Consider the following 57671-nt stretch of genomic DNA (forward strand, 5'->3'; position numbering starts at 1 on the left):
TCTTCAAAGGCTACCGTCCACAGTTCTACTTCCGTACAACTGACGTGACCGGTACTATCGAACTGCCAGAAGGCGTTGAGATGGTAATGCCAGGTGACAACATCAAGATGGTTGTTACTTTGATCGCACCTATCGCAATGGACGAAGGTCTACGCTTCGCAATCCGTGAAGGTGGCCGTACCGTTGGTGCTGGTGTTGTTGCTAAGATCGTTGAATAATATTTGACGACAAGGCACGAAAAAGGGCATCATTTGATGCCCTTTTTCTACGCTCCGCCTCAGATTAGCGTATTTTTTGGTCAGTGTGCCGAGTAAAAAATGCGTTAAGGTGTACAGAGCGTTACGAAAGGGATTCACTTAATCCTTAGAAAGCCTCGCTACCTGCGAGGTTATTTTCGTCTATATTGAGACAAGTTACAGGTTGGTTGTATGAAAGCGAATGCCGAAAACCAAAGCAGCTCTAGTAGCATGGATAGCCTCAAATGGGTTGTTGTATTTGCCCTGCTGGCAGCCGCGGTGGTTGGTAATTACCTGTACAGTGATGTATCTGTAGTGTTGCGTGCTGCAGCTGTAGTGGTCCTGGTTGCCGCTGCAGGTGGTGTAGCAGCTCTTACAGCAAAAGGTAAAACAGCGATCACTTTTGCCCGTGAATCGCGCATGGAAGTCCGCAAGGTAGTGTGGCCAACTCGTCAGGAAGCTACGCAGACAACCTTTATCGTTTTAGCTGTCACTGTCATTATGGCGTTAGCCCTGTGGGGCATCGACGGCATTATGGTCCGTTTGGTCCGCCTGGTTACCGGTGTATAGAGGTAAGAGTTCATGAGCGAAGCTCCAAAAAAACGATGGTATGTTGTGCAGGCCTTCTCTGGTTTTGAAGGACGAGTTGCACAGTCACTACGTGAACATATCAAGATGCATGGCATGGAAGACTACTTCGACGAGGTCTTGGTACCGACAGAAGAAGTGGTGGAAATGCGTGCTGGCCAGCGCCGCAAAAGCGAGCGTAAGTTCTTCCCAGGGTACGTTCTCGTACAGATGGTGATGAATGATGAAACCTGGCATCTGGTACGTAGTATTCCTCGTGTGATGGGGTTCATTGGCGGAACATCTGACCGCCCGGCGCCAATTTCAGACAAAGAAGCTGCTGCAATTCTTAATCGTCTGCAGCAGGCGAGTGAATCGCCTGTTCACAAGACTGTGTTTGAGCCGGGTGAAGTGGTTCGTGTAACGGATGGTCCGTTTGCTGACTTCAACGGTGTGGTAGAAGAAGTCGATTACGACAAGAGCCGTGTGAAAGTTTCGGTTTCTATCTTCGGCCGTGCAACTCCGGTTGAACTGGAGTTTGGTCAGGTTGAGAAAAACTGATCAATAAGTAATCAAGTCATATTGTCAAGGGCGTGGAATTACACTATAATTTCGCGCCCTTTCGTTAGACGGGGAGTCTGTTTGCTAAAAGCAGACGTTTGAACCCAAATTAAGGTAATTAAGCAATGGCTAAAAAAGTAGAAGCTTACATCAAGCTGCAAGTTGCAGCTGGTATGGCAAACCCATCTCCACCAGTTGGTCCTGCTCTGGGTCAGCACGGTGTGAACATCATGGAATTCTGTAAAGCGTTTAACGCAAAAACAGATTCAATGGAGAAAGGTCTGCCAACTCCAGTGGTTATCACTGTTTATAGCGACCGTTCTTTCACTTTCGTTACTAAAACTCCACCTGCTGCAGTTCTGCTGAAGAAAGCGGCTGGTGTTAAGTCAGGCTCTGGCCGTCCTAACACTGAAAAAGTGGGTAAAGTGACTGAAGCTCAGATCCAAGAGATCGCAGAAACTAAAGCTGCAGACATGACTGGTGCTGACATCGAAGCGATGAAGCGCTCTATCGCGGGTACTGCCCGTTCAATGGGTCTGGTAGTTGAGGGTTAAGACAATGGCAAAACTAACTAAGCGTATGCGCGTAATCCGTGAGAAAGTTGACGCTACTCGCGAGTACGACATCAACGAAGCTGTTGCTCTGCTGAAAGAACTGGCTACTGCTAAATTCGTAGAAAGTGTTGACGTTTCAGTTAACCTGGGTATCGATGCGCGTAAATCTGATCAGAACGTTCGTGGTGCAACTGTACTGCCACACGGTACTGGCCGTGATGTTCGCGTAGCCGTTTTCACTCAAGGTGCTAACGCTGAAGCAGCAAAAGAAGCGGGTGCTGATCTGGTTGGTATGGAAGATCTGGCTGAGCTGGTTAAGAAAGGCGAAATGAACTTTGACGTTGTTATCGCTTCTCCAGACGCAATGCGCGTTGTTGGTCAGCTGGGTACTATCCTGGGTCCTCGTGGCCTGATGCCAAACCCGAAAGTGGGTACTGTAACCCCTAACGTTGCTGAAGCTGTGAAGAATGCTAAAGCGGGTCAGGTTCGTTACCGTAACGACAAGAACGGTATCATCCACACCACTATTGGTAAGGTTGATTTCGACGCTGACAAACTGAAAGCTAACCTGGAATCTCTGCTGGTTGCGCTGAAAAAAGCGAAACCTGCATCAGCTAAAGGTAGCTTCATCAAGAAAGTCAGCATCTCTACCACTATGGGTGCAGGTGTAGCGCTAGACCAGAACTCTCTGGACGCTAACGTTTAATATTTGCAGAATCGCTGGGATTATGTATAATCCTGCGTTTCGAATTAATGGCTAAGATCTGGGCAGTATTCTGCCGGGATCTTCGTCCTAGACCGTAGGTGTTCTCTGAACTTAATAATTCAGCCTACGTAGACGGTGCCAGGAACATGATTGATATACTGTCTTTCTTGGATCTGCGCCGTACAAACTCTCCTGCAATTTTGCAGTGAGTGGGTAAACACAATCCAGGAGCAAATCCAATGGCTTTAAACCTTCAAGACAAAAAGGCAATTGTTGCTGAAGTCAACGAAGCTGCCAGTGGTGCCCTGTCTGCAGTTGTTGCTGACTCTCGTGGCGTAGCCGTGGGTGCTATGACGACTCTGCGTAAACAAGCGCGTGAAGCGGGTGTTTACGTACGTGTTGTTCGTAATACTCTGGCTCGTCGTGCAGTAGTAGGTACTAACTACGAGTGTCTTGCTGACACTTTCGTAGGTCCTACTCTGCTGGCTTTCTCTACTGAGCACCCAGGTGCCGCAGCACGTCTTTTCAAAGACTTTGCTAAAGAGAACAAAAATTTCGAGATCAAAGCTGCTGCATTCGAAGGCGTACTGACTGATGCAGATGTTCTGGCGAAACTGCCAACTTACGACGAAGCTATCGCACGTCTGATGATGTGTATGAAAGAAGCTTCTGCTGGCAAGCTGGTTCGTACTATTGCAGCTATTCGCGATCAGAAAGAAGCCGCTTAATAAGTTTGGCTTTTTATTGGTTGCTATTTAAACTAATTGTTGACTTTAAAAGAGAATTGTTATGTCTATCACTAACGAGCAAATCCTAGACGCAGTTGCAGAAATGTCTGTAATGCAAGTTGTTGAACTGATCGAAGCAATGGAAGAGAAGTTCGGTGTTACTGCTGCTGCAGCAGTAGTTGCTGGCGGTGCTGCTGAAGGCGCAGCTGCTGAAGAGCAAACTGAATTCGACGTAATCCTGACTGCTGCTGGCGGTAACAAAGTTGCTGTAATCAAAGCAGTACGTGGCGCAACTGGTCTGGGCCTGAAAGAAGCTAAAGCTCTGGTTGACGGCGCTCCAGCACCTCTGAAAGAAGGTGTTGAGAAAGCTGAAGCTGAAGCTCTGAAAGCTCAGCTGGAAGAAGCTGGTGCATCTGTTGAAATCAAGTAATTATTACTTAATTTCTTAGCCTTTATGGCTATGGGCTGGTGGCTAAAAAGCCACCGGCCCTTTTGCGCTGTAGGGTAGTGGTGTTTTTCACATTGTTTTGCAACCGCTTCCCGTGCAAATCACAGCCTGTACTCCAGTGCTGTTCCTGCTACAAACAATGTTATTAGTCACTGCCTCTTACTAGAGGTAGTTTGGATCACTTATCAGCGATCTGAGGAACCTATGGTTTACTCTTATACCGAGAAAAAGCGTATCCGTAAGGATTTTGGTAAGCGTCCTCAAGTATTGGATGTACCTTACTTGCTGTCGATCCAGCTTGAGTCTTTTGATAAGTTCATCGAGCAGGATCCGGAAGGGCATTACGGTCTAGAAGCTGCCTTTCGTTCTGTATTCCCAATTCAGAGCTATAACGGCAATTCCGAGCTGCAATACGTTAGCTATCGTCTCGGTGAGCCGGTGTTCGATGTCAAAGAATGTCAGATTCGTGGTGTAACATATTCCGCGCCGTTACGCGTGAAATTACGTCTTGTTATGTATGACAAGGACGCACCAGCTGGCACAGTAAAAGACATTAAAGAACAAGAAGTTTACATGGGCGAAATTCCGCTCATGACAGATAACGGTACATTCGTTATTAACGGTACCGAGAGGGTTATCGTATCCCAGCTGCACCGTAGCCCGGGCGTCTTTTTCGACAGCGATAAGGGTAAAACCCACTCCTCAGGTAAAGTGCTTTATAACGCACGCATCATTCCTTACCGTGGTTCATGGTTGGATTTCGAATTTGATCCAAAGGATAACGTCTACGTTCGAATCGACCGTCGTCGTAAGTTGCCTGCGTCTATCATTTTGCGTGCACTGAACTATACTACTGAACAAATTCTTGACCTGTTCTTTGAAAAAATCAATTTCGAAGTGCAAGGCAAGTCTTTGGTCATGGAGCTGGTGCCAGACCGTCTGCGCGGTGAAACTGCGAGCTTCGATATTGAAGCGAACGGGACTGTGTACGTTGAGAAAGGCCGCCGTATTACTGCGCGCCATATCCGTCAGCTGCAGAAAGATAACATTGACCACATTGAAGTACCGGTTGAGTACATCGTGGGTAAAGTGTCAGCACGTGACTACGTGAATGAAGACACAGGTGAGCTGATTGTTGAAGCTAACCAAGAGCTGAGTCTGGAAATTCTGGCGAAGCTGTCTCAGGCTGGCCACAAAGCTATCGAAGTGCTGTTTACCAACGACCTGGATTACGGTCCGTACATGTCTGATACCCTGCGTATTGACAGTACAACAGATCGTCTGAGCGCCCTGGTTGAAATCTACCGCATGATGCGCCCTGGTGAGCCACCAACGCGTGAAGCGGCTGAGCAGCTGTTTGAAAGCCTGTTCTTCTCCGAAGATCGCTATGACCTGTCTGCGGTTGGCCGCATGAAGTTCAACAGCTCTCTGGTACGTGAAGAAACAACAGGTTCTGGCACGCTGGATCACGACGATATTATCGACGTGATGCGTAAGCTGATCGACATTCGTAACGGTAAAGGTGAAGTTGATGATATCGACCACCTGGGTAACCGCCGTATCCGTAGTGTTGGCGAAATGGCTGAAAACCAGTTCCGTGTCGGTCTGGTACGTGTTGAGCGTGCAGTGAAAGAACGCCTGAGTCTGGGTGATCTGGATGCTGTGATGCCACAGGATCTGATCAACGCCAAACCTATCTCTGCGGCAGTGAAAGAGTTCTTCGGTTCCTCTCAGCTGTCTCAGTTTATGGATCAGAACAACCCGTTGTCAGAAGTGACGCACAAACGTCGTATTTCTGCCCTGGGTCCAGGTGGTCTGACACGTGAGCGTGCAGGCTTTGAGGTTCGAGATGTTCACGCTACGCACTACGGTCGTCTGTGTCCTATCGAGACCCCTGAAGGTCCAAACATCGGTCTGATCAACTCGCTGTCTGTATTTGCGCGTTGTAACCCGTACGGTTTCCTGGAAACACCATACCGCAAAGTGGTTGATGGTGTGGTCACCGATCAGATTGACTACCTGTCAGCGATTGAAGAAGGTCAGTTTGTTATCGCTCAGGCGAACGCCGCTCTTGAACAAGACGGCAGCTTCACCGATGAGCTGATCACTGCCCGTCACAAAGGTGAATCTGGTCTTCACCCACGTGACCACGTTCAGTACATGGACGTGGCAACCAACCAGGTGGTATCTGTGGCTGCGTCCCTGATCCCGTTCCTGGAGCACGATGATGCTAACCGTGCCCTTATGGGTGCGAACATGCAACGTCAGGCGGTACCGACACTGCGTGCTGATAAGCCGCTGGTAGGTACAGGTATTGAGCGTGCGGTAGCGGTTGACTCCGGTGTAACATCGGTAGCTAAGCGTGGCGGTATGGTTCAGTCGGTTGATGCGTCTCGTATCGTGATCAAAGTGAACGAAGACGAGCTGGTACCTGGCGAAGCGGGTATCGACATCTACAACCTGACCAAGTACACCCGTTCTAACCAGAACACCTGTATCAACCAGCGTCCAACTGTGATGCCGGGTGAGCCTGTAGCACGTGGTGACGTGCTGGCTGATGGTCCGTCTACTGACCTGGGTGAGCTGGCTCTTGGCCAGAACATGCGTATCGCGTTCATGCCTTGGAACGGCTACAACTTCGAAGACTCCATCTTGGTCTCTGAGCGTGTGGTTCAGGAAGATCGCCTGACGACTATCCACATTCAGGAACTGTCCTGTGTGGCGCGTGATACTAAGCTGGGTGCGGAAGAAATCACAGCAGACATCCCGAACGTGGGTGAAGCGGCCCTGTCCAAGCTGGACGAGTCCGGCATCGTTTACATCGGTGCGGAAGTGAAGGGTGGCGACATTCTGGTTGGTAAAGTCACGCCTAAGGGTGAGACTCAGCTGACACCGGAAGAGAAACTGCTGCGTGCAATCTTCGGTGAAAAAGCGTCTGACGTGAAAGACTCGTCGCTGCGTGTACCTAACTCTGTGTCCGGTACCATCATCGACGTTCAGGTCTTCACGCGCGATGGCGTAGAGAAGGACAAGCGTGCACTCGAAATTGAAGAGATGCAGCTGAAAGAAGCGAAGAAAGACATCACCGAAGAATTCCAGATCCTGGAAGGTGGTTTGCTGGCTCGTGTCCGTACTCTGCTGCTGTCTGCCGGCTATGATGACGCGCGAGTGTCTTCAATGGACCGTGAGAAGCTGTTCTCTCAGACTCTGGATGACGAGTCACTGCAAAACCAGCTGGAGCAGTTGGCTGAGCAGTACGACGAGCTGAAATCTGAGTTCGATAAGAAGTTCGAAACCAAGCGTCGTAAGATCACCCAAGGTGATGACCTGGCCCCTGGCGTCCTGAAGATCGTTAAGGTTTATCTGGCCGTTAAACGCCGTATTCAGCCTGGTGATAAGATGGCCGGCCGTCACGGTAACAAGGGTGTTATCTCGAAGATTTGTCCGGTTGAAGACATGCCTTACGATGAGAAAGGCCAGACGGTCGACATCGTACTGAACCCGCTGGGTGTACCTTCGCGTATGAACATCGGTCAGATCCTGGAAACTCACATGGGTCTGGCGGCAAAAGGTATCGGTGACAAGATCAATCAGATGCTGAAAGAACAGCAGGAACTGCACAGGTTCCGCGAATTCCTTCAGAAGGTCTATGATCTGGGCGATACCCGTCAGAATGTTGATATTGCATCTATGTCTGATGATGAAGTTCGTACCCTGATTGAGAACCTGCGTGCAGGTCTGCCGATCGCGACACCTGTCTTTGACGGTGCGCCAGAGCCAGCAATCAAAGAGCTGTTGAAACTGGCAGACTTGCCGGAATCTGGTCAGCTGAATCTGTTTGATGGCCGTACCGGTGAGAAGTTTGAGCGTCCTGTAACTGTTGGTTACATGTACATGCTGAAACTGAACCACCTGGTCGACGATAAGATGCACGCCCGTTCTACTGGTTCGTACAGTCTGGTTACCCAGCAGCCACTGGGCGGTAAAGCTCAGTTTGGTGGTCAGCGCTTCGGTGAGATGGAAGTGTGGGCACTGGAAGCTTACGGTGCAGCTTATACGCTGCAGGAAATGCTGACAGTGAAATCGGATGACGTGAATGGCCGTACGAAGATGTATAAGAACATCGTCGATGGTGATCACCGTATGGAACCAGGTATGCCGGAATCCTTTAACGTATTGTTGAAAGAGATCCGCTCGTTGGGTATCAACATCGAGCTGGAAGACGAGTAATTCTGACGCTGTCAGTAATACTTGAATCCGGTATCAATATGAAGGCGCCGCCGCCACGGCGCCTTTATGGGTCAACTCCTCACAGGAGCCGAATGTGAAAGACTTACTTAAGTTTCTGAAAGCACAGCACAAGACCGAAGAATTTGACGCGATCAAAATCGGTCTTGCTTCACCTGACATGATTCGTTCATGGTCTTTCGGTGAAGTGAAAAAGCCAGAAACCATTAACTACCGTACCTTTAAGCCTGAGCGTGACGGTCTGTTCTGTGCACGTATCTTTGGCCCGGTCAAAGACTATGAATGTCTTTGTGGTAAATACAAACGCCTGAAGCACCGTGGCGTGATCTGTGAAAAATGTGGTGTAGAAGTTACTCAGACCAAAGTACGTCGTGAGCGTATGGGTCACATTGAGCTGGCTTCTCCTGTTGCCCACATCTGGTTCCTGAAATCACTGCCATCCCGTATCGGTCTGTTGATGGACATGCCGCTGCGTGATATCGAGCGTGTGCTTTATTTCGAATCTTATGTGGTTATCGAACCTGGCATGACCAATCTTGAGCGTAGTCAGCTGCTGTCTGAAGAACAGTATCTGGACGCGCTGGAAGAGTGGGGCGATGAGTTCGACGCGCGCATGGGCGCTGAAGCAGTGAAAGCACTGCTGGCCAACATGGATTTGAATGCTGAAATCGAGCTGATGCGTGAAGAGCTGGAAGAAACCAACTCTGAAACTAAGCGCAAGAAGCTGACCAAGCGTCTGAAACTGGTTGAAGCTTTTGTTCAGTCGGGCAATAACCCAGAGTGGATGATCCTGTCAGTACTGCCTGTACTGCCGCCTGATCTGCGTCCTCTGGTACCGCTGGATGGTGGTCGTTTTGCGACTTCTGATCTGAACGACCTATACCGTCGTGTGATCAACCGTAACAACCGTTTGAAGCGCCTGCTGGATCTGGCTGCACCAGACATTATCGTACGTAACGAAAAGCGTATGCTGCAAGAGTCTGTGGATGCACTGCTGGACAACGGTCGCCGTGGTCGTGCCATCACTGGTTCGAACAAGCGCCCGCTGAAATCTCTGGCTGACATGATCAAAGGTAAGCAGGGTCGTTTCCGTCAGAACCTGCTGGGTAAGCGTGTCGACTACTCAGGCCGTTCGGTAATCACCGTGGGTCCATACCTGCGTCTGCACCAGTGTGGTCTGCCGAAGAAAATGGCCCTGGAGCTGTTCAAGCCATTCATCTACGGCAAACTGGAAACCCGTGGTCTGGCGACGACGATCAAAGCTGCCAAGAAGATGGTTGAGCGCGAAGAAGCTGTCGTTTGGGATATCCTGGACGAAGTGATCCGCGAACACCCGGTGATGCTGAACCGTGCACCAACACTGCACCGTCTGGGTATCCAGGCGTTTGAACCTGTACTGATCGAAGGTAAAGCGATTCAGCTGCACCCGCTGGTCTGTGCGGCTTATAACGCCGACTTTGATGGTGACCAGATGGCGGTACACGTACCGCTGACGCTGGAAGCCCAGCTCGAAGCACGTGCGCTGATGATGTCAACCAACAACATCCTGTCTCCGGCGTCCGGTGATCCTATCATCGTACCGTCTCAGGACGTTGTACTGGGTCTGTACTACATGACCCGTGACAAGATCAACGCCAAAGGCGAAGGCATGTACCTGGCTGGCTCTGCTGAAGCAGAGAAAGCGTACCGCACCGGTAATGCTGAACTGCATGCCCGTGTGAAAGTGCGTATCACTGAGCACGTGAAAAACGAGCAAGGTGAGCTGGTGAAAAACACCCAGCTGGTGGACACCACTGTTGGCCGTGCCATGCTGTGGCAAATCGTGCCTAAAGGCCTGCCATACAGCCTGGTCAACACCGAAGCGCTCGGTAAGAAGCAGATCTCGAACCTGCTGAACACCTGTTACCGTGAACTGGGTATGAAGCAGACTGTTATCTTTGCTGACCAGATCATGTACACAGGTTTTGCTTACGCGGCCCTGTCTGGTGTGTCTGTTGGTATCGACGACATGGTGGTACCAGACGCTAAGTACACCAAGATCGCTGAAGCAGAAGCTGAAGTGGCAGAAATTCAGGATCAGTTCCAGTCTGGTCTGGTAACGGCTGGTGAGCGTTACAACAAAGTTATCGATATCTGGGCAACCGCGAATGAGCAGGTTGCTAAAGCGATGATGGATAACCTGTCTTTTGACACTGTTATCAACCGCGAAGGTAAAGAAGAACAGCAGAAATCGTTTAACAGCGTATACATGATGGCCGATTCCGGTGCTCGTGGTTCGGCTGCACAGATTCGTCAGTTGGCGGGTATGCGTGGTCTGATGGCGAAACCAGATGGCTCTATCATCGAAACGCCAATCACCGCGAACTTCCGTGAAGGTCTGAACGTACTCCAGTACTTCATCTCCACGCACGGTGCGCGTAAAGGTCTGGCGGATACGGCACTGAAAACAGCGAACTCAGGTTACCTGACTCGTCGTCTGGTAGACGTTGCCCAGGATGTTGTAATCACAGCGGATGACTGTGGTACGCACGCAGGTATCACTATGATGCCTCTGATCGAAGGTGGTGATGTTAAAGAACCACTGCGTGACCGCGTACTGGGTCGTGTCGTGGCGGATGATGTGCTGAAACCGGGTACGGAAGAAGTGCTGGTTCAACGCAACACTATGCTGGACGAGAAATGGTGTGACATTCTGGAAGACAACTCAGTTGACCAGATCAAAGTGCGTTCTGTTGTGACCTGTGAAAACGACTTCGGTTGTTGCCGTAACTGTTATGGTCGTGACCTGGCTCGTGGTCACCTGGTTAACCAGGGTGAAGCAGTCGGTGTTGTGGCGGCACAGTCTATCGGTGAACCAGGTACACAGCTGACGATGCGTACGTTCCACATCGGTGGTGCGGCATCTCGTGCGGCAGCAGAAAACAGCATTCAGGTGAAGAACAAAGGTTCTCTGAAGCTTCATAATGCCAAATTCGTAACCAACAACGACGGCAAGCTGGTGATCACTTCGCGTGCTGCTGAGCTGACCATTGTTGATGAGTTCGGTCGTACCAAGGAAAGCTACAAGCTGCCTTACGGTTCGATGCTGGGCAAAGGCGACAACGATCCAGTTGAAGCCGGTGAAGTGGTGGCGAACTGGGACCCGCACACAATGCCAATCATTACTGAAGTGGCAGGTCATATCCAGTTTGTGGATCTGATCGACGGTGTGACGGTTTCTCGCCAGACTGACGACCTGACGGGTCTGTCTTCTATCGTAATCCTGGACGGTTCAGAGCGTACCGGTGCAGGTAAAGATATGCGTCCAATGGTGAAACTGGTTGATGACAAAGGCAACGATGTCATGATTCCAGGTACTGATATGCCTGCGCAGTACTTCCTGCCGGGTAAAGCCATTGTTCAGCTGGAAGACGGTTCTGCCGTGGGTATCGGTGACACGCTGTCTCGTATTCCTCAGGAATCTGGCGGTACGAAAGATATCACCGGTGGTCTGCCACGCGTTGCGGATCTGTTCGAAGCGCGTAAACCGAAAGAGCCTGCTATCCTGGCTGAAATCACAGGTGCAGTGTCCTTCGGTAAAGAGACCAAAGGTAAGCGTCGTTTGATCATCACCCCAACTGATGGCCAGCCATATGAGGAAATGATTCCTAAGTGGCGTCAGCTGAACGTCTTTGAAGGCGAGAAAGTTGAAAAAGGTGATGTTATTGCTGATGGTCCGGAAGCGCCACACGATATCCTGCGTCTGCGTGGTGTTCACGCGGTAGCAGAATACATCGTGAACGAGGTTCAGGAAGTTTACCGTCTGCAAGGCGTTAAGATTAACGATAAGCACATCGAGACTATCATCCGTCAGATGCTGCGTAAGGTAACCATTACGGTTCCGGGTGACTCTGAGTTCCTGGAAGGCGAGCAGGTGGAATTCTCCCGCGTGAACATCGCCAACCGTCAGTTGATTGCTGAAGACAAGCAGCCTGCACTGTTTGAGCGTGATCTGCTGGGTATTACCAAAGCGTCTCTGGCTACTGAGTCCTTCATCTCTGCCGCGTCGTTCCAGGAAACGACCCGCGTACTGACTGAAGCCGCAGTTGCTGGTAAGCGTGATGAGCTGCGTGGTCTGAAAGAAAACGTCATCGTGGGTCGTTTGATCCCAGCGGGTACGGGTTTCTCTTATCACCAGCAACGTCAGCGTCGTCGTGATGCGGATCTGGCGCCGGTAGAGCCACAGGTTGATGCCGAGCAGGCGTCTCAAGACCTGGCGGCACTGCTTAATGCCGGTCTGAACGACGAAGATTAAGATCTGCTTGGTTCTTACGTAACCGAAAACTGAAAAAGGCACCCTCAGGGGTGCCTTTTGTTTTTATGATTAATCAGTCCGTGATGTGTTTTCAGCTGCTTGAATATTGCTGGGTCTTGGCCGATTTTATACAGACAAAGACTCATACAGTAATCAGAGATTCTGATTACCTGTTATTGCTAGCACAGCGTGTAACAGGCTGTGATTAAGCGCCGGGTGGAACGGCTAAACTCTCACTGATCAGTTCAATCAGATCGTCTTCCAGCTCGAACCTCAATTCGATTTGTTCACCCACCAGGGACAGTTCGTTATCAAAATTATCCCAATCATCACTGTCGTCTGTGATCTCACAATAGCGGTCGGCAAAATTCAGCAAGGGATCTGTGGTATCTGTAATTTTGTTGTAGAGCTGTGAGATTTCTGTGGTTGGGGAATATCCGGTCGCCTGCCACCTTGCCATCACCTTGTCGTAAATTTTAAAATGGCCTTCGGAGATGTAATCAACCAGTTGCTGGCTGAAGAGTTGGAGCTGCGATGACGTGGGAAGTTGCCGGGATTTATTTTCAAAGGGAGGTAAGCCTGCTAATTTGCAGTAATCTATCAGCAGCTGCTGCCTCGACATCAGCCAATGATCGATGACATCATTGTTGCCACCCCATTGTTTTTGCACTTGTTCGAATTTACTAAGCATGACCATGTCCTCATGATCGCCCCGCAAGACGCAGGAGCCGAAAACAATACCTGTCAAACTCTTAGTGACACTAAGAGTACCAATATGGCAAAGCCAAATTCCACTGTTAGGTTTAGATTGCCAGCAAAACTGATACCCTGCAAGGATGGAGGAGCAGCTAATGTCAAAAAAGCAAGAACACAGCTACTGGTGTGTTATTCGTGACCGCAGAATTTACTTAGAAGATGGTAAGTTACCACTTACACTAGAGGGCTTTACTGACAGGGATCTCACCGGATCCAAAGTGATCGGCTTTCATCAGGGATGTCCGGTGAGATGGCTGGAAGATCCTGATTTACTGGCCGACAAAAAATTTTATTCGCTCAGGGAATTACTTCACGAACATGTGGATCTGTTTGCGCTGGCCGGCAAAGCGATGCAGTTATCTTATATGCGCGAGACGCAGGCATTTTGTTCTCACTGCGGCGGGAAAACGATATTGGCAGATAATGCACACGCCATGCGATGCCAGGCCTGCAACAGCTACCATTATCCGCGTATTTCTCCCTGTATTATTGTCGCGGTTAAGAAAGACGACTGTATTTTGCTGGCACAGCATCCTCGCCACAAAAGTGGCATGTATACCGTTATTGCCGGCTTTGTCGAAGCCGGGGAAACCCTGGAGCAATGTGTGGCTCGTGAGGTCAAAGAAGAGACGGGTATTGAGGTGACCAATATCCGCTACTTTGACAGTCAGCCCTGGGCATTTCCGTCCAATATCATGATGGGATTTCTGGCTGAACACCAAAATGGTGTTATCCGTCCGGATTACGAAGAGCTGGTGGACGCCCGCTGGTTTAAACACGATCAGCTACCGCAGATCGCACCTCCGGGGACGATAGCGCATCGTCTTATTCAGGCTACTTGTGAGGCCATCAGGCAAGAAGCAGCAATCCGGAAGGACGTTGCTCAGTAAAATCTTAAGAACCAGTTACTGAAACAGAAAAGAGCCAGGGGTTAGCCGGAGTGGTTCTCTGGCAGCCCGCGGAAAATGGCTTTGGAATGCTTAATCAGATGCGCGGCATAATGCGGGGTGACTCGGTGCAGTTGCCCTTTCATGGCTTTGAAAGAGTTTTCCCAGCAGCGGTCTTTGTATACACCGGTTTCAGTAAATTCGATAACAACTTGCAGGTTCATAGATCCTCCAATTTTTTTAGCAGCCGATCTTGGCTGTAAATAACAGTATCAGAGAACGAATAAGGTATTGATTAAAATATCTGCAACATTAGATTGCCAAAAATGAAACAGCCAACGCTTAAACCGCGCCGTTGGCAAGCGATGTGCGCTAAGCGGCATTAATTGTCATTCAGGGCGAATGCATAGCTGCTGATGCCGGATCGGGGTGTTACAATGTACTCAATTATTTGCCAGGATGTTGACAATGACAGAATTGAAAAACGATCGCTATCTGCGTGCTTTACTCAAGCAGCCGGTTGACTGCACCCCTGTGTGGATGATGCGTCAGGCCGGCCGTTATCTACCAGAATACCGTGCGACCCGCGGTGTGGCGGGTGACTTTATGTCACTGTGCAAGAATGCTGAACTGGCCAGCGAAGTGACTTTGCAACCCTTGCGCCGTTTTCCGCTGGATGCCGCTATCCTGTTTTCTGACATCCTGACTATTCCGGATGCAATGGGTCTTGGGCTGTACTTTGAAACCGGCGAAGGGCCGAAATTTGAGCGCCCGATCAGCTGCAAAGCCGATGTCGATAAGATAGGTATTCCTGATCCGGAAGGTGAGCTGCAATATGTCATGAACGCCGTGCGTCAAATCCGAAAAGATCTCAACGGTGAAGTGCCGCTGATTGGTTTTTCCGGTAGCCCGTGGACGCTGGCTACTTACATGGTGGAAGGCGGCAGTACTAAGGCCTTTACCAAAATCAAGAAAATGATGTATGCCGAACCGGCGGTTCTGCATGCACTGCTGGATAAACTGGCTGACAGTGTGATTCAGTACCTGAATGCCCAAATCAAAGCCGGTGCCCAGTCAGTGATGGTGTTTGATACCTGGGGAGGCGTATTGACCCCGCGTGATTACCAGCTGTTCTCGCTGCAGTACATGCACAAGATTGTCGATGGTCTGATCCGTGAAAACGAAGGCCGTCGTGTACCTGTGACTCTGTTTACCAAAAACGGTGGTATGTGGCTGGAAGCGATTGCGGCAACCGGTTGTGATGCGGTGGGCCTGGACTGGACCATAGATATTGCAGAAGCCAAGCGCCGTGTGGGCGATAAAGTGGCCCTGCAAGGCAATATGGACCCGTCTATGCTGTACGCGTCGCCAGAGCGTATTCGTGAGGAAGTGGCCGGCATTCTGTCTGGTTTTGGGGAAGGCACGGGCCATGTCTTTAACCTGGGCCACGGTATCCATCTCGACGTACCGCCTGAAAATGCCGGCGTTTTTGTCGAAGCTGTCCATGAGCTGTCTGCGCCTTACCACAAGTAAGCAGCGGCAGATGTCACCAGAAAGCGAGCTGAAGGGCTCGCTTTTTGCGTTTTTAGAGGCCGCTTACAGCCCCAGGTGCTGGTGGACATAGTCGCGGATGTAGGGGACAACATCGGCTTCAAACCAGGGGTTTTTCTTCAGCCATAAGGTATTGCGCGGTGAGGGATGAGGCAGCGGCAGATAAGCCGGCGCCCATCGCCGCCAGGCTCTGACTGTCTCGGTCAGGGTTGTCGGTTTGTCCGGCAGATAATAAGTCTGTGCATACTGGCCGACCAGTAGCGTCATACCGATATTGGGCAGCAGCGGCCAGACCTGACCATGCCATTGTGGGGCACATTCGGGCCTTGGCGGTAAATCACCGCTCTTACCTTTACCCGGATAGCAAAACCCCATCGGCATAATAGCGATACGGCTGGGATCATAGAAAGTGTCGCGGTCGAGATCCAGCCAGCGACGCAGCCGATCACCGCTCGGATCGTTCCAGGGAATGCCGGTGTCATGGACCCGGGTACCCGGGGCCTGGCCGATTATCATCAAGCGTGCATCGCTGCTGGCCTGAACTACTGGCCGCGGACCGAGCGGCAGGTGCGCTTTACACAGTTCACATTGCCGGATCCGGTCCAGTAATGCCGGCAAGGTGTGCGCAGAGTTGAGCTTTGCCATAATCCGCCTTAATAGCCGAGTGCGAAATCAATCTGGTGTTGCAGCGGCTTACCTTCAACATAGCGCAGGTAGTTGGTTTTGAATATTTCCATCACCTGTTCCGGAAAGCTTTCGGCGGCAATGTGCGGCGTGACTGTAATCTGAGGATGGCACCAGAACGGGTGCTCTGCAGGCAGCGGTTCTTGTTTGAACACATCCAGAAAAGCATGGCTCAGCGCGCCACTGGCCAGCGCTTGGATCAGACCTGATTCACAAACCGCATTACCACGGCCGACATTAAAGAGTAAGGTGCCGCGGCAGTGACTCAGGCTGTCGGCATTGAGCAGATTATCTGTCATGGCTGTGGCAGGCAGTACAGACACCAGCACATCTGCCTGTTGCAGTGCCAGATTCAGATCGCTGATAGCCAGGATTTTATCGAAACCAGGCGCTGAACGTGCGCCGGAGCGATTCACCCCCAGTACCGTCATGCCTAACGCTTTGGCTACACCGGCCAGATGCTGTCCAATCGAGCCGGTGCCCAGAATCACCATGGTTTTTTCTGACAGAGCGCCGTAGCTATGCGGTTGCCACTGCGCCTGCTGTTGCTGAGCCTGATAACGGCCGAAATGGCGCTGGTGGCTGATCAGCAAACCCAGCACATATTCGCTGATCAGCTGACCGAAGATCCCCCGGACATTGGTCAGCGCATAATCTGTTCGCAGTCCGGGCTGGATCAGCGCGTCTATGCCGGCATAGGTTGATTGCAGCCAGCGCAGCTGCGGATAATACGCTAACTTGTTTTTGATTAGCGGCGGATCGGCCAGCACCAGGGTTGCATCGTTCGGATTGTCGGTCAGCGACAGCGCCGGTAAGTCTGCTTCTTCAATCAGTTGACGGTACAGGTCTGCCCGTCGGGAAACAATACAGAGTTGATGCATGGCTTTTTCCTTTTGCGCTGGCGGGTTATCAAGTAAAATTCAAGTTAACGTTTTCAGACAGATTATCCCATGCTTAAGAATCCAATTCAGCTTCGCCTAGAAAAATTTGAACCCTGGCAATACCTGACCTTTATGGCCTCACTTTGCGAGCGGATGTACCCTAATTACGCGTTCTTCTGCCGCGAGACTGAATTTGCGGATCCTCAGCCTTACCGTCTTATTCTCGACAGTGTCTGGGAAATCCTGACGGTGAAAAATGCCAAAATCAATTTTGAAAACCAGCTGGAGAAGCTGGAAGCTATGGTGCCCGCTGCCGACGATTATGATCTGTATGCGGTGAACCCGGCGATAGATGCCTGTGTCGGATTGGCTGATCTGCTGCATGCGCTGCTGGATCGTGACCTGATCCCTGAAACCGCACTGAGCATCAGTTCGTTGTCTGTTGAAACTGTAGCCAATCTGGAAGAAGCGCGCGAGGGTGAGGAAATCACCAATGACAACCAGAAGGAAAATCAGGCCGTGTGCGAAGAATGGGATGTTCAGTGGGCCATCTACCGGGCACTGAAAGAGACGGATGGCCGGGATATTGAGCTGATTAAAAGCCTGCGTCGCGAACTGCGTGACGACGGGGTAAGCAATATCGGGATTGCGCTCTGAGTCCGATTTATGTAGCAAGGCAGGATCGCTATCCTGCCTTGTTAGCCGTTGTTGGGGGTCAGTTGTTGTAGTCGTCTTCGTCTTCGTCGCGGTTTTCAATCACCCCGTGTTTTTTCTTCCAGCGTTCCCAGCGCTGAAACGCCAGTTGCTGCATGTCGGTGCTGGTATCAGCTTCATCGACAATTTCTTCGCCGACCAGGCTCTCGAAAATATCTTCCAGCGTAACCAGCCCCATCACAGTCCCGTATTCATCGACCACTAGGGCCAGCTGTACCCGTTCTTTCATCAGTTTTTCAAACGCCACCGGCACAGTATCCAGGTTCAACACAACAGGCAGCGGGCGCATCATATCGCTGAGCAACAGATTACCCTGTCCGCTCTGGCTGGCGGCAAACAGTTCCAGACGGTGAACAAAGCCGAGAATATTGTCTTTGCTGTCCTGATAGATTAACGGACGCGAGAAAGGACTGTCTTTGGCCTGGCTCAAAAACTCGTTGATAGACAAACTGCCTTCGACCCGGAACAGGACAGGGCGCGGTGTCATGATCTTGCTCACGCTGACATCGCAGAACTGCAGCAGGTTATGCATGATTTTGGACTCTCCTTCAGCCAGTTCACCGGACTCCTTGGCCAGCATGGCCATGGCTGAGAGTTCATCACGCAGTTTCGGCGGCTGGTGGCCCCGCGACAAACGCCGGGTGATTTGCTCCGAGACCCAGACGAAAGGACGCAGCAGCCAGATCATCCATGCCAGCACACGAGCTGTGAGCGGGGCGAGCTGACGCCAGTAGGTTGCCCCTATGGTTTTGGGGATGATTTCCGACAACAGCAGAATACCGACCGTGAGCGCTGCTGAGAATACCCCCAGCCACTGACTGCCGAACACCACAGCGGCCTGGGCACCGGCAGTGGCGGCCCCAATGGTGTGGGCTATGGTATTCAGGGTCAGAATTGACGCCAGTGGGCGGTCTATGTTGCCTTTCATCTCTGCCAGTTTGTCTGCCATGGGATGTTCCTGCTGACGCAGGGTACCTATGTAGCTGGGAGAAATACTGAGCAGTACCGCTTCCAGCACAGAGCAGATAAAAGAAATACCTATGGCGATTGAGATATAGATGATCAGAAGTAACATGCGTTGGGTGTGCTCTTAGTGGAATAACCATGACGATACTCAAGTGGCCTCAAATTGCCGAACTATACGGGCCGATACCGCGCTGGCATGAATGCATGCGCTGGACTCACGGAACCTAGCTTCTTGAGTTAGTTGAGTATTAATTGGTGCAATATGAAGCAAAAGCAACCAGCGTCTCCTTGAGGATAGTAACAATTTGTGAACTTGCGCTCAGTTTATGGTTAAAGACCCCGCAGCTAACCGCAGGAAGGCCGACAAACCTTTGCCACATGGGCTTCTTTTGAATTAGAGTGGATAAGTCTGAAGAAAAAACCTTAGAAGGGAAACCGAATGAACAAGACCCAACTGATTGACCTGATTGCTGAACAAGCGGACCTGACTAAAGCGCAAGCAAAAGACGCGCTGGAATCAACCCTGAGCGGCATCACCGAAGCATTGAAATCCGGTGACCAGGTTCAACTTATTGGCTTTGGCACATTTAAAGTAAACCACCGCGCAGCGCGTACAGGTCGTAACCCGCAGACTGGTAAAGAAATCCAGATCGCTGCAGCCAACGTACCTGCTTTCGTTGCAGGTAAAGCGCTGAAAGATTCTGTAAAATAATCTTAACTCCGTCGGGGATCACTTCGGCGGAGTTTTTTTATTTATGAAACGAACCTGCCTGATTGCAATAACTTTCCTGCTTTCTGCCTGTGGCAGCTCTGCTTTATCACAACACTCACTGTCTCCTTTGGAACGCCTCAGTGGCGGTCAGGTTGTCGGTGATGCGTCGTCACTGTACTGGGTCAACCAGCGTCAGTCGAAACCCGAGTCGTTGGCTGAAAGGGTCTGGATGGGCAATTACGGTGAGTATCAGACGGATTATCGCTGGCATGACGGGCAACTGCGTGAATTAAAGCGGGCCGGAACAGCGCTGAAAGACGATAAACGCCAGCCGTTTGAATTGCATGTGCGTTACGATCAGCACGGCGATGCTGTGTTCCAGCGCTATAAAGTCGGCGACACGGTTTTTCCTTTGTCTGATACCCAGCTGCATCAGCTCAGCCAGCAGGCCGACATGGCTGTGGCGCTGGTCCGAGAGCAGTCTCGAGAAGGATTCCAGCTGGTGCAGGGAATGTGGGACGGTCAGCGGTTTGTTCACTGTGATGATCAGGCTGAGATGGAGATCAACTGGCAGCAGATTAATGCCCAGCCAGGCTATATCGCGCTGGTCGGAAAATCTGACGGCCGGGGTAAGGTCACCGCGCAGCAACTCGTGCTGAATCGAACAACCGAGCAGCACTGCCTGACGCCGCCCAGATTACTGGACCAGTCCTGACGCAATGTGAATGAAAGATAAGCGGATAACAACCAATAAGGCGCCTTTCGGCGCCTTATTATTATGGGGTATTGGCTGCTGCCGGGTCAGCCCTGTTCACGGGCAATGGCGCGGTAGCCAATGTCATCGCGGAAGAAAACACCGTTCCAGCTGATTTGTTTTGCCAGCGCATAAGCCCGTTGCTGCGCATCAGACACTGTGTCGCCCATCGCAGTGGCACATAACACGCGGCCGCCATTGGTTACCACGGCTCCGTCTTTGCTGGCAGTACCGGCATGGAAGACCTTCTGCGCATCGCCGTCCTGCTGAGGCAGACCGGAAATCACATCCCCTTTGTTGTAGTCGCCCGGATAACCGCCGGCAGCCAGTACCACGCCAATCGCCGCACGCGGATCCCACTGAGAGTCCACAGTATCCAGTTTGCCATCAACAGCCGCCAGACACAGCTCAACCAGATCTGACTGCAGGCGCAGCATAATCGGCTGGGTTTCCGGGTCGCCGAAGCGGCAGTTATACTCAATCACTTTCGGCGTGCCGTCAGCCATGATCATCAGACCAGCATACAGAAAGCCTGTATAGGGATTGCCTTCGGCCGCCATGCCGCGCACGGTAGGAACAATTACTTCGTCCATCACGCGCTGGTGGATTTCCTGAGTTACCACAGGAGCCGGAGAGTAAGCGCCCATGCCGCCGGTATTGGGACCTGTGTCGCCGTTGCCAACGCGTTTGTGATCCTGACTGGTTGCCATCGGCAGTATATGCTCACCATCTACCATCACAATGAAGCTGGCTTCTTCGCCGTCGAGGAATTCTTCAATGACAACGCGGTGACCGGCTTCGCCAAAGGCATTACCTGCCAGCATGTCGCGCACAGCCGCTTCGGCTTCGTCCAATGTCATGGCTACGATCACGCCTTTACCGGCCGCCAGGCCATCGGCTTTGACTACAATCGGAGCGCCTTTTTCTTTCAGGTAAGCCAGTGCCGGCTCGATCTCAGTAAAGTTCTGGTATTCCGCGGTAGGGATCTGATGGCGGGCCAGGAAATCTTTGGTGAAGGCTTTGGAGCCTTCCAACTGGGCGGCGGCCTGAGTCGGACCAAAAATCGGCAGTCCGGCTGCACGGAATGCGTCAACCACGCCAATCACCAGGGGTGCTTCCGGGCCAACAATGGTCAGGCCGATCTGCTGCTCTTTGGCAAAAGCCACCAGTGCTGCGGTGTCTTCGACGCCAATCGCGACATTTTCCAGCTTAGGTTCCAGAGCAGTACCGGCATTGCCCGGTGCCACGAAGACTTTTTCTACCTGTGCAGACTGAGCCGCTTTCCAGCCCAGGGCGTGCTCGCGGCCGCCGTTACCAATGACAAGAACTTTCATGCTAAATCCTTTACCTCGTTAGATGGAGGAAAGCCCCTGATAAGATCAGGGGCTGATATACGCAGGAAGACGCCACACAGACGCCCTCCAAAATATTAGTGACGGAAGTGACGCATGCCCGTGAAGACCATGGCCATGCCGTGCTCATCGGCAGCGGCAATCACTTCTTCATCACGCATTGAACCGCCCGGCTGAATCACACAGGTGATCCCGGCTTCTGCAGCTGCATCAATACCATCGCGGAACGGGAAGAAGGCATCCGATGCCATCACACTGCCGGCGACTTCCAGATTTTCATCCGCCGCTTTGATGCCTGCAATTTTGGCAGAATAAACGCGGCTCATCTGACCGGCACCCACACCGATAGTCATGTTGCCTTTGGCATACACGATCGCATTGGATTTCACGTATTTTGCCACTTTCCAGCAGAACAGGGCATCACGCAGTTCTTCTTCGGTCGGCTGGCGCTGGGTAACCACTTTGAGGTCATCCAGGCCGACCATGCCTTGATCGCGATCCTGCACCAGCAGACCGCCGTTGACGCGTTTGACGTCGAAACCTGTGGTTTTGCTGTGCCATTGGCCACATTCGAGCAGACGGACGTTTTGCTTGGCAGACACCACTTCAGCCGCTTCGGCGCTGACGCTTGGTGCAATAATCACTTCGACGAACTGGCGCTCAACAATGGCTTTCGCGGTGTCGGCATCCAGCTCACCGTTGAAGGCAATGATACCGCCAAACGCTGATGTCGGGTCGGTTTTATAAGCGCGATCATACGCTTCCAGCAGGTTAGCACCCAGTGCCACACCACAAGGGTTGGCGTGCTTGACGATCACACAGGCTGGCTGGTCGAATTCTTTGACACACTCCAGCGCGGCATCGGTATCGGCGATATTGTTGTAAGACAGTGCTTTGCCCTGCAACTGACGTGCCGTGGCGACGGAAGCTTCTTCAGGCTGTGCTTCGACGTAGAAAGCGGCGTCCTGATGGCTGTTTTCGCCATAGCGCATGTCTTGTTTCTTGATGAACTGCTGGTTGAAGGTGCGCGGGAATTTGGACGTATCGTCGCCTTCTTTGTTGTCACCGTAAGACGGTACCATAGTACCGAAATAGTTGGCGATCATACCGTCGTAGGCGGCTGTGTGCTCGAAGGCGGCAATGGCCAGATCAAAACGGGTGGCGTGGGTCAGTGAGCCGTTGTTGTCCGCCATTTCGGCCAGCACGCGATCATAATCGTGCGCATTGACGACTATAGTGACGTCTTTGTGGTTTTTGGCAGCACTGCGTACCATAGTCGGGCCACCGATGTCGATGTTCTCAACGGCGTCTTCCAGCGTACATCCGGCTTTGGCGACTGTCGCCGCGAACGGATAGAGGTTAACCACTACCATATCGATAGGTGCAATGCCGTGCTCAGCCATGATCGCATCGTCCTGGCCACGTCGGCCCAGTACGCCGCCATGCACTTTCGGGTGCAGGGTTTTAACACGGCCATCCATCATTTCCGGAAAGCCCGTGTAGTCGGAGACTTCAGTCACCTGAATACCCTGATCAGCCAGCAGGCGGGCAGTACCACCGGTGGACAGGATATCGACGCCACGGTTGGCAAGAGCTTGTGCGAATTCAACAATTCCCGTTTTGTCTGATACGCTGATCAGAGCACGGCGAATAGGACGAGCGTTTTCCATTGCTACCATCTCTTTGATTGCGGTGAATTATTTGCCAAAAGCTGACCTGTTATACTGAGGTTGCCTTTGGCAAATAGCCTCATCCGTCAGGCGGGATGGGAATTGCGTAATGGCGCGTATTTTACATGATTCCCTGCATTGCGCAAACGTTTGCCTTGGGGTGAAAGTGACCAGCTGCGAGCCCTGTGCAGGGAGAGGTGATAAGGATCATGAGGTTATTATGGCTAGGTACTTGATAGGACAACTGGCAAAGCTCTGTGAGGTCAGCAGTGATACCTTGCGCTTTTACGAAAAGAATGGCCTGCTGATCCCCGGCGAGCGCAGCGAAAGCGGCTACCGGCTCTACAGCGACGACGATGTTTCTCGTATCCGGTTTATTCTGCGGGCCAAATCCATTGGTCTGAGTCTGGAGGAGATCCGGGAACTGCTGGCGATACGGGTTGAAGCCGACCTGCACAGTTGCGCGGAAGTGAAAGCCATCACTCAGGCCAAATTAGACGACATTGACAGCAAGCTGGCGGAATTACAGCGAATACGGCGGGCATTGAAGCGTTTGAATGATGCCTGCTGCGGCGAGGCCGATGACGATGCCAGCCACTGTTCAATCCTGGAAGCGCTGGCCGATGAACAGTCCTGACTGAGGCCTCAGCAAGCGCTGAGAAAGGTGTATGCGACCGTAATAATCTGTGATAGCGTGATGGGTTTCCAATGCCCGAAAATAAGAACAGGATAAGGATTATCATGCTGAATACTAACGAATATTTTGATGGAAATGTAAAGTCTATTGGTTTCGAAGCCGAAGGTGCGCGCAGCAGTGTCGGTGTAATGCTTCCGGGGTCTTATACTTTTTCAACGGCTGCGCCAGAGCGCATGACGGTTGTGAAAGGGGCGATTTCGGTCAAGTTGCCGGGCCATGTTGATTGGGAAACCTACAATGCCGGTGATGATTTTGAAGTCCCGGGTGATGCCTCATTTGATGTCAAGATTGCAGAAACAACTGCTTATCTTTGTGATTACCTGTAATTTACAATGATACCCGCCAGCTGGGCATACCAGCTGGTTTTCCTGCCCGATCTTTCCTTCCGTAGCACTTTTTATCTGCCACTTTTAATCAAATCCAGCACGCACTGCGCCTGAATGCGGGCGAGTGAGCTTATGGTGGGCTGCGACAGAGTCCGGAGCGGGCGACGAGTCGCTGTTGATGCTGTTTGCCATCAGGCAGGGCAGGGGCAACCGGACGGGATTTAAAACGGGCTGTCTTTGTTCAGGGAAGTGGCAATGCCGGAAATGGCCAGTGCCAGAGTGGATTTGACTACCTGCTCCTGACGAGCCGTCTGCATCTGATAGAAAGCAAGATCGATGTCTTCAGTGATCGGGGCCATGTCCAGCTGGGCTATCCCCATCACATTGGCCTGATGAAGCGCCTTAATTTCTTTGATAATTTTAGGATCGGTAAACTGGTATTCGGTCACATCACGGTTGAGCATATCTTTGATATGCAGGCAGCGTTCAATATCCTGATAGACAGGCTGGGCAATCACCCCCAAGCCGTACAGCAGCTTAAGGCGTACGCTGAGCTCCCCTAACGGGCCTGTGTCGTGCAGCAGCGGCTCCACCACAGATTTCACCGCAAAGTCGTCTTTGCGGAAAATTCGCTGGATGAGCGCATCGACGGCTTCTTCCAAGATATCCACAGAGGTAATAAAAAAGCCGCGTACTGTAGTGGCCTCGTTCAGGCGTTCAATTATGTCAGCTTCGTGTTCACTGGGTGCCATGGATTCGTCTTCTCTTTGTGCTGCAAAGGCGGGGAGCGAACTCCCCGCAAGGTGATCAGGTCAGCGTCTGATAGCAATGCTCTATGTCACGGGCTACCTCGCTGTCAGCGTCCAGACCCGTGTATTGGGCCAGAGTCCGGCGGACCCCTTTATCGTGTAAAGTCTGCTGCAGTTCCACTGCCTGCGGATCGGTATCATTCACATACGTCAACGCCGCCGCTATGCCTTTGATCAGCATACGATTGTCAGTACCGTACTCCAGGGTGCCCAGCAGGGGTTTGATCAATCTGTCGTTGCTGCCCAGCTTGCGCAGCGGCTGGCGGCCAACCCTGTCAATCTCATCGCGCAGGAAGGGATTGGCAAAACGGGTCAGGATTTTTTCGATGTAAGCATAATGCTGTTCACGATCAAAGCCATAACGACGAATAAGCACTTCACCGCTTTCCCGCATCGCGGTTCTGACCTGCCCGCGAATCTCCTCATCTTCTATCGCGTCGCGGATCGTCTGGTAACCTTTCAGTGCGCCCAGATAGGCGGTAATGATATGGCCTGTATTGAGGGTAAACAACTTCCGCTCGACAAATGCCATCAGGTTATCTGTGGTTTCCATCCCGGCAATGTGGGGAATCTCGCCTTTGAACTGTTGCTGGTCGACAATCCATTCACTGAAGCTTTCTACTGTGACTTCCAGGGGATCATCGTTGGCGGCTTCAGCGGGAGGCACAATGCGGTCCACGGCCGAATCGACAAAGCCGACATACTGATCCGCCAGCAAGCGGTGTGCAGGCGTCAGCTGCTTATAGACCTCTTCTTTCAGGTGCGTGGTGCCCCGTACCATGTTTTCACAGGCGATGATATTGAGCGGCTGGGTGTTACCCGCTTCAAACCGTTTGGCCAGCCCGCTCGCGATGGTACTGGCAATTTTATCCAGCACCGCAGGGCCAACGGCTGTGGTGATCAGATCGGTATGCACTATCTGATTGATCACGTCTTGCCCGGCGGCGTTCACTGCTGTGATATGGCTGACGGTATCCAGATGACAGTCGTTACCCACTACTTTGACATTGTAAGACTGCGCATGGCTGAGCTGATCGATCAACGGCTCGTTTACGTCGGCAAAAGTGACGTTAACCTCGGCATCTGCCAGTACTTTACCAATAAAACCCCGGCCGATATTGCCAGCGCCAAAATGAACTGCTTTCATGATGATGACTACCTTAAGTTTGTGAGAGGCCGCGCTGGGCGGCCCCGGTATCTGCACTGGCGGTTACGCCGCTTCTTCACTGGCCAGGATGCTGAGCACTTCCCGGACATCCTGAGTACGCTTGAGGCGCTCAATGGCCTCGTGGTCGTCCAGTGCGTTCGTGATGGTAGTAATCACCTGAATGTGTTCGTCATTTTTGGCGGCAATGCCGATCACCAGATGGGCAATGTCGTCTTCGTCATCGGTAAACGCCACCCCGGCCGGATACTGGCAAATGACGATACCTGTCTTGATCACCCTGTCTTTGGCTTCCACTGTTCCGTGCGGCACGGCGATAGATTCCCCGAGATAAGTCGGCACCAGTGCCTCGCGGGCAAACATGGCATCAATGTATTCAGGTTCGGCATAGCCCAGTTTGACCAACTGCTCACCGGCGAAGCGGATGGCCTCGTCCTTATTGTTGGCCTGGAGTCCGAGGTGGATATTAGCTGCCTGGATCTGGAAAACCGAGGGTTGCTGAGGCTCCAGGCTGTCGTCATTGGCAGCTACCGGCGTCAGTTTCACCAGAGTCGGGTCATTTGCCGCTTCCGGGCTGGACGCGGCCATGATACGGGTGAGCAAATCATTGTAGACCTGACCGTCAAGGAAGTTGGTCAGCGAAATATGCTGAGCCTGCGGGGCATGCTTGCGGGCACGCTCAGTGAGATCTTTGTGGGTGATCACAATATCGACATCATCGGGCAGGTTGTTGATGGCACTGTTAGTGACATCAATATTTAGCCTGGCCTCACTGACTTTCTTGCGCAGTAAACCGGCGCCCATGGCACTGGATCCCATACCGGCATCACAGGCCACGATGATTTTGCGGACCTGACTCAGTTCAAGCGAGGCTGGGTGGTTAGTGGCAGTGGTCGCCGCAGAGCCTGTGGCAGCAGCCCCTTCGGTGGCTTTGCCCGACTTCATGGCTTTCATTTTCTCGCTGGCATTTTTCAGCGCGCTGCCGTCGTCGTCTTCGGTCACTTTCTGGGTTTTCAGCAGCAGTGATGCCACCAGGAAAGACACAGTTGCGGCTGCCACGATAGAGCACAGCACGCCCACTATGGAGGCTTTCGGCGCCATCAGCATCACGGCAAAGATAGAGCCCGGTGATGCAGGCGAGACCAGACCGGCATTGAACAGGGTCAGGGTGAAAACACCAGTCATGCCACCGGCAATTGCCGCCAGGATCAGGCGCGGATTCATCAGAATATAGGGGAAATAAATCTCGTGGATCCCCCCGAAGAAGTGGATGATGGCAGCACCCCCGGCGGTCTGTTTGGCGGTACCGCGGCCAAAGACCATGTAAGCCAGCAAAATACCCAGCCCTGGACCCGGATTCGCTTCAATCAGGAAGAAAATAGACTGACCGACCTCATTGGCCTGCTGAATGCCCAGCGGCGAGAAGATACCGTGGTTGATGGCATTGTTGAGGAACAGAATTTTCGCCGGCTCAACGAAGATAGAGGTCAGCGGCAGCAAACCGGCATCGACCAGGAAATTGACCCCGGCAGCCAGACCGCCAGAGAGAATTTTCACGAAAGGACCGATCAGGAAAAAGGCAACGATGGCACACAGCATCCCGATGATGCCGGCCGAGAAGTTGTTGACCAGCATTTCGAAGCCGCTTTTGATTTTGCCTTCAACGGCCTTATCAAAGTGTTTAATTGCCCAGCCGCCCATAGGGCCGACAATCATGGCCCCCATGAACATCGGGATATCTGTCCCCACGATCACACCCATGGTGGTCACGGCGCCCACTACAGCACCACGTTCGCCACCCACCAGTTTACCGCCGGTATAACCGATCAGCAGTGGCAGCAGGTAAGTGATCATAGGGCCAACCAGTTTGGCTATTGTCTCGTTGGGCAGCCAGCCGGTCGGAATGAAGAGAGCGGTAATAAACCCCCAAGCGATGAATGCGCCAATATTGGGCATCACCATGTTGGAGAGGAAGCGGCCAAAATTCTGTATCTTGACCTTGGTGTCTGGTGATATCATAACGTTTCCCCGTTTGATGTTCAGCTTCAAGTTCTGTTGTGTCGATAACGGTTCGCCAAAACCGTCGATTGCTTCGTACCCAATCAATCTACCACAGATCCTGAAAACGGAACTGATAACGGGGTTCCCGTGATCCCCGCCTCCTTTTTTAGCTCTCCCCCACCAAGATACAGTGATACAGCTAACATTTATCCTGTGTAATAAAATTACATTTGCCGTGTTTTTTAATAGTCAATTCATTTTAGCTGTCTTATGTCACATTTATTAACTGGTCGCTTATTAATCTTATAGTGATTAAGGTCACGTATTTTACATTTCATTAAGCGGTCACCGTCAGTCTTGGTGATCCATGTCACGCTGCTTATTTTGTTCTAGCTGTGAAATAAAAATGCACAATTAGAGTGATATCAATTTGTCGCTAAGTTACAGCCTGTGGTTATGCATCTGCGAGCTTACTGGTGGTACTGTGGGGAAAGATCGAAGCGGGATTGAATGTGAAGGGCTGCCAGGGAAAGCGCAGTTAAAAAAAGGGTTATGCGCGAGCATAACCCTGTAAAATCAGCGTCATCTGAACTGATGATCAGTTCATGCCGTATTTTTTCAGTTTCTTACGCAGGGTACCGCGGTTGATGCCCATCATGGTTGCTGCGCGGGTCTGGTTGCCGCGTGTGTACTGCATGATGGTGTCCAGCAGGGGTTGCTCAACTTCAGCCAGTACAAGCTCGTACAGATCATCGACGTCCTGACCGTTCAGCTGGGCGAGATAGTTCTTAAGCGAGGCTTTGACAGAGTCACGCAGAGGCTTCTGAGTGATTTGGTCTTGAGAAGTGACAGTAGTCACTGTAAGTGCTTCGGAAGTCAGATTTTGTTCGAACATATTCTGTAAGCTCTTCTGGTATTTATGCAACGTTGTCGAAGTAGCCTTGCAGCGCATCGAGTTGCTCTTGAGCATCTTCGAGTGCGTTGAAGGTCCGGCGGAAATCACCTGCAGAAGCCTGCTCTTTGAGGTACCACGACACGTGTTTACGTGCGATGCGTAACCCCTGGTACTCCCCATAGAAAGCGTGGAGTGCCTGTACATGCTCCAGCAAGATACTGCTGACTTCTTCAAAAGAAGGAGCTGGCAGGTGTTCACCGGTTGTTAAATAATGCTGGATTTCCCGAAAAATCCACGGTCGACCCTGCGCTGGGCGACCAATCATCAAGGCATCGGCCCCGGTATAATCCAGGACGAAGCGGGCTTTTTCCGGTGAATCGATATCACCGTTCGCAATCACAGGAATCGACACCGCCTGTTTCACTGCCTTGATGTAATCGTATTCCGCTTCACCTTTGTACATACAGGCTTTAGTTCTGCCGTGCAGGGCCAGAGCCTGTATGCCACAGTGTTCAGCGAGCTGTGCGATCTCGACACAGTTTCGGTTCTCTGTATCCCAGCCGGTCCGTGTTTTCAGCGTCACAGGGACGTCCACGGCGCTTACCACGGCCTTGAGGATATCCTCGACAAGATCCGGGTATTGCAGCAGGGCAGAGCCTGCCAGGCGTTTGTTCACTTTCTTGGCCGGGCAACCCATGTTGATATCAATGATCTGGGCACCGTGCTCCACACTGAAGCGGGCGGCGTCGGCCATCTGCTGGGGATCTGCCCCGGCAATCTGTACCGAACGAAGTCCAGACTCACCTTCATGCACCATGCGGTTGAGCGACTTGGCCGTTTTCCAAACGTCTGGGTTGGCAGACATCATCTCGCTGACCGCCATACCTGCGCCGTGGCGCAGGCATAACTCGCGAAACGGACGATCGGTCACACCTGCCATTGGCGCGACAATTAACGGGTTGTCTAATTGATATGGGCCGATCTTCAATGTCTGTTCCTGACTATGCCAGTAAGGGCGCGCATTTTACGCATTTTTTGCTGTGCTGAAAAGGCCAATATTTGAGCATCCTGATTTTGGATTGCAAAAGGTCATGGAATTCAGTGGATTGCTCACAAAATGCGCAATGGACAAATTTGTCAGGATCAGGCTTTTTGGCCTGAAATCCGGCACCATTCTTCACGGGCGGCGATCGGATCCAGCGTCAGCTCGTCGCTGTAATGGCTGGCCACATCTTCCGCCTGAGACTCCAGTACCCCGGAGATCGCCAGCAGGCCTTTGTCCCTGACCAGGCTCTTGATAACCGGTGACAGCTCACGCAGCGGACCGGCCAGAATATTGGCAACCACCACATCGGCCTGCAGATTCTCCGGCTGATCGTTGGGCAGATACAGGTCCAGATTGTCAGACACGCCATTGCGTTCGGCATTGTCACGCGAGGCCAGAATCGCCTGCGGATCAATATCAATCCCGATCACTTTGGCAGCGCCCAGCTTGAGTGCGGCGATAGCCAGAATGCCGGAGCCGCAGCCGAAATCGATCACGGTTTTGCCATTCAGATCCTGGCCGTCCAGCCATTCCAGACACAGAGAGGTGGTCGGGTGCGTACCGGTACCAAACGCCAGGCCCGGATCGAGCAGCACGTTGACGGCACCCGGCTCAGGCGCTTCACGCCAGCTCGGGCAGATCCACAGGCGCTGACCAAATTTCATCGGGTGGAAGTTATCCATCCACTCGCGTTCCCAGTCTTTGTCTTCCAGCTGCTCTACCTTGTAGGCAAAGTCGTCGGCAAGCAACGGGCTGCTTTTCAGCAGGGAGAGCACCATATCCATGTCACTTTCCGCATCGTACAGGCCAATGACGTCGGTATCGCCCCACAGGCGGGTTTCGCCCGGCAGCGGTTCAAAAACCGGGGTGTCCTGTGCATCCAGGAAAGTGACCGACAAAGCGCCGGTGTTTTCCATCAGCATGTCACCAATAGCTTCAGCATTGGCGGCGGTGGCATTCAGTTTGAGTTGAATCCAAGGCATGGTTATGTCGCTCTTGTGGAAACAGAAGGGGCGAAGTTTATCACGAAATGTCAGAAGACGGCACAGCGAGTACGTTAGCCGCTGGTAAAACAAAGTCAGCAGCAGGCGACAGCTAATGGCAGATACAGTGAAACGTCATCAGAAGGGCGTACAGCGGCATTTCGGGGGGATGCAAGAGGATGGTGCAGAGATGTGACTGTGTATCAAACCGTGTTGGTGGGCAGAACCCAGCCCAGATAACAAAAAGGCTGCCCGGAGGCAGCCTTGGTTATCGCATACTGAGTGCTTATTGCAGGCCCAGTTTTTTCTCCAGATAGTGGATGTTAGCGCCACCGTGCTGGAAGTTCTCGTCTGCCATGATGTCTTTCTGCAGCGGAACGTTGGTCTTGATGCCGTCGATGATCATCTCGTTCAGGGCGTTACGCATCCGCGAAATCGCCACGTCACGGTTTTCACCGTAGGCAATCAGTTTGCCGATCATCGAATCGTAGTGCGGCGGAACCGTGTAGCCGCTGTAGATGTGGGACTCCCAACGGATACCCATACCACCTGGCGCATGGAAACGCTCGATCTTGCCCGGCGAAGGCAGGAAACGCACCGGATCTTCAGCATTGATACGGCACTCAATTGCGTGGCCACGCAGGTGAATGTCGCTCTGGCTGAATGACAGCGGCTGGCCGGCTGCAATGCGCAGCTGCTCTTTGATCAGATCAACGCCGGTGACCATTTCGGTGACAGGGTGTTCAACCTGGATACGGGTGTTCATTTCAATGAAATAGAACTCACCGTTTTCATACAGGAACTCAAAGGTACCTGCACCGCGGTAGTTGATTTCGATACACGCACGGGTACAGCGCTCACCGATGTACTTGCGCATCTCTTCGGTGATGCCCGGTGCCGGCGCTTCTTCAACCACTTTCTGGTGACGGCGCTGCATGGAACAGTCACGTTCACCCAGATGGATAGCACCGCCCTGGCCGTCAGCCAGCACCTGTACTTCGATGTGGCGCGGGTTTTCCAGGAATTTCTCCATGTACACCATGTCGTTGCTGAACGCCGCTTTGGCTTCTGCACGCGTCATGGCGATCGACTGGATCAGATCCGCTTCTTTGCGTACCACGCGCATACCACGACCACCACCGCCGCCAGAAGCTTTGATGATGACCGGATAACCGATACGCTTGGCGATAGACTTGTTTTTGGCTTCATCGTCGCCCAGCGGGCCGTCAGAACCCGGTACACAAGGTACGCCGGCTTTTTTCATGGCGTTGATGGCGGACACTTTGTCACCCATCAGGCGAATAGTGTCTGCTTTCGGGCCCACAAAGATGAAGCCTGAACGTTCAACCTGCTCGGCAAAATCCGCGTTTTCAGACAGGAAACCGTAACCTGGGTGGATGGCAACTGCACCTGTCACTTCTGCCGCACTGATGATGCGGGGAATATTCAGGTAGCTGTCTGTGCCTCGAGCCGGACCGATACAGATAGACTCATCTGCCAGAAGAACGTGTTTCAGATCGCGGTCAGCTGTGGAGTGCACAGCGACCGTTTTGATCCCCAGCTCTTTACAGGCACGAAGGATACGCAGGGCGATTTCGCCGCGGTTTGCTATGACTACTTTATCTAACATATGCGCCTCAGTTACTCGATGATAACCAGAGGTTGATCGAATTCAATCGGGTCACCGTTTTCGGCCAGGATAGCCACAACGGTACCGGCTTTATCGGCTTCGATCTGGTTCATCATTTTCATGGCTTCAACGATGCACAGGGTATCGCCAACATTTACGCTTTGGCCCACTTCCACAAACGCTTTTGCTTCCGGGCTAGGTGCGCGGTAGAAAGTACCGACCATAGGAGACAGTACCTGGTGACCGGCAGGGGCCGCAGGTGCAGCTGGAGCTTCGGCCGGTGCTGCTACTGGTGCAGGTGCGGCAGCTGGTGCAGGTGCTGCGTACATTTGCGCAGGTGCAGCAACCGGTGCTGCGGTAGTACGGCTGATGCGTACTGACTCTTCACCTTCAGAGATTTCCAGCTCGGAGATGCCTGACTCTTCTACCAGTTCGATAAGTTTCTTGATCTTGCGAATATCCATGTATCTTTACTCTTAATGTTGTTCATTGAGCATTCTGAAGACGGCGGACAGCTGCCTCCAGGGCGAATTCATAACCATCAGGGCCCAAACCGCAGATCACGCCGACTGCCTTGTCAGACAGGTAGGAATGGTGGCGGAAGGGCTCACGGGCATGCACGTTTGATAAATGTATTTCAATAAACGGGATAGCCACGCCCAACAGCGCATCGCGAATGGCGACGCTGGTATGGGTATAGGCTGCCGGGTTGATGAGGATAAAATCCACCTTACCGTGCGCCTGGTGGATGGCTTCTATCAGTGCGTGTTCTGCATTGGACTGTAGGTGATCCAGTGTCACGCCCAGTTTGGCGGCTTTGGCACTCAGGTTTGCTACAATCTGATCCAGTGTCTGCTGGCCATAGTGTCCCGGCTCGCGCAGGCCCAGCAAATTCAGATTGGGTCCATTAAGCAGTAAAATGCGGTAACTAGTCGACATATTCTGTTATCTATACCTGTTCTTGCTAATTCAAGCGACAAAGCACAAAAAAACTGTGACTTTGCTTCCTTTCATGCAAACCATCACGGCCTAAAACCTGTTAGTTGCTCAATTATAGAGAATTCAGCACAATTCGCAGCAAAATACTGGTCTAATCACCACTTTTTTGACCTTACAACTGTACGCAACTGGCTTAAATTGCCGCGTGTCGTCTCGCTTTTCGTCGCTTCTTCAGTAAGATAGCCGACAGATTAACCACACATACAAGATAAGCGGCCAATCACCTTGAATCTTAATCAATTTTGCGGAAATTAACCGCAGAATGCAGCAGGTTCTAACAAAGATGGTGTGCCGGGGAATCTGACAATGGAGAAGGGCGGAGAGTTCCCGCCATGCTGTTTGGCTGTCCAGCTGCTGCTACAGGAACCGGTTTACGAAAAAGAAAGCCGCCTTGCGGCGGCTTGAGTTGAGTGCAGGTGCTTGTCGGTTAGACGACTTTTTCTTTTTCTGCGATCAGTTTGTCGACCACACTGGGATCGGCCAGGGTGGAGGTATCTCCCAGCGAGCCGGTGTCCCCGGTGGCGATTTTGCGCAGAATCCGGCGCATGATTTTACCGGAACGGGTTTTCGGCAGTGCGTCCGTCCAGTGCAGGAAGTCCGGTGTGGCAATCGGGCCAATTTCCTTACGCACCCAGTCTTTGACTTCTTTATGCAGCTCGGCCGTGGGTATCACGCCGTCATTCAGGGTGATATAGGCATAAATGGCCTGGCCTTTGATATCGTGCGGCACGCCGACGATAGCGGCTTCGGCAATTTTGTCGAAAGCAACCAGTGCCGATTCAATTTCAGCGGTTCCCATGCGGTGACCGGAAATATTCAATACGTCATCGACACGGCCGGTGATCCAGTAGTAACCGTCTTCATCGCGTCGGGCGCCGTCACCGGTAAAATACATACCTTTAAAGGTAGAGAAGTAGGTCTGTTCGAAGCGCTCATGGTCACCCCACAGCGTACGCATCTGCCCCGGCCAACTGTCCAGCATCACCAGGTTGCCTTCAGTCGCGCCCGGCAGAATGTTGCCCATGTTATCGACCAGCGCAGGCTGAACGCCAAAGAACGGACGGGTGGCTGAGCCGGGTTTCAGTGCGGTCGCGCCAGGCAGCGGGGTGATCAGTATGCCGCCGGTTTCGGTCTGCCACCAGGTATCGACGATAGGGCAGCGGCTGTCACCGATAGTGCGGTGGTACCATTCCCAGGCTTCCGGGTTAATCGGCTCGCCGACAGAGCCCATAATCCGCAGCGATGAACGCTGGGTGCCGGCAATGGCTTCGTCGCCTTTGGCCATCAGGGCGCGAATGGCGGTAGGCGCGGTGTACAGGATATTGACCTGATGCTTGTCGACCACTTCGCTCATGCGGGCAGTTGACGGATAATTGGGAACGCCTTCAAACAGCAGTGTGGTCGCACCGTTGGCCAGTGGTCCGTACACCAGATAGCTGTGTCCGGTGATCCAACCCACATCGGCGGTACACCAGTAGACTTCACCTTCCTGATAGTCGAAGACATATTTAAAGGTCATGGTCGCATAAACCAGATAGCCGCCTGTGGTGTGCAGCACGCCTTTGGGTTTACCGGTCGAGCCAGAGGTGTAGAGGATAAACAGCGGATCCTCGGCATTCATCGGTTCCGGATCGCAATGATCCGGCACAGCGGCGGTGGCGTCATGCCACCAGACGTCACGCTGATTGTCCCACTCCACCGGATTACCGGTACGTTTGAATACGACCACTTTCTCAATGCTGGTGACGTCAGGGTGCTTCAGGGCATCGTCGACGTTCTTTTTCAGTGGCACAGCGCGGCCCCCGCGGACACCTTCATCGGCGGTGACAACGACTTTGGCTTTCGAATCGATTATACGGCCGGCGAGGGCTTCCGGTGAGAAGCCGCCGAAGACGATGGTATGCACGGCACCGACGCGGGTACAGGCCAGCATGGCAACGGCAGCTTCGGCCACCATGGGCATGTACAAACACACCACGTCGCCTTTTTTCACGCCCTGCGCTTTGAGCGCGTTGGCGAACTGGCAAACCTGCTTGTGCAGTTCGTTGTAAGTCAGGGTGGCATCATCGGCCGGATCGTCGCCTTCCCAGATGATGGCAGGCTGGTTGCCGCGGGTTGCCAGATGACGGTCGAGACAGTTGGCGGAGACGTTCAGTGTGCCGTCTTCAAACCACTTGATGCTGACGTGACCGGTATCGAAAGAGGTTTGTTTGATCTTATTGTACGGGGTGATCCAGTCAACAATCTTACCGTGCTCACGCCAGAAGGCTTCCGGGTCGCTGACAGACTGCTGGTACATGTCGATGTATTGCTCTTCCGTGATATGAGCCCGCTCAGCAATCTGCTGGTTGACAGGGTAAACATGAACCTCACTCATCTCATTCTCCTTGTGTTTCCGTCTTCGTCCTGCGCGGACCGGATCATTGATCATTATAGTTGTGTTAACTTGAGCCAGATTCGGTACAGGCTCAATTAGACTTTAGGATGAGTGTGCGCTGTCATGGCTTTTTCTGTGTATTTGCATTGGCTTACATTATTTCCCGCCAGGCTGGTTGGAGGAGTGGCGGGCCAAAAGCCATCATAAAGGAGAGGTCAGAGCGGGCAGATCCCCGTGCTTGAGCCGGACATAGATCAGGGCGGCGGTAATACTGTCCTGTAAGGCATCGTGCCGTTCCGGGTGCGGCAATCCCAAATGACGGCTGATGGCCTCAAGGCTCAGGTCGTAGCAGGTATTGGGCAGTTGACGCTCAAGCTGCTCATGGTACAGGTGGCTGACTTCCACCAGCTTATTGGGCAGGGCAAACCCGAACAGCCGCTTGAAATAGCGATCAAGAATCGCCTTATCATAACGGATATGGTAGCCGACCAGAGGGCGGTTGCCGATGAACTCCAGCAGCAGTGTCAGCGCCTCTCTGGGCTCCAGGCCGTGACGGAGATCCTGATGGCGCATCTTGTGGATGGTCACCGAGGCGGCGCTCAGGCTGTCGGGCGGGCTCAGGGTCAGATACAACGACTCACTGGTCAGAATCCGGTTGGCTTTGATACGGGTGGCCGCGATAGTCACCAGCTCCGCGCTGGCGGGATCCAGGCTGGTAGTTTCACAGTCAACCGATACCAGCTCATCGCCGCTATAGCGCTGAAACAGGGCGTGTATCGGGTGATGGCGAAATTTGTACTGATACCACCAACGACGCAGAATATTCATGTCATCTCACCATTCCTTAGTATCATCAGTCTCTGATTTGGTAGTGATAGCCGAGCCATTCTTTAAATTTCTTCACCACATGCAGGCTATGTCGCAGGAGGTCGCGCTCCGCGCGGCTAAGTGTGGCCAGATCTAACAGATGATGCTGTCCGGCAGAGGCGGTGCCCGCAGGCAAGCTGAGCTGCTGGCGCAGCCTGAGCCGGATGAAGAGTTTCAGTGCCTCGCTCAGATTAGAAGCCGTACTGGGCTCCAGTACCTGGCGTTGCTCCAGCACGGTCAGACGGCGAAAAGTATTGGTCTCTGCCACATTGTGCTCAAGGGCCAGGGTTCTGATGCCGTGAACAATCGGGAAAATACCGCCCCGCTTGATGTCCGGGCCGCTTTTACCGCGTTTGATCTGGCCGAACAGGGTCAGGGGGACGCTGAACTTGAGTGCCGGGCGGGCAAAGGTCGCCAGCAGTAATTCCTGGCTGCTGAGCCGTTGATGAAGGTGATGTTTGACCGGGGCCAGCAGTTGCCGGTTACCCGCGATGGCCTGAGCATCTGCCAGGATAGCCAGCGTCATCATGGCGGCTTCATCGCCTTTATCGCAGCATGTCTGCAGGGTGTGCTGCCAGCCGGAGACACTCTTTACCCAGTCCGGATTATTGACCATGACCCGGCCCGGGCAGGGCGGATAACCCAGCTGACACAGGGTGTCACTCAGTTGGGTCATCACGGTCTGGCATTCGGGCCAGTCGATGTTATCTGCCAGGATCAGGGCGTTATCTTGATCGGTTTTCAGAATTTGTTCGCCGCGGCCTTCCGAGCCCAGCACTAACAGGCAGCAGAGCGGCTGCCATCGTTCTGGCACCACCAGCTGAAAGGCTTTTTCAATAATTTGTTCATTGATGCTGGCAATCAGCTCCATCAAAAAACGGGTATGAATGCCGTTGTTGAACAGTGTCTCCACCAGCGCCTGCTGGCTGTCTGCCGCCAGTGCCAGCTCCTGAATGCTGGTGGCGCGGGCAATCCGCAGTGCCAGCACATGGGAATGGGTGGAAAACAGACTCAGTACCTGGGTCATGTCCAGCATGCCAGCGATCGCATCACCCTGGGTGACCAGCACGCGTTTGACCTTGTGCCGGGTCATGCTGATCATGGCGTTAAACAGATACGCTCCCAATTCAATGCTGATCACCGGCGAAGTGGCTATCTGGCCGACCGCCGTGCTGGGGGCCCGGTTATCCAGCATGACGGCATGCAGCAGATCGGTACGGGTGACAATACCAAACCTGTGACCGGCGTGCTCTGTCGTGTCATCCACAATGATGAAAGCCGCGTCGCAGTTGCTCTGGCGCATCCGGGTGGTGGCGGTCCGCAGATCCGTATCGGCTGGCAGGATCAGGCAGGGCTGGATATTGTCCTGGCGGACGCGGGTCAGAATGAACTCAGCCAGATTCTGTTGCTGATGAGCCTGTTCGAGCAATTGCTGGCGGGTGGCCAGATCGCTGTTGAAATAGGCCGCGAACGCCGGATTCTGCTGACACAAACCGGTAAATTGCGCCTGAGGGAGCAGATAGCAAAGTGTATCTTCTGTGGCCCGGTACTGATGGCGGCTGTGGCCGCTGAACTGGGCGCGCACATCAAAAAGGTCATCTGTGGTGTAGTGGGCAAAGTGCTCTTGCCGGTCTGCCGAGGTTTCTTCCACGCTGCCTTTGATAATAATATGCAGCGACTGGCAGGGATCGCCGGCCCGGATGATGACTTCACCGCTGCGAAAATACGCCACATCCAGTGCTTTGAGCAGAGTATCCTGCTGGCTGCTATCGAGCCGGTCAAAAGGGATCAGTGACGTATTAAAGGTGTCCGGCATTGCTCTCTCTCTTTGTGGTGCTGACGCTGGTCACAGGGGGCGCACTGTGGTGACGATGAAACCTCTGCTAAGCAGTGTCGCCCAGTGCCCGCTTTTGCTCCAGCCGACTTTAGTCTAGGGGGACGGCAGACGACCGGTGTGCTGGCCAAGGCGGGAGAATGTGCGGGATCAAGAGGAATACCTTAGCGGTTGCCTTTCCTGCCATGTGCTCAGCAGGCATAATGACGACCATTTTCATGCAGCAGGGTTTTGAGATGTTAAGAAGTAGCCCGTTTGGCTGGACAGCCCAGTATATGTTTGGCTTTTATTTTAATTATGGCGTGTATCTGCCGTTTTGGGCCGTGTGGCTCAATTCGCTGGGTATAGCGGCCGGGGATATCGGGGTGTTACTGGGGCTTGGGCTGGGGGTGCGCTGTTTTGCCAATATGGTGCTGACACCCAGAGTGCATCAGGTTGAGCATCTGTTGCCGGCACTGCGCTGGCTGGCGGTACTCAGTTTGATCTGTTGCGTGTCTTTTGTCATGACCAGCAGCAACCTGATAGCCCTGACGGTCGTGATTGTGCTGTTCAATATTCTTGTCGGTCCGGTGATCCCGCTGACAGACAGTCTGGCCAATTATTACGCCAAACACGGGCATTTAGACTATGGTCGAACGCGGCTCTGGGGATCGATCGCTTTTATCGTCGGCTCAACCATAGCCGGTATGGCAGCGGCAGAGTTTGGCGCTGCAGTCATTCCCTGGGTGGCGGCTGGTGGCCTGGCTGTTGCCCTGTTATTGTCGTTGCGCCAGCCGACGGTATTACCAAGTGATGCTGCCGCAGTGCGCCAGCCCCGGCCTCCGCTACTGGGGATCCTGCGCGATAAACGGGTGATGCGTTTTCTGATCATTGTGGCCTTGCTGCAGGGCAGCCACGCAGCGTATTACAGCTTCAGCGCCATGTACTGGAAGACGATCGGTTACAGCGAAGCGGTCAGCGGCTATTTGTGGAGCTTCAGTGTGATCGCTGAAATTGCGGTATTTGCACTCAGCAAGCGACTGTTTGCCGGCTGGAGTGTGGCGGCCATGTTCCGTCTGGCGGCAGCGGGGGTCTTGTTGCGCTGGGGGCTGACCGCGACCATGACGGAATTGCCTATGCTGGTGCTGACGCAGGCGCTGCATGGCGTGACCTTTGCCGCGGCGCACCTGGCGGCGATCCGATATATTCAGCATGCGCAAAGTCATCAGATGGTTGCCCTGCAGGCGCTCTACAATGCTTTGCCGCTGGGCGCTGTTATGGCGGCGCTGACCACCCTGAGTGGCTGGGGATACGGCTGGTGGGGAGCCGATGTGTTCTGGCTGATGGCCATCATGGGGCTGCCGGTTTTGCTGATGAAAATTGATGAATCGCCGCAGGCAGCACCGACAGAAGCGCAGGAAGTGCATTAAGCAGAACGGGCTGGCGGGTGAGATGTGACCTGCCGGACGGATACTCACCCGGGAGTGAGGTACACTCGGCCCCAGGCACGGGGCCGAATCAGGGAATGTTATTCAGGGAGATCCTATGGAGCAGGGATGGATAGTCGTGCCGGTATCGCTGGCCTATCTTGGGCTATTGTTTTTGATTGCCTGGTACGGCGATAAGCATGTCGGATGGATGTCCCGCTGGCGCCCCTGGATATACAGCCTGTCGATTGCGGTTTACTGTACTTCCTGGACGTTTTACGGCACTGTCGGTCAGGCCAGCCGGGATCTGTGGTCGTTTCTGCCGATATACCTGGCGCCCATTTTGGTCTTCACCTTTGGCTGGCGTATTTTTGCCCGCCTGATCCTGATCGCCAAGCGCGAACATATCACCTCGATTGCCGATTTCATCGCCGCGCGCTATGGCAAATCCCAGGGGCTGGCCGTACTGGTCACCCTGATTGCCGTCGCGGGGATTCTGCCCTATATCGCCCTGCAATTGCGGGGGATCACCATGGGGCTGGCCCAGGTGGCTCCTGATCTGACCCGTAACAGTATGCTCAATGACGGCGATATCGCCTGGCTGGTGACACTGGCGCTGGCCGCTTTTACTGTGTTGTTCGGCACCCGTCACCTGGATACTACGGAACATCATCGCGGCATGATGATGGCGGTGGCGTTCGAATCTTTGATCAAACTGGCGGCTTTTCTGGTGGTGGGGCTGTTTGTCATGCTGCTGTGGTGGGATGTCCCGGCGCTGGAACTGAGCCAGCTGGATATGACTGTTCTGCCGTCCATGGATATCAATGCCGGCAGTTTTATTATCCATACCCTGCTGACCATGACGGCGATTATCTGTCTGCCGCGCCAGTTCCATACCACCGTAGTTGAAAATACCCATGCGCCGGATCTGCATCTGGCACGCAGGGTATTTCCTGTCTATCTGCTGCTGATGGGGATATTTGTGGTGCCACTGGCGCTGGCCGGGAAGGTGCTACTGCCGGGGATCCCAGCGGATACCTATGTGATTAATCTGCCGCTGATGCAAGGTGCGGATACCATTGCCTTGCTGGCTTTTCTGGGCGGCACCTCGGCGGCCAGCGGCATGGTAATTGTCTCGACCATCGCACTGGCGATCATGGCATCCAACGATCTGGTGCTGCCTTTGTTACTGCGCCGGTTGCGGGTCTCGAGCCGTAACCATGCGGCGTTTTCCGGGCTGCTGCTCAATATCCGCCGAGGCCTGATTCTGCTGTTGCTGCTCGCATCCTGGGGCTTCCATGAAGTGCTGGATGAGATTGAGTCCCTGTCGGCAATAGGTTTGCTGTCCTTTGCCGCTATCGCCCAGTTCGCACCGGCTTTGCTGGGGGGGATTTACTGGCGCGAAGGCAACCGTAACGGTGTGTATGCCGGAATGCTGGGGGGCACAGCGCTGTGGGTGATCACTCTGATGAGCCAGACAGGCATGCTGGCCGGCAGTGCCGAGACCAATCTCTTGCTATGGCTGCTGACACCGCCTTCCCTGCCGGTACTGAGCGAGTTAACCACAGTAGACTGGGGCATGCTGATCAGCCTGACCACAAACCTGCTGTTATACGTTCTGGTATCTATGGTGACCCGCTCATCGCTCACCGAGCGCCTGCAGGCCGCCACTTTTGTCGGCGCGCCTATGCCGGAGGCCGATGACGCCCGGCTGTACCAGGCCAGGGTGACAGTGTCTGAACTGGAACTGCTGGCGGCGCGGTTTGTCGGCCGCAAGCGGATGCGGCAGGCTTTTACCCATTTTGCCCAGCAGCACCAGTTTAATTTCCTGCCCCAGCAGCAGGCGCCGGCCAGCCTGATCCGCCATACCGAGCGGGTACTGGCGGGGGTGTTCGGTGCGTCTTCGGCCCGCTTAGTGCTCACCTCTGCCTTGCAGGGGCGCAATATGCAGCTCGAAGAAGTGGCCACCATAGTGGATGAAGCCTCTGAACTGTTTGATTTCAGTCGCGGATTACTGCAGGGCGCGATTGAACACATCAGTCAGGGGATCGCCGTGGTGGATAAACAGCTGCGGCTGGTGGCCTGGAACCAGCGTTATCTGGAACTGTTTTCTTTCCCGCCCGGTTTGATTCAGGTCGGGCGGCCGATTGCTGATGTGATCCGCCATAACGCGCGTCTGGGTTTGTGCGGGCCGGGGGATCCTGAAGTCCATGTCGCCAAGCGGGTAAAGCACCTGCAGCACGGAACGGCGCATACCTCTTCCCGGATCCGGCCTGACGGCCGGGTGATTGAAGTACAGGGCAATCCGATGCCGGGCGGCGGTTTCGTCATGAGCTTTACCGACATCACGGCATTTCGTCAGGCAGAGGAAGCGCTCAAAGAAGCCAATGAAAACCTGGAGGCCAGGGTGCGGCAGAGAACGCAGGAGCTGGAGCAGCTCAACCGCCGGCTGGTCTCAGCCACCCAGCATGCTGAGCAGCAGGCCCGTTCGAAAAGTCGCTTTCTGGCCGCCGTCAGCCATGATTTGATGCAGCCGCTCAATGCGGCTCGTCTGTTTTCCTCGTCTCTGTCTGAAGTGGCCAAGGATGAGGAAACGATTAAGCTGGCGCACCATATTGAGAGCGCGCTGGGAGCTGCTGAGGATCTGATTGGTGATCTGCTCGATGTGTCGCGCCTTGAGGCCGGTAAGCTGCAGGTGAATGTGCATGTGTTCCCGCTCAGCGATGTGTTCAATAACCTCAATGCCGAGTTCAGCGCACTGGCCAGGCAGCAGGGCATCGATTTTTCCGTGGTGGACAGCAAGGCGCTGGTGCATTCGGATCCTAAGCTGCTGCGCCGGGCGCTGCAAAATTTCCTGACCAACGCATTTCGCTATAACCCGGGCGGTAAAGTGCTGCTGGGAGTGCGGCGGGCTGGCAGCCAGCTGCGGATAGAAGTCTGGGATAACGGCCCCGGTATACCTCAAGAGAAGCAGGCCAACATTTTTGATGAATTCACCCGCATTGACCGCGGTCGCGGTGATCATGGTCTCGGCCTCGGGCTGGCCATTGCCAGGGGGATCAGCCGGGTGATGGATCATCCGCTGTCACTGCGCTCCTGGCTGGGCGAAGGAACCGTATTCGCATTGTCAGTGCGTCGTGGACAGGCGATCCATTTGCCGCAAAGCAAACCGGAGGCGGCACCGGAGCAGCCGTTACCCTTGTCCGGGACCCGGGTGCTCTGTGTCGATAACGAGAAAGACATACTGACAGGGATGGACAGTTTGCTGAGCCGCTGGGGCTGCGACATCCGGCTGGCGGAATCTGTGTCGGGCGCGCTGGCCCAGTGTGACGATGGCTGGGTGCCAGATGTTATTTTCAGTGATTATCATCTGACCGAGCTGGAAACCGGTCTGGATGTGCTGATCGAGTGTGAAGCTAAGCTGGGGCAGGTGTTCAAAGGTGTGATCATCAGTGCCGACAGGCTGCCGGAAACGCAGCAGACGATCCGCAGCAAAGGGTTTGCCTTTATCAGCAAGCCGGTGAAGCCGCTGAAACTGCGCTCTTTGCTGAATCAGTACGCGCAGGCAAGGATCAGTTAGCGAAGACGCGCAGGCCCATGCTGCTGTATACGTCACTGCCCCTTTGAAGCGGCGGGGAGAGGGAGACGCAACAGCTGCTCTGCGCGAAAAAAAACGGAGCCATCATGGCTCCGTCAGGGAGTGGGGTTTCCCCCGTTTTTGCTACTGAGTGTTGTTATTCTGTCGGTGTGCTCTAGTGGCTGTGAGCTGCACCAGACCCTTTCGGATAACGGATAGACTCCACCAGCTCCTGCACATCTTCCGGCACTTCTGCGGTGAACTTGTTGACGACAATCGACACCACGAAGTTCACACACATACCCAGGGTACCGATACCTTCAGGGCTGATACCGAACCACCAGTTGTCCGGGGTGCTGGCCGCCGGGTTGATGAACTTGAAGTAAATGATGTAAGCCGCGGTGAACAGGATGCCGCTCAGCATACCGGCGATAGCGCCTTCTTTATTCATCTTCTTATAGAAGATGCCCATGATAATTGCCGGGAAGAAGGACGAGGCTGCCAGTCCGAAGGCGAAGGCGACCACCTGTGCGACAAAGCCCGGCGGGTTAATACCCAGGTATCCCGCACCGATAATCGCCAGTGCCGCACCGATCCGGGCCGCCCTCAGTTCCTGTTTATCCGTCATATTGGGTTTGAAGCCTTTCTTGAGCAGGTCATGCGCCACCGAGGTGGAGATAACCAGCAGCAAACCGGCCGCCGTTGACAGTGCTGCCGCCAGGCCACCTGCCGCCAGCAGGGCAACAACCCAGTTTGGCAGCTTGGCCAGCTCAGGACTTGCCAGCACTATGATGTCACGGTTGATGTTCATCTCGTTACGCTCATCGCCAGAGTAGAACATTTTGCCGTCGCCATTCTTGTCTTCCCAGGCGACCAGGCCGGTTTTCTCCCAGTTGGTGACCCAGGTTGGCGCTTGTTCTGCGGCAACACCCTGCATGTCAGGACCGTTTAAGGTCTCAAACATGTTGATACGGGCAAATGCGGCCACAGCCGGTGCAGTGGTGTACAGAACGGCAATGAACAGCAGTGCCCAGCCGGCAGAAATACGGGCATCTTTTACGCGTGGCACAGTGAAGAAACGGATGATGACGTGCGGCAGACCTGCGGTACCTACCATCAGAGCAGCTGTGATGAAGAACACATCCACCATGCTCTTGGAGCCGTCAATGTAGGAATTGAAGCCCAGTTCAGCACTCAGCCCTTCCAGCTTATCCATCAGATACACATCTGAACCGCTGATGGTTGAGCCGAAACCGATTTGCGGAATCGCCGAACCGGTTACCATGATAGAGGTAAAGATGGCAGGCACCATAAAGGCGAAAATCAGTACGCAGTACTGTGCGACCTGTGTATAGGTTATGCCCTTCATGCCGCCCATCACCGCATAGAAGAACACGATCGCCATACCGATAATGATGCCGACATTAATGTCGACTTCCAGGAAGCGAGCGAATACCACGCCCACACCACGCATTTGTCCTGCTACATAGGTGAAAGAAACAAAGATGGCACAGAACACTGCGACCATACGGGCAGTGCGTGAGTAGTAACGGTCGCCGATAAAGTCCGGCACGGTAAACTTGCCGAATTTACGCAGGTAAGGAGCAAGGCACAGCGCCAGCAGAACATAGCCGCCGGTCCAGCCCATCAGGTACACACCGCCGTCATAGCCGGCGAACGAAATAATACCTGCCATAGAAATGAAGGATGCGGCAGACATCCAGTCAGCAGCGGTCGCCATGCCGTTAGCGACAGGGTGGACACCACCGCCGGCGACGTAGAACTCGCTGGTTGACCCTGCGCGGGACCAGATAGCAATCCCGATGTAGAGTGCGAAAGACAGACCTACCAGTATGAAGGTCCAGGTTTGAATATCCATGAGTGACTACTCCCTTAATCCTCGTGAACGTTGAATTTGCGGTCCAGCGCATTCATCTTGTAGACATAGACAAAAATCAGTGCAACAAAGATGTAAATGGAACCTTGCTGTGAAAACCAGAAGCCCAGCTTAAAGCCGCCCAGCTGAAACTGATTCAGGGCATCCACAAACAAAACACCTGCCCCGTATGACACGAGGAACCAGATGGCAAGCAAAGAACCCATAATGGTCAGGTTCTCCTTCCAATAGGCTTGCGCTTGCTCCTTGGATTCAAACGCCATGGTTATCTCCTTACTATGGTCAGTCATTTTCAGTTAAAAAAATGTTACGTGATGACAATAGCAAGCTTATTGAAGACGCACAGTGCAACTTTAGTCGGGCAAAAAACCATCAAATGTCAGCTAAATTTAGAAAGTTAGTGATATGACTCAAGAAAAAGGGGATGTTAAATTGCTGTTAAGTTAGCCAAAAGTATAAGGCGGGCCGCAGAGAAAAAATCAGGCTAAGGCGAGGGTGTCATTTCGAATATTAACGGGCGAAACAGGGCTGGGTAAGCGTGAAACACTGGCCATGCCGGAAAATTGTTTACATATAGTTTTCTCAATGTCGCTGTATATTAGGGCAAAATACAGGAGCAGCCTGCTTTCTCAGCCGGTTGCTGAATCAATAATAATTTTTGGAGGATGAGTGGACGCGATTACCATAAACGGTTTTTTTCTGGTTGGTGCTTTGCTGATTGCGTTAAGTGTTCTCCTGAGCCCGGTATCATCCAAGTTAGGGATTCCGATTCTGCTGGTGTTTCTGATCGTCGGCATGATGGCCGGTGAAGACGGCCCGGGCGGTATCTTGTTTGATGATTATTCCGTGGCTTATCTGGTCAGTAACCTGGCACTGGCCATTATTTTGCTTGATGGTGGCATGCGGACCCGGGTGGCCAGTTTTCGGGTCGCCTTATGGCCTTCCGTGGCGCTGGCTACTGTCGGGGTGGCGATTACCACAGTGCTGACCGGGCTGATGGCGATCTGGCTGTTTGATCTTGAACCCTTGCAGGGCATTCTGATTGGGGCGATTGTCGGCTCGACCGATGCCGCCGCGGTATTCTCCCTGCTTAAAGGACGCAGCCTGAATGAGCGGGTAGGTTCGACCCTGGAGATTGAGTCGGGTACCAATGATCCTATGGCGGTGTTTCTGACCGTCACTCTGATTGCAGTACTCAGCAGCCAGGGGACTGAGTTCAGCGCCGGTTTTCTGGCCCTGAGTTTCGTCAAGCAGTTTGGCATCGGCGCTATCGCCGGGTTGGCGGGCGGCTGGCTGTTGTGGCGCCTGATTAATCGTAATCAGCTGCCGGAAGGTTTGTATTCGATCCTGGCGGTCAGCGGCGGATTGATGATCTTTGCCATTTCAAATGCCCTCGGCGGCAGCGGTATTTTATCCATTTATCTGGTGGGGTTGCTGCTGGGTAATCGCCCGACGCGCTGCCGTCATTCTATTCTCAACGTGCTGGACGGCATGACCTGGCTCAGCCAGATCTGTATGTTCCTGGTGTTAGGCCTGCTGGTCACGCCGTCGAATCTGATTGCTATTGCGTTACCCGGACTGGCCTTGGCGTTCGGGATGATTGTCTTCGCCCGTCCGATATCGGTCTGGATCAGCCTGCTGCCGTTTCGCAGCTTCACGGCGCGGGAGAAATGGTTCATTTCCTGGGTCGGCCTGCGTGGCGCTGTGCCTATTATTCTGGCGGTCTTTCCTATGATGGCCGGACTGCCCAATGCCCAGTTGTATTTTAATCTGGCTTTTTTCGTGGTCATGGTATCGCTGATCCTGCAGGGGGGCAGCCTGACCAAAGCCATGTCGCTGGCTAAAGTCGAGCTGCCGCCTCGTCCAGAACCTGTGTCCCGCACCGGGGTGGAAGTGTTTCCAACCAGCGAGTGGGAGCTGTTTGTCTATAACATGAAAGCGGATAAGTGGTGTATCGGCGAGCCATTGCGTAACTTGTCACTGCCGCTGGGTACCCGGATTGCAGCAGTGTTCCGCCAGCAGCAATTGCTGCACCCCTCGGGCAGTACCCGGCTGGAAGAGGGAGATACCCTGTGCGTGCTGGCGCAGGAAAAAGATCTGGAAGCCCTGAGCCAGTTGTTCAGCGAAGCCCCCGAGAAAGCCGAGCTGGCGCGTTTCTTTGGTGACTTCTTTCTCGATGCCGACGCCAGGCTGGCTGACGTGGCGATTGCTTATGGTCTGGAATTGGGTGAAGTTAATCCGGCCATGACGCTGAAGGATCTGGTTACTGAGCATCTGGGCACCAATCAGGTACTCGGTGATAACTTTGAATGGAATGGTCTGTACTGGGTGGTGGCGGATATCGCCAACTGGCAGGTGACTAAGGTGGGTTTACGCCTGCCAGAAGACGATCAGGAAACGGGCGATGAGTGAGTACCTACTTACTCATCGCTGAGTTCATTGAGCAGAATCACCGCCTGGGTGCGGTTTTTTACCCCGAGCTTGCGGAAAATGGCCGTCATGTGTGCCTTGATGGTGGCTTCTGAGACGTTGAGCTCGTAGGCTATCTGCTTATTGAGCAGGCCATCGGACAACATGCACAGCACTTTGTACTGCTGCGGCGTCAATGTGGCGATACGGGCCGCCAGCGCATCCAGCTCGGGGTCGTCTTCATCATCACCGATCCCCGGCGGGAAATAGGGTTCGCCGTCGAGCACCTGATTCAGGGCGCTGATCAGCTCTCGCATATCGCTGGATTTGGGAATAAAGCCGAAGGCACCGTGATGACGGACCTGACGGATGACGGAAGCTTCCTCATTGGCAGAGACCACTACCACAGGCAGTTCAGGGTGCTGAGCGCGAAGCTGGATCAGACCGGACATACCATTGGCGCCCGGCATTTTTAAATCCAGCAGCAAGAGATCAACATCCGGCTCTTTATCAAGCAGCTGTAACAGGGTATCGAGAGAATCTGCTTCCAGCAGATTGGCCTTGCTGACCGCCATGTGCACTGACTGAAACAGGGCGTTTCGAAACAGTGGGTGGTCATCGGCAATGACTATAGTGTACTGAGCGTCCATGACATTAAGCTTCTTGTTTTTCCTAACGCTAGCATTGCTGAAATGCCAGATCAATTTGTTCGCCCCCAAGATACGAACTGGATCCGTTCCCGAGTGTATCTTGGGGTGTTTTATGCTGCCAGGGAATATCCCCCGGCTTACTGGCCGATAAGCTGGTTGGCTTTCAGGTGATCGAGAAAGGGCTCTGCTTCAACGAAACCGGTCAGACGGGCTTTCGTGGCCTGTTCGCCGTCGGCATGCCAGAAATCCAGGGTCGGCAGACCCAGTACATTCATCTTTTGCAGCAATTTGATGTCGTCCGGATTGGTGTCGGTGACATCTGCCTGCAACAGGACGAAACGCTGTAATTCTGGTGCCACGCTGGCGTCATGGAACGTGTACTTATCGAACTCTTTACAGGCGACACACCAGTCGGCGTAAAAATCCAGCATCACAGGCTTACCTTCGGCTTTAGCCTGGGCCAGCGCCGTCGTCAGTTCATCCATACTGGCCACACGCTGGAAGCTGATCTGCGGCGTGCTCTGCGGCCCGGCCTGTGGCTGAGTGCCTGTCAGCCCCTGATAGACAGGCAGCAGAGAGCCGAGCAGGCCGATGATGGCAATGACGCCGACCAGACTGCTGCGCCAGGAATGGGCCATGCCCTGTTTCACATGGTACAGCCAGCCGAAGGCGCCCAGCCCGAAGGCGGACCATAAATACGGCATCAGTTGCGCGGGCAGAATACGTTCCAGCAGGAACAGCGGCACAGCCAGCAGCACCAGGCCGAAGAAAATTTTCACGCTTTCCATCCAGGCGCCCGCTTTTGGCAGCAGGCGGTTGCCGAACATGGCGACCAGAACCAGCGGGATGCCCATCCCTATCGCCAGCGCGTACAGAGCGATGGCACCGGTCAGCAGATCACCGCTCTGCGCAACGTAAATCAAGGCGCCGGATAAGGGCGCCGTGGTGCACGGAGAGCAAACCAGCCCGGATATGGCGCCCATGGCAAATACACCGCCGAGCTGGCCGCCTTTTTGCTGGTTGCTGAGCTGGTTCAGCCAGGTCTGTACCCCGGAAGGAAGTTGCAGAGAATAGAGGCCGAACATGGACAGGGCGAGCAGCACAAAGAGCACGCTCAGGCCAATCAGGACATACGGGTGCTGCAGGGCAGCCTGAAACTGCATGCCCGCCGAAGCGACCACTAACCCCAGCAGGGTGTAAGTCAGTGCCATGCCCTGCACATAAGTGAAAGCCAGGGTGAATGTGCGCCCGCTGCTGAGCTGGCCGCGGCCCAGCACGATACCGGTCAGGATCGGGTACATAGGCAGGACGCAGGGAGTAAACGCCAGTCCTATCCCCAGAGCCAGAAACAGCAACGGTGTCCACCATTGCTGTGCCAGGTCGCTGGCCAGCTGATCCTGCTGGCTCAGTGGCGCACTGCTGCCGAGCGCGAGTCCGGCTGAACCGGCGGATGCTGTTGCCGTTGTTGCTGACTGATTGTCAGTACTTACTATCAGGTTGGCCTTTATCGGTTCTTGGCCCGATAAAGTTGCACCAGAGTCAGAGATCACGGCAAACAGCGGCACTTCACGGGTTTCGGGCGGATAGCAGAAACCGGCCTTGGCACAGCCCTGATAGCGAACAGTCAGGGTTGCCTTGTCGTTGGCCTGGGCAATGGGAACAGTGAGCGCCAGAGACTCAGGGTAAATCTGTACCTCGCCGAAAAATTCATCCTTGTAGGGTGTGCCTGCCGGCAATCGGATATCGCCGATGCTGGCCCCGTTTGCCACCACGGAGAACTGATGCTGATACAGGTAGTATCCCGGTTTGACCTGCCAGTCGAGCACCAGTTGATCGTCGCTTTGCGAAAAGTTAAAGGCAAACGCCTGATCAACAGGGACAAAACTGTTCTGACTTGATGAGTCTGTCAGCCCGGGCAGAGAAAATTCGGCCCGCAGCGGCAGGCTGAGTATCAGCAGGCTGAAGACAAATAAACGCGTAATGGGCAAGTGTCGCAGTATAGTCATCGGATTCGGGCTCGTTCAGTCTCGGGTCTCTGGTTTGAAGATGGTGCCTTCATGTCGCCAATATACCCCATATGGGGGCAATGTGTCAGACCCGAGAAATCAGGCTGAGTTTCATTGTCTGTGTTCTCAGGCAATTATAGCTCCCCCTGGCTTGGCTAAGCGCATTAACCGCTGTTGGTTGGAGTGCTTCAGCCGAGGCAGCGGCAATAAATGGAGGCAGAAAGGTGATCCAGCTAAAAGCGTCTGCTGCTATGGTTGAAAATCAGGGCAATCTCGCCATCATAGGCGGCATCTTTACGCTATACGCTGCAGCTCAGCTGCGGACGGTAGTTTCCTGAATAGTCGCTAGTCTGAATAAGGGGTGTTTGTGTTTCCGGTACTTTTGTTTTTATTTATCCTGGTTCCCATCATAGAGATCGCCCTGTTTGTGCAGGTCGGCGGCGTGCTTGGCCTGTGGCCGACACTGTTTCTTGTTCTGCTGACGGCCGTGGTCGGCGCCTCACTGGTTCGCAGTCAGGGCATTGCGACCCTGATGTCGGTGCAGGATCGGCTGAATAAAGGAGAATTGCCCGCTCAGCAAATTGTGGAAGGTGTGATGCTGGCGGTCGCCGGTGTGCTGTTGCTGACACCGGGTTTTATGACAGACGCTATGGGGCTGGTGGTTTTACTGCCCGGACCGCGTGCCGCGCTGGCGAAGTTTTTGATGACGAAAGTGAAAGTGCAGAGCATGCATCAGAGCGGTTTTGGTGGTGGTTTTGGCCCGCAAGGCCCGTTTTCTGGCCGAGAACCGTTCGATCGTGATCAAAACGGTGATGTGTTTGACGGCGAGTATGAACGCAAAGATAAGAAAGAGAAAAAAGACAAATCTGATGAGGATGATCAGAACAGGTTGCACTGACTCTCAGCCTTCAGGGGGTGAATGATCACTGCGATTTGTTATGTCAGCTATCGCAACCGTGAAGGCGATCCTGTTTCATCTTCTTGCCTGGCACTGACATGCTGGCGGTGCAGCCTGCGCGTATAAACTAAGGCCGCCAGGCCGCACAGCACATTGGCCACGGCAATACCGGTAAACAATCCTTCGGTGCCGTTCATTTGCCCGCCAAGCCAGGCGGCTGGCAGCAGCAAACCAAACAGGCGGATAAGATTCCATAATAAAGCCTGAAATGACAGGTGCAGTGCATTGAGCGTATTGATTAATTGCATACAAACAGCCAGTAAGCCATAGCTGGCCGGCACCAGTATCAGATAATGCCACAACTGGTTCTGTACCGCTTGATCCTGGCTGAACATGGCGGAGATCGGCCAGCTTAGCGGCACCATCATCACAAAGACCAGCAATTGGAAGCCCAACGCAAACTTCATCGCTGTAAACAGTGCATCAAAGGCCCGTCTTGGCTGCTCGGCGCCAAAATTCTGCGCCATGAAAGGCATCAGGGCTGAACTCAGGGCAAACATCACCAGCATCAGCAGAGATTCAACCCGCATCGCCGCGCCATAGGCGGCGACCGATGCGGTGCCCTGGGCGGCAAGCAGTGTCATGACCAGCGCGTTGGATAAAGGTGCCAGCGCGTTGGACAGCCCGGCCGGAGTCCCTATGTGCAGTATTTGTCGCCAGTCGGCAAAGATAAGCCTGAGATCCGGTACCGCCAGCAGCTTTTCGCGCACAATCAATATCCGTAACGACCAGATTAACGCCACCGCCCAGCTGACGCCGCTTGAAATAGCCGCGCCGCGTACGCCCAGTTCGGGAAACGGGCCATAGCCAAAAATCAGCAGGGGATCGAGCACGCCGTTGATCACCCCGGCCAGCATCATGATTTTGGCCGGTGATCTGGCATCGCCTGTGGCCCGGATGGCACTGTTACCGGCCATGGGAATGACCAGCAGCGGAATCGCCAGATACCAGATTTCCATATAGTCATGAATAATCGGCAGCAGACTGTCTTCGGCGCCCAGCAGGCGGAACAGCGGATTGATGGTCAGCAGCCCGGCGATGACAGCGACGATCACCAACAGCAGTGCCAGTAATAAGCCATGACTGGAGACTCTGGCCGCAGCCTGGCTGCTGCCGCTGCCCAGCAGACGGCCAACGCAGGCTGACAAACCGACGCCCACCCCCATGGTGATGGAGTTGAGGGCAAAAGTGACCGGGAAGGTGAAACTGACCGCCGCCAGCGCCTGGGTGCCCAGCAGCGAAATGAAGAAAGTATCGACCAGATTAAACATCAGAATAGCGACCATGCCAAACACCATAGGAATGGTCAGACGGCGCAGGACTTCCGGGATAGGATCGGACAGTAAACCGTGTTTATCAGGGCGTACAGTTTGGGTCATAAGGCTCTCTGGTCTGTCTTTGCCAGCACACCCTAATGCAAAGAATGTGATCGGGCAAAAAATCTGGCACAAAAAGTAAAAAAAATTATCGTCAGGACTTGGGTTCCAGAAAAACGACCCAACATGTCTAAGTAACAGTTTTCGCGGTATGGAACAAAACACCGTCCCGCTTTCTAACAACCCATAGATATTACCAAAATCAGGAGAGACGACCCGATGAATATTCGTCCTTTACATGACCGAGTGATCGTTGAGCGCCAGGAAGTTGAATCAAAATCTGCTGGTGGCATCGTTCTGACTGGTTCTGCTGCAGAAAAGTCTACCCGCGGTATCGTACTGGCTGTGGGTAAGGGCCGCATTCTGGAGAATGGTTCTGTGCAGCCATTGGACGTTAAGGTTGGTGACAGCGTGATCTTCGCAGAAGGTTATGCCACCAAGTCCGAGAAGATCGACGGTAAAGAAGTTCTCATCATGTCTGAAAATGACATCTTGGCAATCGTTGAATAATCCATTCACTTTGAATTAAGAATTAAGAAAGGAAGATAAACATGGCTGCTAAAGACGTAAAATTCGGTAACGATGCTCGCGTAAAAATGCTGGAAGGTGTCAACGTTCTGGCCGATGCTGTAAAAGTCACCCTGGGCCCTAAAGGCCGTAACGTTGTGCTGGATAAATCATTCGGTGCGCCGGTTATCACTAAAGATGGCGTTTCTGTTGCCCGTGAAATTGAACTGGAAGACAAATTCCAGAACATGGGTGCGCAAATGGTCAAAGAAGTGGCGTCTCAGGCGAATGACGCAGCGGGCGACGGTACCACAACGGCAACGGTTCTGGCTCAGGCTATCATCACCGAAGGTTTGAAAGCGGTCGCAGCGGGCATGAACCCGATGGATCTGAAGCGCGGTATCGATAAAGCCGTGATCGCTGCAGTTGAAGAACTGAAAGCGCTGTCTTCTCCTTGTGCGGACAGCAAAGCGATTGCGCAGGTTGGTACTATCTCTGCCAACTCTGACTCTACCGTGGGTAACATCATTGCTGAAGCGATGGAAAAAGTAGGCCGTGACGGCGTGATCACGGTTGAAGAAGGTCAGGCTCTGCATGACGAGCTGGACGTGGTTGAAGGTATGCAGTTCGATCGTGGCTACCTGTCTCCTTACTTCATCAACAACCAGGAAGCGGGCAGTGTTGAGCTGGAAAGTCCGTTCATCCTGCTGGTAGACAAGAAAATCTCTAACATCCGTGAACTGCTGCCAACACTGGAAGCGGTAGCGAAAGCCTCTCGTCCTCTGCTGATCATTGCAGAAGATGTGGAAGGTGAAGCACTGGCTACCCTGGTAGTGAACAACATGCGTGGCATTGTGAAAGTGGCGGCGGTTAAAGCGCCAGGCTTCGGTGATCGCCGTAAAGCTATGCTGCAGGACATCGCTGTACTGACTGCCGGTACTGTGATTTCTGAAGAAATCGGCATGGAACTGGATAAAGTGACGCTGGAAGATCTGGGTCAGGCCAAGCGTATCTCTATCACCAAAGAAAATACCACCATCATTGATGGCCACGGTGAAGAAGTGGCGATTCAGGGTCGTGTGACTCAGATCCGTCAGCAAATCGAAGACGCAACTTCTGACTATGACAAAGAGAAACTGCAAGAGCGTGTAGCTAAACTGGCTGGCGGTGTTGCTGTGATCAAAGTTGGTGCAGCGACTGAAGTTGAAATGAAAGAGAAGAAAGACCGCGTTGAAGATGCCCTGCACGCAACCCGTGCTGCGGTTGAAGAAGGCGTGGTTGCCGGTGGTGGTGTTGCCCTGATCCGTGCCGCTTCTAAGCTGGCTGATCTGACTGGCGATAACGAAGAGCAAACTGTCGGTATCCGTGTTGCACTGCGTGCCATGGAAGCGCCTATCCGTCAAATCACCCGTAATGCCGGCGATGAAGAATCTGTCGTGGCGAACGAAGTGAAGCGTGGCGAAGGTAACTACGGTTACAACGCGGCCACTGGCGAGTACGGCGACATGCTGGAAATGGGTATCCTGGATCCAACTAAAGTGACGCGTTCTGCTCTGCAGTTCGCCGCTTCTGTTGCGGGTCTGATGATCACCACCGAAGCCATGGTCACTGAACTGCCTAAAGCTGACGCGCCTGACATGAGCGCGGCAATGGGCGGCATGGGTGGTATGGGCGGCATGATGTAATCAGCCCATCACCTGTTGATGTCTACAAGAACCCGCCGCATGGCGGGTTCTTTGTTTCTGGCTGCCGCTACCTTGTCCTAGCAAGGCGAGCCAGTGCAGACATGGCATGAGTGATAGGTAAGTCGCCAGACTGTAACCATGCTGACTATCAGCACAATTTTATTATTAACCATATTGCATATTTAATATTCAGCCGTAGCTTTGTGTTTTCGCTTGGTTTAAGACTCTGTGTTTTCAACTGTATTTCAGAGGAATCACTATGTTGAAACACACTTTGGCGTTGTTAATGGCTGGCTGTGCTCTTGCTACCACGAACAGCTTTGCTGGTGATGCCGAGCAAAGCTTTATTGATCAATATCATATGGATGCTCAGATCCACCAGATCCCGGGCGATCAGATGCTGTCTGATGAGCGTCTCAGCGACATGTTCCAGGCGCAGTCGAGAAGAATGACCATCTGCCGGGGCGACTTCATACCTGACGGCTATGTCATCACCGGCACCACAGTTAATTTTGATTGTGGCAGCTGGCAGCACAGTGACAATGCCTACATCCTGACTGTCGCGCCAAAGGACGGTTCACGGTTTAACACTTGCGCCGGATACCACAGCCGGGTGTACGACGGTTTTGTGATTATCGCCAACATTTATAATCCGGCCTGTAATTTTGGCTCTGGTAACGCAGTCAACGGCAGCACCCAGGTGTATGCCGATAAGTACAGACCCAGTTTCACTGTGTGTGCCAACTCACCGATTCCTGCCAACTACACCCGCAGCAGGCACCATTTTTCTACAAGTTGCCGGGTCGGCATTGGCATGGCGAATAATGCCTATGTGATCACCCGCCAGTAGCCATTACGGCTCATCTGGTTTTTCAGGCCCGGCCATCTGGTTCGGGCTTTTTTTGATGCCGTATCAGGGCGCTGCCTTGTTATGGGGGGGCCTCGAGTCTGGTTTCTGCTCTGCTTTTTCTTATCTTTCTTATTTTTCTTATCTTTTTTATCTCGCTCATCTTTCTTTTGCTTTTTGGTCGCACGTCATCGCTTGCGGTTTGCTGTACGGGACATTGCAATGAGCCCGCTATATCTCTGTGGGGTATAGTTTTAATTCGGTTTATCAATAAACAAAGCCTGTCTTAATTGTTAATGATTTCATTTTTTAGTTTATTGTTGGTACATTTTTGATGAGTGGTTTGTTAATTTATTTTTCGTCATTTATATTCTCTTTAAATATAGTTTCTATTGGGTGTTTTTAATCTTTTTTCTCGGCATCTTCATTTGATTTCTGTTCTTTTTATGTAGCTAATTTTTATGTGACTTATTGGTTTTAAGTGTTTTTGTTTCTTGATTTGTTTATCTTTTAATTTTTTGGTTAATAGCTTTATATTTTTTTCAATTTTATTTTTACCTGCCTTGTCTATTATGAATTCCAACAAGCAACAAGACATTTATTAGTCACTTTATTTACTTAAATTAAGGAATGTAAAAATGAACAAGGCAATGAAAGTTGGTATTAATCGTATCGAGTTTAGCACTACAGAGAATTATCTTGCGCTGGAGAAACTGGCCGAAGCGCATCAGATCGACCCTGCTAAATACCTTCATGGTATAGGTCAGTCAAAGATGGCGGTGCCGGCACCGGATGAGGACACTATCTCAATTGCTGCCAATGCGGCGCAGGCAGTGCTGAATGCCATGACACCGGAAGAAGTGAACACCATTTCGACGCTCATTTTTGCCACTGAAACGGGTGTTGACCAGTCCAAGTCGGGTGCGGCTTATCTGATGGGCTTGATTGACATTCATCCTAACTGCCGGGCGTTTGAAGTGAAGCAGGCCTGTTACGGCGGCACGGCCGGTCTGCAGATGGCTTGCGACATGGTGCGCGCCCGTCCGGAAGAATCTGTACTGGTTGTGGCCTGCGACATTGCCCGCTACCAGCAAAACACTCCGGGTGAGTGTACACAAGGTGCCGGTGCGGTGGCCATGCTGATTACGGCTGACCCTGACATCATAGAAATTGATGCGGAACGTGGCTGTTACAGTGCCGACATCATGGACTTCTGGCGCCCGAACCAGTTCAAACATGCCCTGGTGGACGGCGAATTATCGAAAGATGCTTACCTCAATGTGATGACAAGCAGTTATCAAGGGTATCTGGCCAACGGCGGTAAGCCACTGGATCAGCTCGAATGGCTCTGCTTCCATCAGCCATTCACTAAGATGGCCAAAAAAGCCTTTGAGCACCTCAGCGCGCAGTATCCCGAGCAGATGGCGGATAAAACCGATGCCGCATACAGCATCAG

The 57671-nt window shown here is 53.1% G+C and carries 48 protein-coding genes (1 of these 48 running past the window's edge); 24 read left to right on the top strand and 24 right to left on the bottom strand.

Translation table 11 applies throughout. The features are described from left to right. The 9 genes from D6M16_RS19065 to rpoC all read left to right on the top strand — a co-directional run. A partial coding sequence (locus tag D6M16_RS19065; RefSeq protein ID WP_476704099.1) for an EF-Tu C-terminal domain-related protein occupies positions 1-218 on the top strand: 218 nt, incomplete at its 5' end. Between the two features lie 210 nt (positions 219-428). Then, positions 429-806: a preprotein translocase subunit SecE gene (secE, locus tag D6M16_RS19075; protein ID WP_046222136.1), complete on the top strand. Its 378-nt coding sequence runs from the start codon at positions 429-431 to the stop codon at positions 804-806. A gap of 12 nt (positions 807-818) precedes the next feature. Further along, entirely contained in the window at positions 819-1364 is a 546-nt protein-coding gene (nusG, locus tag D6M16_RS19080) for a transcription termination/antitermination protein NusG (RefSeq protein ID WP_027254132.1), read from the top strand. Between the two features lie 125 nt (positions 1365-1489). Further along, positions 1490-1918: a 50S ribosomal protein L11 gene (gene rplK / locus D6M16_RS19085; protein ID WP_027254131.1), complete on the top strand. Its 429-nt coding sequence runs from the start codon at positions 1490-1492 to the stop codon at positions 1916-1918. A 4-nt stretch (positions 1919-1922) separates the two neighbouring features. After that, complete coding sequence (gene rplA, locus D6M16_RS19090) at positions 1923-2624, top strand: 50S ribosomal protein L1 (protein WP_120513518.1); 702 nt, start codon at positions 1923-1925, stop codon at positions 2622-2624. Between the two features lie 239 nt (positions 2625-2863). Beyond that, the gene (gene rplJ, locus D6M16_RS19095) at positions 2864-3352 is read left to right on the top strand and encodes a 50S ribosomal protein L10 (protein WP_027254129.1); all 489 of its coding nucleotides are present in this window, start codon (positions 2864-2866) and stop codon (positions 3350-3352) included. A 61-nt stretch (positions 3353-3413) separates the two neighbouring features. Beyond that, positions 3414-3782, top strand: a complete 369-nt coding sequence (gene rplL / locus D6M16_RS19100; protein ID WP_046222138.1) for a 50S ribosomal protein L7/L12 — start codon at positions 3414-3416, stop codon at positions 3780-3782. A 222-nt stretch (positions 3783-4004) separates the two neighbouring features. After that, on the top strand, positions 4005-8030 hold the full coding sequence (gene rpoB / locus D6M16_RS19105; protein WP_120513520.1) for a DNA-directed RNA polymerase subunit beta: 4026 nt from the start codon (positions 4005-4007) through the stop codon (positions 8028-8030). A 94-nt stretch (positions 8031-8124) separates the two neighbouring features. Beyond that, complete coding sequence (gene rpoC, locus D6M16_RS19110; protein ID WP_120513522.1) at positions 8125-12342, top strand: DNA-directed RNA polymerase subunit beta'; 4218 nt, start codon at positions 8125-8127, stop codon at positions 12340-12342. A 205-nt stretch (positions 12343-12547) separates the two neighbouring features. On the opposite strand, the gene rsd is transcribed toward rpoC, so the two are convergent. After that, positions 12548-13033, bottom strand: coding sequence for a sigma D regulator (gene rsd / locus D6M16_RS19115; RefSeq protein ID WP_120513606.1), 486 nt, complete (start codon positions 13031-13033; stop codon positions 12548-12550). A 160-nt stretch (positions 13034-13193) separates the two neighbouring features. Between rsd and nudC the strand changes: the two genes are divergently transcribed. Further along, on the top strand, positions 13194-13988 hold the full coding sequence (gene nudC / locus D6M16_RS19120; RefSeq protein WP_120513524.1) for an NAD(+) diphosphatase: 795 nt from the start codon (positions 13194-13196) through the stop codon (positions 13986-13988). A 41-nt stretch (positions 13989-14029) separates the two neighbouring features. Here the strand turns inward: nudC and D6M16_RS19125 are convergent, their stop codons facing one another. Next, positions 14030-14209 carry a hypothetical protein gene (locus D6M16_RS19125; RefSeq protein ID WP_120513526.1) on the bottom strand — a complete coding sequence of 60 codons (180 nt, stop codon included), beginning with the start codon at positions 14207-14209 and terminating at the stop codon, positions 14030-14032. A gap of 244 nt (positions 14210-14453) precedes the next feature. Here D6M16_RS19125 and hemE point away from each other — a divergent pair, with 244 nt between their 5' ends. Further along, a complete protein-coding gene (gene hemE / locus D6M16_RS19130) occupies positions 14454-15518 on the top strand; it encodes a uroporphyrinogen decarboxylase (RefSeq protein ID WP_120513527.1) in 1065 nt (354 codons plus the stop codon). A 63-nt stretch (positions 15519-15581) separates the two neighbouring features. Here the strand turns inward: hemE and D6M16_RS19135 are convergent, their stop codons facing one another. Next, positions 15582-16181 carry a uracil-DNA glycosylase family protein gene (locus tag D6M16_RS19135; protein WP_120513528.1) on the bottom strand — a complete coding sequence of 200 codons (600 nt, stop codon included), beginning with the start codon at positions 16179-16181 and terminating at the stop codon, positions 15582-15584. An 8-nt stretch (positions 16182-16189) separates the two neighbouring features. After that, positions 16190-17101 carry a D-2-hydroxyacid dehydrogenase gene (locus D6M16_RS19140; protein ID WP_120513529.1) on the bottom strand — a complete coding sequence of 304 codons (912 nt, stop codon included), beginning with the start codon at positions 17099-17101 and terminating at the stop codon, positions 16190-16192. Positions 17102-17170: 69 nt separating this feature from the next. Here D6M16_RS19140 and D6M16_RS19145 point away from each other — a divergent pair, with 69 nt between their 5' ends. Beyond that, positions 17171-17758 carry a YjaG family protein gene (locus D6M16_RS19145; protein ID WP_120513530.1) on the top strand — a complete coding sequence of 196 codons (588 nt, stop codon included), beginning with the start codon at positions 17171-17173 and terminating at the stop codon, positions 17756-17758. Positions 17759-17816: 58 nt separating this feature from the next. Here the strand turns inward: D6M16_RS19145 and D6M16_RS19150 are convergent, their stop codons facing one another. Continuing rightward, positions 17817-18890 (bottom strand): CNNM domain-containing protein, encoded by a 1074-nt coding sequence (locus D6M16_RS19150; RefSeq protein WP_120513531.1) that lies wholly within the window; start codon positions 18888-18890, stop codon positions 17817-17819. A 330-nt stretch (positions 18891-19220) separates the two neighbouring features. Here D6M16_RS19150 and hupA point away from each other — a divergent pair, with 330 nt between their 5' ends. Together hupA and D6M16_RS19160 are read left to right on the top strand one after the other, a co-directional pair. After that, positions 19221-19493 (top strand): nucleoid-associated protein HU-alpha, encoded by a 273-nt coding sequence (hupA, locus tag D6M16_RS19155; RefSeq protein ID WP_027254117.1) that lies wholly within the window; start codon positions 19221-19223, stop codon positions 19491-19493. 43 nt (positions 19494-19536) lie between these two features. Then, a complete protein-coding gene (locus D6M16_RS19160; protein WP_120513532.1) occupies positions 19537-20208 on the top strand; it encodes a DUF1481 domain-containing protein in 672 nt (223 codons plus the stop codon). Between the two features lie 86 nt (positions 20209-20294). On the opposite strand, the gene purD is transcribed toward D6M16_RS19160, so the two are convergent. Then, entirely contained in the window at positions 20295-21581 is a 1287-nt protein-coding gene (purD, locus tag D6M16_RS19165) for a phosphoribosylamine--glycine ligase (RefSeq protein ID WP_120513533.1), read from the bottom strand. Positions 21582-21676: 95 nt separating this feature from the next. Then, a complete protein-coding gene (gene purH, locus D6M16_RS19170) occupies positions 21677-23269 on the bottom strand; it encodes a bifunctional phosphoribosylaminoimidazolecarboxamide formyltransferase/IMP cyclohydrolase (RefSeq protein ID WP_120513534.1) in 1593 nt (530 codons plus the stop codon). 220 nt (positions 23270-23489) lie between these two features. Here purH and zntR point away from each other — a divergent pair, with 220 nt between their 5' ends. Continuing rightward, entirely contained in the window at positions 23490-23906 is a 417-nt protein-coding gene (gene zntR, locus D6M16_RS19175; protein WP_120513535.1) for a Zn(2+)-responsive transcriptional regulator, read from the top strand. A gap of 104 nt (positions 23907-24010) precedes the next feature. Next, a complete protein-coding gene (ppnP, locus tag D6M16_RS19180) occupies positions 24011-24292 on the top strand; it encodes a pyrimidine/purine nucleoside phosphorylase (protein ID WP_120513536.1) in 282 nt (93 codons plus the stop codon). A gap of 221 nt (positions 24293-24513) precedes the next feature. Here the strand turns inward: ppnP and D6M16_RS19185 are convergent, their stop codons facing one another. From D6M16_RS19185 to D6M16_RS19240, 12 genes are all read right to left on the bottom strand, one after another. Beyond that, a complete protein-coding gene (locus tag D6M16_RS19185; protein WP_120513537.1) occupies positions 24514-25044 on the bottom strand; it encodes an MltR family transcriptional regulator in 531 nt (176 codons plus the stop codon). A 55-nt stretch (positions 25045-25099) separates the two neighbouring features. Next, positions 25100-26248 (bottom strand): mannitol-1-phosphate 5-dehydrogenase, encoded by a 1149-nt coding sequence (locus tag D6M16_RS19190; protein WP_162941111.1) that lies wholly within the window; start codon positions 26246-26248, stop codon positions 25100-25102. A 63-nt stretch (positions 26249-26311) separates the two neighbouring features. Then, positions 26312-28285, bottom strand: a complete 1974-nt coding sequence (locus D6M16_RS19195; protein ID WP_120513608.1) for a PTS mannitol transporter subunit IICBA — start codon at positions 28283-28285, stop codon at positions 26312-26314. A gap of 580 nt (positions 28286-28865) precedes the next feature. Further along, on the bottom strand, positions 28866-29162 hold the full coding sequence (fis, locus tag D6M16_RS19200) for a DNA-binding transcriptional regulator Fis (RefSeq protein ID WP_027254108.1): 297 nt from the start codon (positions 29160-29162) through the stop codon (positions 28866-28868). Between the two features lie 22 nt (positions 29163-29184). Continuing rightward, positions 29185-30150, bottom strand: coding sequence for a tRNA dihydrouridine synthase DusB (gene dusB, locus D6M16_RS19205; RefSeq protein WP_120513538.1), 966 nt, complete (start codon positions 30148-30150; stop codon positions 29185-29187). 155 nt (positions 30151-30305) lie between these two features. Beyond that, positions 30306-31190, bottom strand: a complete 885-nt coding sequence (prmA, locus tag D6M16_RS19210) for a 50S ribosomal protein L11 methyltransferase (RefSeq protein WP_120513539.1) — start codon at positions 31188-31190, stop codon at positions 30306-30308. Between the two features lie 286 nt (positions 31191-31476). Beyond that, positions 31477-32820 carry an acetyl-CoA carboxylase biotin carboxylase subunit gene (gene accC, locus D6M16_RS19215; RefSeq protein ID WP_120513540.1) on the bottom strand — a complete coding sequence of 448 codons (1344 nt, stop codon included), beginning with the start codon at positions 32818-32820 and terminating at the stop codon, positions 31477-31479. 11 nt (positions 32821-32831) lie between these two features. After that, a complete protein-coding gene (accB, locus tag D6M16_RS19220; protein ID WP_120513541.1) occupies positions 32832-33284 on the bottom strand; it encodes an acetyl-CoA carboxylase biotin carboxyl carrier protein in 453 nt (150 codons plus the stop codon). Between the two features lie 22 nt (positions 33285-33306). After that, on the bottom strand, positions 33307-33759 hold the full coding sequence (gene aroQ, locus D6M16_RS19225) for a type II 3-dehydroquinate dehydratase (RefSeq protein ID WP_046222159.1): 453 nt from the start codon (positions 33757-33759) through the stop codon (positions 33307-33309). A gap of 487 nt (positions 33760-34246) precedes the next feature. Beyond that, the gene (gene acs / locus D6M16_RS19230; protein ID WP_120513542.1) at positions 34247-36196 is read right to left on the bottom strand and encodes an acetate--CoA ligase; all 1950 of its coding nucleotides are present in this window, start codon (positions 36194-36196) and stop codon (positions 34247-34249) included. A gap of 201 nt (positions 36197-36397) precedes the next feature. Further along, positions 36398-37024, bottom strand: a complete 627-nt coding sequence (locus D6M16_RS19235) for a 3'-5' exonuclease (RefSeq protein WP_046222161.1) — start codon at positions 37022-37024, stop codon at positions 36398-36400. Positions 37025-37049: 25 nt separating this feature from the next. Next, positions 37050-38879: a DUF294 nucleotidyltransferase-like domain-containing protein gene (locus D6M16_RS19240; RefSeq protein ID WP_120513543.1), complete on the bottom strand. Its 1830-nt coding sequence runs from the start codon at positions 38877-38879 to the stop codon at positions 37050-37052. A 254-nt stretch (positions 38880-39133) separates the two neighbouring features. On the opposite strand from D6M16_RS19240, the gene D6M16_RS19245 reads away from it, so the two are divergent. Both D6M16_RS19245 and D6M16_RS19250 read left to right on the top strand, forming a co-directional pair. Next, complete coding sequence (locus D6M16_RS19245) at positions 39134-40306, top strand: 3-phenylpropionate MFS transporter (RefSeq protein ID WP_120513609.1); 1173 nt, start codon at positions 39134-39136, stop codon at positions 40304-40306. Between the two features lie 115 nt (positions 40307-40421). Further along, the gene (locus D6M16_RS19250; RefSeq protein ID WP_120513544.1) at positions 40422-43883 is read left to right on the top strand and encodes a PAS domain-containing hybrid sensor histidine kinase/response regulator; all 3462 of its coding nucleotides are present in this window, start codon (positions 40422-40424) and stop codon (positions 43881-43883) included. Positions 43884-44055: 172 nt separating this feature from the next. On the opposite strand, the gene D6M16_RS19255 is transcribed toward D6M16_RS19250, so the two are convergent. Together D6M16_RS19255 and D6M16_RS19260 are read right to left on the bottom strand one after the other, a co-directional pair. Then, positions 44056-45759 carry a sodium:solute symporter family protein gene (locus D6M16_RS19255; RefSeq protein ID WP_046222164.1) on the bottom strand — a complete coding sequence of 568 codons (1704 nt, stop codon included), beginning with the start codon at positions 45757-45759 and terminating at the stop codon, positions 44056-44058. A gap of 14 nt (positions 45760-45773) precedes the next feature. Beyond that, positions 45774-46040: a DUF4212 domain-containing protein gene (locus tag D6M16_RS19260; RefSeq protein WP_046222165.1), complete on the bottom strand. Its 267-nt coding sequence runs from the start codon at positions 46038-46040 to the stop codon at positions 45774-45776. Between the two features lie 406 nt (positions 46041-46446). Between D6M16_RS19260 and D6M16_RS19265 the strand changes: the two genes are divergently transcribed. Then, a complete protein-coding gene (locus tag D6M16_RS19265; protein WP_120513545.1) occupies positions 46447-48189 on the top strand; it encodes a potassium/proton antiporter in 1743 nt (580 codons plus the stop codon). An 8-nt stretch (positions 48190-48197) separates the two neighbouring features. On the opposite strand, the gene D6M16_RS19270 is transcribed toward D6M16_RS19265, so the two are convergent. After that, on the bottom strand, positions 48198-48836 hold the full coding sequence (locus D6M16_RS19270) for a response regulator transcription factor (protein ID WP_120513546.1): 639 nt from the start codon (positions 48834-48836) through the stop codon (positions 48198-48200). Between the two features lie 137 nt (positions 48837-48973). Then, complete coding sequence (locus tag D6M16_RS19275; protein ID WP_120513547.1) at positions 48974-50842, bottom strand: protein-disulfide reductase DsbD; 1869 nt, start codon at positions 50840-50842, stop codon at positions 48974-48976. A 367-nt stretch (positions 50843-51209) separates the two neighbouring features. On the opposite strand from D6M16_RS19275, the gene D6M16_RS19280 reads away from it, so the two are divergent. Continuing rightward, entirely contained in the window at positions 51210-51740 is a 531-nt protein-coding gene (locus tag D6M16_RS19280) for an FxsA family protein (protein WP_120513610.1), read from the top strand. A gap of 47 nt (positions 51741-51787) precedes the next feature. Here the strand turns inward: D6M16_RS19280 and D6M16_RS19285 are convergent, their stop codons facing one another. After that, positions 51788-53179 (bottom strand): MATE family efflux transporter, encoded by a 1392-nt coding sequence (locus D6M16_RS19285; protein WP_120513548.1) that lies wholly within the window; start codon positions 53177-53179, stop codon positions 51788-51790. A gap of 216 nt (positions 53180-53395) precedes the next feature. On the opposite strand from D6M16_RS19285, the gene D6M16_RS19290 reads away from it, so the two are divergent. From D6M16_RS19290 to D6M16_RS19305, 4 genes are all read left to right on the top strand, one after another. Beyond that, on the top strand, positions 53396-53686 hold the full coding sequence (locus D6M16_RS19290) for a co-chaperone GroES (RefSeq protein WP_046222170.1): 291 nt from the start codon (positions 53396-53398) through the stop codon (positions 53684-53686). A 41-nt stretch (positions 53687-53727) separates the two neighbouring features. Continuing rightward, positions 53728-55368 carry a chaperonin GroEL gene (gene groL / locus D6M16_RS19295; RefSeq protein ID WP_046222171.1) on the top strand — a complete coding sequence of 547 codons (1641 nt, stop codon included), beginning with the start codon at positions 53728-53730 and terminating at the stop codon, positions 55366-55368. A gap of 259 nt (positions 55369-55627) precedes the next feature. Next, positions 55628-56218, top strand: coding sequence for a hypothetical protein (locus D6M16_RS19300; RefSeq protein WP_120513549.1), 591 nt, complete (start codon positions 55628-55630; stop codon positions 56216-56218). A gap of 635 nt (positions 56219-56853) precedes the next feature. Next, positions 56854-57671, top strand: partial view of a hydroxymethylglutaryl-CoA synthase gene (locus D6M16_RS19305; RefSeq protein ID WP_120513550.1) — the 5' portion only. It continues 391 nt past the right edge of the window; the window shows 818 of its 1209 coding nt (coding positions 1-818); it begins with the start codon at positions 56854-56856; its stop codon lies off the right edge, out of view.

The sequence above is a fragment of the Photobacterium salinisoli genome, assembly GCF_003614885.1.
Classification (GTDB): Bacteria; Pseudomonadota; Gammaproteobacteria; order Enterobacterales; family Vibrionaceae; genus Photobacterium; species Photobacterium salinisoli.

What these genes read in the sequence shown, in the direction of transcription:
- D6M16_RS19250 (WP_120513544.1), top strand. Translation starts at nt 40,422, where the DNA reads ATGGAGCAGGGATGGATAGTCGTGCCGGTATCGCTGGCCTATCTTGGG.
- D6M16_RS19160 (WP_120513532.1), top strand. Translation starts at nt 19,537, where the DNA reads ATGAAACGAACCTGCCTGATTGCAATAACTTTCCTGCTTTCTGCCTGT.
- aroQ (WP_046222159.1), bottom strand. Translation starts at nt 33,759, where the DNA reads ATGTCGACTAGTTACCGCATTTTACTGCTTAATGGACCCAATCTGAAT.
- zntR (WP_120513535.1), top strand. Translation starts at nt 23,490, where the DNA reads ATGGCTAGGTACTTGATAGGACAACTGGCAAAGCTCTGTGAGGTCAGC.
- D6M16_RS19240 (WP_120513543.1), bottom strand. Translation starts at nt 38,879, where the DNA reads ATGCCGGACACCTTTAATACGTCACTGATCCCTTTTGACCGGCTCGAT.
- D6M16_RS19290 (WP_046222170.1), top strand. Translation starts at nt 53,396, where the DNA reads ATGAATATTCGTCCTTTACATGACCGAGTGATCGTTGAGCGCCAGGAA.
- fis (WP_027254108.1), bottom strand. Translation starts at nt 29,162, where the DNA reads ATGTTCGAACAAAATCTGACTTCCGAAGCACTTACAGTGACTACTGTC.
- acs (WP_120513542.1), bottom strand. Translation starts at nt 36,196, where the DNA reads ATGAGTGAGGTTCATGTTTACCCTGTCAACCAGCAGATTGCTGAGCGG.
- hemE (WP_120513527.1), top strand. Translation starts at nt 14,454, where the DNA reads ATGACAGAATTGAAAAACGATCGCTATCTGCGTGCTTTACTCAAGCAG.
- secE (WP_046222136.1), top strand. Translation starts at nt 429, where the DNA reads ATGAAAGCGAATGCCGAAAACCAAAGCAGCTCTAGTAGCATGGATAGC.
- accC (WP_120513540.1), bottom strand. Translation starts at nt 32,820, where the DNA reads ATGTTAGATAAAGTAGTCATAGCAAACCGCGGCGAAATCGCCCTGCGT.
- ppnP (WP_120513536.1), top strand. Translation starts at nt 24,011, where the DNA reads ATGCTGAATACTAACGAATATTTTGATGGAAATGTAAAGTCTATTGGT.
- nudC (WP_120513524.1), top strand. Translation starts at nt 13,194, where the DNA reads ATGTCAAAAAAGCAAGAACACAGCTACTGGTGTGTTATTCGTGACCGC.
- hupA (WP_027254117.1), top strand. Translation starts at nt 19,221, where the DNA reads ATGAACAAGACCCAACTGATTGACCTGATTGCTGAACAAGCGGACCTG.
- purD (WP_120513533.1), bottom strand. Translation starts at nt 21,581, where the DNA reads ATGAAAGTTCTTGTCATTGGTAACGGCGGCCGCGAGCACGCCCTGGGC.
- rpoB (WP_120513520.1), top strand. Translation starts at nt 4,005, where the DNA reads ATGGTTTACTCTTATACCGAGAAAAAGCGTATCCGTAAGGATTTTGGT.
- D6M16_RS19275 (WP_120513547.1), bottom strand. Translation starts at nt 50,842, where the DNA reads ATGACTATACTGCGACACTTGCCCATTACGCGTTTATTTGTCTTCAGC.
- D6M16_RS19135 (WP_120513528.1), bottom strand. Translation starts at nt 16,181, where the DNA reads ATGGCAAAGCTCAACTCTGCGCACACCTTGCCGGCATTACTGGACCGG.
- nusG (WP_027254132.1), top strand. Translation starts at nt 819, where the DNA reads ATGAGCGAAGCTCCAAAAAAACGATGGTATGTTGTGCAGGCCTTCTCT.
- groL (WP_046222171.1), top strand. Translation starts at nt 53,728, where the DNA reads ATGGCTGCTAAAGACGTAAAATTCGGTAACGATGCTCGCGTAAAAATG.
- accB (WP_120513541.1), bottom strand. Translation starts at nt 33,284, where the DNA reads ATGGATATTCGCAAGATCAAGAAACTTATCGAACTGGTAGAAGAGTCA.
- rsd (WP_120513606.1), bottom strand. Translation starts at nt 13,033, where the DNA reads ATGCTTAGTAAATTCGAACAAGTGCAAAAACAATGGGGTGGCAACAAT.
- D6M16_RS19145 (WP_120513530.1), top strand. Translation starts at nt 17,171, where the DNA reads ATGCTTAAGAATCCAATTCAGCTTCGCCTAGAAAAATTTGAACCCTGG.
- D6M16_RS19150 (WP_120513531.1), bottom strand. Translation starts at nt 18,890, where the DNA reads ATGTTACTTCTGATCATCTATATCTCAATCGCCATAGGTATTTCTTTT.
- D6M16_RS19245 (WP_120513609.1), top strand. Translation starts at nt 39,134, where the DNA reads ATGTTAAGAAGTAGCCCGTTTGGCTGGACAGCCCAGTATATGTTTGGC.
- D6M16_RS19270 (WP_120513546.1), bottom strand. Translation starts at nt 48,836, where the DNA reads ATGGACGCTCAGTACACTATAGTCATTGCCGATGACCACCCACTGTTT.
- D6M16_RS19140 (WP_120513529.1), bottom strand. Translation starts at nt 17,101, where the DNA reads ATGCATCAACTCTGTATTGTTTCCCGACGGGCAGACCTGTACCGTCAA.
- rplL (WP_046222138.1), top strand. Translation starts at nt 3,414, where the DNA reads ATGTCTATCACTAACGAGCAAATCCTAGACGCAGTTGCAGAAATGTCT.
- D6M16_RS19190 (WP_162941111.1), bottom strand. Translation starts at nt 26,248, where the DNA reads ATGAAAGCAGTTCATTTTGGCGCTGGCAATATCGGCCGGGGTTTTATT.
- rplK (WP_027254131.1), top strand. Translation starts at nt 1,490, where the DNA reads ATGGCTAAAAAAGTAGAAGCTTACATCAAGCTGCAAGTTGCAGCTGGT.
- purH (WP_120513534.1), bottom strand. Translation starts at nt 23,269, where the DNA reads ATGGAAAACGCTCGTCCTATTCGCCGTGCTCTGATCAGCGTATCAGAC.
- D6M16_RS19125 (WP_120513526.1), bottom strand. Translation starts at nt 14,209, where the DNA reads ATGAACCTGCAAGTTGTTATCGAATTTACTGAAACCGGTGTATACAAA.
- D6M16_RS19260 (WP_046222165.1), bottom strand. Translation starts at nt 46,040, where the DNA reads ATGGCGTTTGAATCCAAGGAGCAAGCGCAAGCCTATTGGAAGGAGAAC.
- D6M16_RS19195 (WP_120513608.1), bottom strand. Translation starts at nt 28,285, where the DNA reads ATGATATCACCAGACACCAAGGTCAAGATACAGAATTTTGGCCGCTTC.
- D6M16_RS19255 (WP_046222164.1), bottom strand. Translation starts at nt 45,759, where the DNA reads ATGGATATTCAAACCTGGACCTTCATACTGGTAGGTCTGTCTTTCGCA.
- rplA (WP_120513518.1), top strand. Translation starts at nt 1,923, where the DNA reads ATGGCAAAACTAACTAAGCGTATGCGCGTAATCCGTGAGAAAGTTGAC.
- D6M16_RS19235 (WP_046222161.1), bottom strand. Translation starts at nt 37,024, where the DNA reads ATGAATATTCTGCGTCGTTGGTGGTATCAGTACAAATTTCGCCATCAC.
- rplJ (WP_027254129.1), top strand. Translation starts at nt 2,864, where the DNA reads ATGGCTTTAAACCTTCAAGACAAAAAGGCAATTGTTGCTGAAGTCAAC.
- D6M16_RS19185 (WP_120513537.1), bottom strand. Translation starts at nt 25,044, where the DNA reads ATGGCACCCAGTGAACACGAAGCTGACATAATTGAACGCCTGAACGAG.
- prmA (WP_120513539.1), bottom strand. Translation starts at nt 31,190, where the DNA reads ATGCCTTGGATTCAACTCAAACTGAATGCCACCGCCGCCAATGCTGAA.
- D6M16_RS19285 (WP_120513548.1), bottom strand. Translation starts at nt 53,179, where the DNA reads ATGACCCAAACTGTACGCCCTGATAAACACGGTTTACTGTCCGATCCT.
- D6M16_RS19300 (WP_120513549.1), top strand. Translation starts at nt 55,628, where the DNA reads ATGTTGAAACACACTTTGGCGTTGTTAATGGCTGGCTGTGCTCTTGCT.